Raw genomic sequence first — 57,525 nt, 5'->3', positions numbered from 1 at the left:
AGTTGATTCAGATATCACCATCAGTCAGGAAGACGGCGTACTTACAGTACAACGCCCTTCTGAGCAGAAAAGACACAAAGCATTGCACGGTTTATACCGTTCATTGTTGAACAATATGGTTATTGGTGTTACAGAAGGATATAAAATATCTCAGGAACTAGTAGGTGTTGGTTACCGTGCAACAAACACAGGTAATACACTAGATCTGGTTTTAGGATATTCTCACCACTATGTATTCCAGTTACCGGAAGAAATTAAAGTCACAACTACCTCAGAGAAAGGTCAGACTCCTAAAATCATTTTAGAAAGTATTGACAAACAATTGATAGGTCAGGTAGCAGCGAAAATCCGCTCGTTACGTGCTCCGGAGCCATATAAAGGTAAAGGTATCAAGTTTGTAGGCGAAGTGTTAAGAAGAAAAGCAGGTAAATCAGCTTCTAAAAAATAATCATCATGGCAGGGAAAAAATTATCTCGTAGAGATCGTATAAAAAAAGGAATCAGAAAAAGATTAACAGGTTCTGATAGCCGTCCACGTTTGTCGGTATATAGAAGCAATAAAGGAATTTATGCTCAAATCATTAACGACGTAACCGGTAATACAATTGTATCAGCATCTTCTTTATCTAAAGATTTTTCTGGAACAGGAAACAAATCTGAGCAGTCAGTAGCGGTAGGCAAATTAGTAGCTGAGAAAGCGATTGCAGCAGGTGTTAAAGAAGTTGTTTTCGATAGAAATGGCTACTTATACCACGGACGTGTAAAATCGTTGGCAGAAGGTGCTCGCGAAGCTGGTTTAGTATTTTAATCTGAAAATAGGAGAAGAATGTCAACTATCAATATAAAAAGAGTTAAGACTAGCGAGATCGAATTAAAAGATCGTTTAGTTAGCATACAACGCGTTGCCAAAGTAACCAAAGGTGGACGTACTTTCAGCTTCTCAGCCATCGTGGTTGTGGGTGATGAAAACGGAATCGTAGGTTACGGATTAGGTAAAGCGAAAGAGGTTACAGAAGCGATCGCAAAAGGTATCGATGACGCTAAAAAGAACCTGGTAAAGGTTCCTTTGCTGAATGGTACCGTACCTCACGAGCAAATCGGTAAATTCTCTGGTGGTTTTGTATTAATCAAACCAGCAGCGGTAGGTACCGGAGTAATTGCAGGTGGTGCGATGCGTGCTGTATTAGAGAGTGCTGGTGTACATAACGTATTGGCAAAATCAAAAGGTTCATCCAATCCTCACAACGTGGTAAAAGCAACAGTAGATGCTTTAACAAAAATGCGTGATGCTTATACAGTAGCACAGCAACGTGGTGTTGATTTAAACAAAGTTTTTAACGGATAATATTATGGCTAAGATCAAAATAACCCAGATAAAAAGCATTATCGATAGGAGCGAACGCCAGAAAAGAACGATGAAAGCTTTAGGTTTGACTAAGATGAACCAAAGTGTAGAAGTGGAAGCTAATGCTGCCATCATCGGAATGGTGAGAAAAGTGAATCACTTAGTTGCTATAGAGAGTATATAATTTTTAAGGGTTGTAAATGTGGTTTATATGACTACATTTGCAACCTTTAAATATGTTTAACCGTTGCCCTGATTAGTGAAAGCGAAGGGCAGCACAATAAGTTTCAAAAATGAACTTAAGTAATTTAAAACCTGCAGCAGGTTCTACTAAAAACAGTAAGAGAATTGGTCGTGGTACCGGTTCAGGTCGCGGTGGTACATCCACACGTGGTCACAAAGGTGCTGGTTCACGTTCAGGACATTCAACGAAAGTTGGATTTGAAGGTGGTCAGATGCCATTACAACGTCGTGTGCCTAAGGTAGGTTTCAAGCCTATCAACCGCGTAGAATACGTTGGTGTAAACTTAGATGTATTGCAAGGATTGGCTGAAAAGTTCAACCTGACTACAATAGATTTTACTACATTGCAGGAGCACGGTTTAGCTCATAAAAATGACCTTGTAAAAGTTCTTGGTCGTGGTGAAGTTAAATCTAAGTTAGAAGTTAAAGCACATGCTTTTTCTGCAACCGCACAAAAAGCTATTGAGGCTGTTGGAGGCTCAATCGAAAAATTGTAATTAATGAAGAAGCTGTTTACTACTTTAAGTAATATTTGGAAAATTCAAGAATTGAAAGAGCGAATCGTATTTACGCTCATGATTCTTTTGGTTTATAGGTTTGTATCACATGTGGTTCTTCCAGGTGTTGATGCTACTCTTTTAGGTGAGAATGAGAAATCTGGCCTATTAGGTCTTTTGGATATGTTTGCCGGAGGTTCTTTTTCAAGGGTATCAATCCTTGCCTTGGGTGTTATGCCTTATATTTCTGCCTCAATTGTAGTTCAGCTCTTAGGTATTGCTGTTCCTTCATTCCAGAAAATGCAAAAAGAGGGAGAGAGCGGCAGGAAAAAACTAAATCAGATTACACGTTACCTGACGGTAGCCATCACCGCTGTTCAGGCTGTGGGTTACGTAAAAACACAGGTTCCTATGGAAGCGATCGTTATTGATCACACGTTATTCTTTGTCATGGCCACTTTCGTTCTGGCTGCAGGTACATTGTTTGTGATGTGGCTGGGTGAGAAGATTACTGACAAGGGGATTGGTAACGGTATTTCTTTGATCATTATGGTGGGTATCATCGCAAGATTGCCTATCGCATTGTATCAGGAAATCACTTCGAGAATTGTGAGTGATGGTGGTCTGATTGCATTGGTGTTGGAGATTGTTGCCTTATTTGCGGTGGTGATGTTCACCATTATGATTGTTCAGGGTGTACGTAAGGTGCCGGTGCAATACGCAAAACGTATTGTCGGTAACAGGCAGTTTGGTGGCGTGAGACAATACATTCCATTGAAAGTGAACGCAGCTGGTGTAATGCCGATTATCTTTGCACAGGCATTGATGTTTATTCCTGCAACACTGACTCAGTTTTTTCCAAGTTTGCAGAATACCTGGTTGGTACAGTTCAGCGATTACACTTCATTGGCATATAGCTTGACATTTGCCTTTTTGATCATTGCATTTACCTTCTTTTATACAGCCATTACAGTTAACCCAACACAGATGTCGGATGACATGAAGAAAAATGGTGGTTTCATTCCCGGTATCAAACCTGGATTTGCTACATCAAGCTTCATAGATGACGTAATTTCGAAGATCACCTTCCCGGGTGCTGTCTTCCTTGCGATCATTGCGATCCTTCCTTCTGTAGCGGTTAAATTCGGAATCAAATCAGAGTTCGCCCATTTCTATGGTGGTACTTCTTTGCTGATCCTTGTGGGTGTCGTATTGGATACTTTGCAACAGATTGAGAGTTATTTGTTAATGCGTCATTATGATGGTTTAATGAAAACAGGCAGGGTAACGGGCCGTACAGGAATTCCTGCTGCGAGCGGTACCAATGCGGTGATCTAATATTGAATGTCTAAAATCTATTACAAATCTCTTGAGGAGATCGAGTTAATAAGAGAAAGTTCTTTACTCGTATCGATGACTTTGGCTGAAGTAGCCAAAGTTATCGGTCCGGGAATAACTACTAAAAAGCTAAACGATCTTGCAGAGGAGTTTATTCAGGACAACGGGGCGATCCCAGCCTTTTTAAACTATAATGGATTTCCCTATTCATTGTGCATCTCACCAAACGACCAGGTGGTCCATGGGTTTCCCAGTGACTATGTGATCCAGGAGGGAGATTTGATATCGGTGGATTGTGGAGTGATCAAAAACAAGTACTTCGGTGATTCTGCATATACCTTCTCCATTGGTGAGATCAGTGCGGAGCAACAGAAGCTTGTAGAGGTTACAAAGACATGTCTTGCTTTAGGTGTTGAGAAGGCGGTTGTAGGTTCGAGGATAGGAGATGTAGGATATGCTGTACAGGCACATGCAGAAGCAAATGGTTTCGGTGTAGTCCGCGAGTTGGTAGGTCACGGTGTAGGTGTTAAATTGCATGAGAAACCAGAGGTTCCCAATTACGGCAAACGCGGTATGGGGATTAAATTGGAGGAAGGCATGGTAATTGCGATTGAACCGATGATCAACGCTGGTACAGCGTCCGTAAAATTCTGGTCTGACGGCTGGACAGTAACAAGTAAAGACAACAAGCCATCTGCTCATTTTGAGCATACGGTGGCCGTTAAAAAAGGGCAGGCGGACGTTCTATCGACCTTTTCAATGATAGAGGAAGTTTTAAATAAAAAAAAGTAAATAATTAATTTTTTTTATTTAATTTTGCAACCCTGTTTAATAACAGCTAATTAAGTAAAAATCAATATTATATGGCTAAACAAGCCTCCATTGAACAAGACGGTGTAATAAGAGAAGCGCTATCAAATGCCATGTTCCGGGTAGAACTAGAGAATGGTCATGAGATTATCGCTCATATTTCAGGTAAAATGCGGATGCACTACATCAAGATTTTACCTGGAGACAAAGTAAAATTAGAGATGTCGCCTTACGATTTATCAAAAGGCAGGATTACTTATAGATATAAATAAAATGAAAGTTAGGTCATCAATTAAAAAACGCAGTGCTGACTGCAAGGTTATTCGTCGTAAGGGTAAGCTTTACGTAATTAACAAAAAGAACCCTAAGTTTAAACAGCGTCAAGGTTAAGAAATTATTGAATTATGATGTAGATTGAATGTACGGGTTACTCAATCTGTGGTTCAATCAAATAATCAAACATTTAGTACAAATATGGCAAGGATATCAGGTATTGATTTACCAAGAAACAAAAGAGGCGAAATTGGTCTGACTTATATCTTCGGAATAGGTAGATCAACTGCTCAACGTATTTTAACGGAAGCAGGTATCGATTTTAACAAAAAAGTACAGGACTGGTCTGATGATGAGTTATCAGCAATCCGTACTATTATCAACGACGGCGTGAAAGTAGAAGGTGCTTTACGTTCAGAGGTTCAGTTGAACATTAAACGTTTAATGGATATCGGTTGTTACCGTGGTTTACGTCACAGAAAAGGTTTACCAGTACGTGGTCAGCGCACTAAGAACAATTCTCGTACACGTAAAGGCAAGAGAAAAACAGTTGCTAACAAGAAAAAAGCTACTAAATAAAATTAGTACTGAATAAGAATTATGGCTAAGAGTAAAAAAGTTACCAAAAAGCGTATTGTTGTTATAGAGTCTGTTGGTCAGGCCCACATCAATGCTACTTTTAACAATATCATTGTTACTTTAACAAATAACAACGGTCAAACTATTTCATGGTCTTCTGCAGGTAAAATGGGCTTCAAAGGTTCTAAAAAGAACACGCCATATGCAGCAGGTCAGGCAGCATCAGACTGCGGAAAAGTAGCATTTGATTTAGGTCTGCGTAAAGTAGAGGTTTTTGTTAAAGGTCCAGGTTCAGGTCGTGAGTCTGCAATCAGAACATTGCAGGTTTCAGGAATCGAAGTAACCTCGATCAAAGATATCACACCGCTTCCACACAATGGATGTCGTCCTCCTAAAAAGAGAAGAGTTTAATTTATTAATTTTTAAAGCTAAGAGTCTGCAGCTTCAGGTTGCACGATACTTTAAAACAAGACACAATGGCAAGATATACAGGACCAAAGTCCAAAATCGCCCGTAAATTCAGAGAGCCTATTTTTGGCCCTGACAAGGTATTAGACAGAAAGAATTATCCCCCAGGCCAGCATGGCGCTTCGAAAAGAAGAGGAAAACAATCTGAGTACGCAGTACAGTTAATGGAGAAACAAAAAGTGAAATACACTTATGGTGTATTAGAGCGTCAGTTCCGCAACTTGTTTACCAAAGCGTCGTCACGTCAAGGTATTACTGGTGATAACTTATTGCAATTATTAGAAGCACGTTTAGACAATACAGTATATAGATTAGGTATTGCTACCACACGTTCAGCTGCACGTCAGTTAGTTAGCCATAAACACGTAACAGTTAACGGTGAAGTAGTTAACATTCCTTCATATCAATTAAAAGCTGGTGATGTTATCGCAGTTCGCGAGAAATCAAAAACTTTAGAGGCCATCACCAACTCCGTAGCAGGAAGAGTAATCAATAAATTCAATTGGTTAGATTGGAATGCAAGCGAATTAACAGGTAAGTTTCTGTCTTATCCTAACCGCGACGAGATCCCGGAAAATATCAAAGAGAACCTTATAGTAGAGTTATACTCTAAGTAATATATTCAGTTAATTGCCTGCTTCAGGCAATTAACTGAATATATTACATCAATTTAATAACGATCTAAAAACATTCATAAATGGCAATTTTAGCATTTCAGAAACCAGATAAGGTAATCATGCAGAAATCAACCGATTTCGATGGTATATTTGAATTTCGTCCTTTAGAACCCGGTTTCGGTGTAACAATTGGTAATGCCTTAAGAAGAATTTTACTTTCTTCATTAGAAGGTTATGCCATTACAAGTATTCGTTTTTCTGGCGTATCTCATGAGTTTTCTACGATGAAAGGTGTTGTAGAAGATTTGACGGAAATCATCCTTAACTTGAAACAAGTGCGTTTCAAAAAAGTAGGTGATTCTGGTGATTCTGAAAAAGTTTTCATTTTAGTAAACGGTCAAGATCAGTTTACAGCTGGAGATATTACAAAATTCTCTAACAACTTCGAGGTACTTAACCCTGATTTCGTTATTTGTAACATGGAAAAAACAGTGACTTTAGAGGTAGAATTAACTATCAACAAAGGTCGCGGTTATGTTCCCGCAGAAGAAAATAAAATCAATGATGCTGTTGTTGGCGTGATCGCAATCGATTCGATCTTCACCCCAATGAAAAATGTAAAATACACGATTGAAAACTATCGTGTTGAGCAGAAAACAGATTATGAAAAATTAATATTAGACATCTCTACTGATGGATCAATCCATCCTGAAGAGGCACTTAAAGAAGCTGCGAAAATTTTGATCCAGCACTTTATGTTGTTCTCTGATGAGAATCTGGTATTGGAATCTCAAGCTAAAGAAGAGACCAAAGAAGTAGACGAGGAAATCCTGCACATGCGTAAGATCCTTAAAACTGAGTTGGTGGATCTTGATCTTTCGGTACGTGCATTAAACTGCCTGAAAGCAGCTGACATCCGTACTTTGGCAGATCTTGTTTCCTACGATGTAGCTGATATGTTAAAATTCAGAAACTTCGGGAAAAAATCTCTTACTGAGATCCAGGAGCTTGTAAAATCCAAAAGTCTTTCATTCGGTATGAACTTATCCAAGTTCAAACTGGACGAAGAATAAACAGTACAAAATAAAATAACAATATTGTTAATAGTGTGTAATTCCCTCAGCTAAACATCAGAGACGGTACACACTGAATAAATTTAAAAATGAGACACGGTAAAAAAGTAAACCACTTAGGAAGAACAGATTCACATCGTAAGGCGATGTTGGCTAACATGGCTTCATCGTTGATTAAACACAAAAGAATCTCGACTACTTTAGCTAAAGCAAAAGCTTTACGTATGTATGTTGAGCCTTTAATTACAAAATCTAAAACTGATACTACACACTCACGTCGTATTGTTTTCGGTTACTTACAGGATAAAGAAACTGTTACTGAATTGTTCCGTGATATCGCTGCGAAAGTAGCTAACCGTCCAGGTGGTTATACAAGGATCATTAAGTTAAACAGCCGTTTAGGTGATAACGCTGAGATGGCGTTGATCGAATTGGTTGATTACAACGAAGTATACTGTAAAACTGCTGAATCTGCTGAGAAGAAAACTACACGTCGTGGTAGAAGCAAAGCGAAAAAAGCTGATGCACCTGTTGCTGACGCAGAAGCTAAAGAGGTTGTTGCTGAAGAAGCACCAGCTGCTGAGGAAGCTCCTGAAATCAAAGAAACAAAAGAAGATAAAGGAGAATAATTTCCCGATTTCTTTAAGAGAAGCCCTGGTCCTATTGGACAGGGCTTTTTTTGTGCCCGGCGGGTAAGACGGTTCGCTGTGATTAACTATGGCCTCCTTCATCTAAATGACCTATCTTTGCGGAGTAAATTATAAATGATGTCCAATCAATCCCAATTACAGCAGTTTCGGGATCTGCTGTCTTCCAGTTTATCAAATGCTACTTTTTTGAAGGTTTCCCTGGGCAATTATCAGGGAAATGATAAGGAGCTTAAAAACATCTATATCCGTAAGGTGAAGATCAAACGAAATGACATGCTTTCTTTTACCTATCGGTATAAAACACGCGACATTTTTAAGAATCTTGGAATTGCTGAAGGGACGGAGATGGTTTCCAACTTAATCAGCAATGATTTTAAAGTAGCCACACTGTTTACCACAGAAAAGGAAATCGTACTGGAGCATAATAAGAAAGATGTAATCGTTATCCGGGAGAAGGCGAACGTGCTGACTACACCGCAAAGTTCGTCTCACGATAAGGAAAAACGCAGACTGATTCAGCCGGCAGGTAAGTCTTATCTGGAAGCCTTGAAAATTACCGGCCCTGATGGGCAGGTGTATAAAAATGCACAGGACAAGTACAAACAAATCAATCAATATATAGAAATTCTGAGTGCGCTGATCAGGGATTATAAAGACGGTGACGTGCATAAAGTTGTAGATATGGGTTCAGGTAAAGGTTACCTTACTTTTGCGCTGTACGACTATCTGCATACAGTGCTGAAGCTTGATGTGCAGGTGACCGGTGTTGAGTTTCGCGAGGACCTAGTAACATTATGTAATTCTATCGCAAAGGAATCCGGTTTTGAGCTGCTTAATTTTGTGGAAGGTACGATTCAGGAATTTGAGGTTCCAAAGCTGGATTTACTAATTGCCCTGCATGCCTGTGATACCGCGACAGACGATGCCATTTATAAAGGGATTCAGGGAGGAGCAGGTCTGATCGTGGTTGCTCCATGTTGTCATAAGCAGATCCGCCGGGAAATGGAAGCAAATAAAGTAAGGAATGAATGTAGTGTACTGACGAAGTATGGCATTTTCATGGAACGGCAGGCCGAGATGGTAACCGATGGAATACGGGCCCTGATTCTGGAATACTATGGGTACAAAACGAAGGTGTTTGAGTTTATATCCGATGCGCATACACCTAAGAATGTGCTGGTAGTTGGTACAAAAATAACTGGTCAGGCCATTTCTCAGCTGGAGGCACGCCGCCCGGAGATTCTAAAAAAGATACAGGAAACCAAGACTTATTTCGGTATTCGTTACCATCATCTGGAACGTCTGTTATGGCCTGAATAACAGAATGTGACGACTTCTGTCATCCTGTCACATTTTTGTAACCTGATTCGGACATAAGATTCTATTCTGAAACATGGAATCATAGATTTTCTGCCAAAAACCAATTGGCACATTGCTTGTTAAAGAGTTGATAATAAAAAAGAATTAATAACGTAAACAGAGATAAATAAGATGTCAAAAATTATTGGTATAGACTTAGGAACAACGAACTCTTGCGTAGCCGTAATGGAAGGTAACGAACCTGTAGTTATAGCCAACAGTGAGGGTAAGCGCACTACGCCATCCATTGTTGCTTTTGCAGAAAATGGAGAACGTAAAGTAGGAGAGCCGGCTAAACGTCAGGCAATCACCAATCCAACAAAAACAATTTCTTCGATCAAACGCTTTATGGGCAGCAGCTTTGCTGAGGTTACTAAAGAAAGTGGTCGTGTACCTTATACGGTGGTAAAGGGCGACAACAATACACCACGTGTGGAAATTGACGACCGTAAATATACTCCACAAGAGATTTCTGCGATGATTTTGCAGAAAATGAAAAAAACAGCGGAAGACTTTTTGGGTCATGAAGTTTCAGAAGCAGTAATTACTGTTCCTGCATATTTCAATGATGCACAACGTCAGGCTACTAAAGAAGCTGGCGAGATTGCTGGTTTAACAGTAAAAAGAATCATCAACGAGCCTACTGCAGCTGCATTGGCTTACGGTCTTGATAAAGCACATAAAGACATGAAAATTGTTGTGTTTGACTGCGGTGGTGGTACTCATGACGTTTCTGTACTAGAACTTGGTGATGGTGTTTTTGAAGTGAAATCTACCGACGGTGATACACACTTAGGTGGTGATGACTTTGACCACATTATTATTGAATGGTTAGCTTCAGAATTCAAATCTGAGAATGGCATGGATCTTCACCAGGATCCGATGGCATTGCAACGTTTGAAAGAAGCGGCTGAGAAAGCTAAGATTGAGCTTTCAAGCACTACTTCTACAGAGATCAACCTGCCTTATATTACTGCTGATGCAACAGGTCCTAAACACTTGGTTAGAAACCTGAGCCGTGCTAAATTTGAGCAATTGGCTGCTGACCTGATTAAACGTACGATTGATCCTTGTAAATCAGCATTGAAAAATGCAGGTTTAAAAACAACTGATATTGACGAAATCATCTTAGTAGGTGGTTCTACACGTATCCCTGCAATCCAGGATGCAGTTAAAGCTTTCTTTGGTAAAGAACCTTCTAAAGGTGTGAATCCTGATGAGGTGGTAGCTATTGGTGCTGCAATCCAAGGTGGAGTATTGACTGGTGAAGTGAAAGATGTATTGTTATTGGATGTTACCCCTCTTTCTTTAGGTATTGAGACTATGGGTGGCGTGATGACTAAACTGATCGAAGCCAATACAACTATTCCTTCAAAAAAAGCAGAGACGTTCTCTACTGCTGCTGATAACCAGCCTTCAGTGGAAATCCACATCTTACAGGGTGAGCGTCCAATGGCTGCTCAGAACCGTACGATCGGTCGTTTCATTCTGGATGGTATTCCACCAGCACCACGTGGTGTTCCTCAGGTAGAAGTGGCTTTTGATATTGATGCCAATGGTATCCTGCATGTAAGTGCAAAGGATAAAGCTACTGGTAAAGAGCAGAAAATCCGTATCGAGGCTTCTTCAGGTTTAACTGATGAAGAGATCAAGAGAATGAAAGAAGAAGCAGAGCAAAATGCTGATGCAGATAAAGCAGCTAAAGATGAAGCTGATAAAATCAACAGTGCTGATGCGTTGATCTTCTCAACTGAGAAACAACTGAAAGAATTCGGTGATAAACTTGGAGCAGATAAAAAAGCACCTATCGAAGAAGGTTTGAAAAAACTGAAAGATGCGCATGCAGCAAGGAACTTTGCTGATATCGATGCAGCTCAGACTGAATTGCAGAATGCATGGAATGCAGCTTCTGAAGATATGTACAAAGCAGGTCAGGATGGTGCACAACCAGAAGGCGCATCAGATGCTCAGGCTGATGCTCAATCTGCAGGTGGTGACGATGTGACTGATGTAGATTTTGAAGAAGTAAAAGACGACAATAAATAGTCTTTGAAGGACCATAAGAAAGGCCCCTGATGTTTCATCAGGGGCCTTTCTGTTTATAAAAAATGTGATTCGCTTATGTTAGTTCCAAAGGTTCTCAGGGTAAGTGCCATTTTTAACCAATTGGTCAATGCTATCCTGAACGATTGGCTTATCCTCTTTATAAGTCACACCGAACCATTTGCTATCTGTAGGAACCACTTTGAAGCTGGCTTTATTTGTCTTTACCAGGTGCTCTGCCACCAATGGAATGAAAAACTCAGATTTTGGTTTTTCCTGGTTTGCCATAGCGAATTCCCGAAACAGGTCTTCGGTAACTTTGAATACCTCTGGTGTAAAACCCCAGAAGTTCATCGATACGCGTGTATCTGGTGCAAGTGGGTGTTGTTTGTCGTCTTCTTCGTAAACGATGGCGTCACCGTCACGTAATACCTTTGTACGCTCATTAATGTCTTCCAGGTAACCTGCATCATCCACTTTACAAACACCTCTTGAAACAGATCCGTAGTCTGAAAGTGTTTTACCTATTTCGTAACCAATCATGGAGTAGTTGCTTCCATTGGCTTCTTCCGTAAGGAAGGTGACCATTTTCTGGAAAGCGTCAAAACCATAATAATCATCAGCATTGATGACGCAGAAAGGTTCTTTAATTTCATTTCTTCCTGCAAGGATGGCATGGGCAGTTCCCCATGGTTTTTCTCTTGGGATGTCGATATCGATTCCAAATTGTTTCAGATCGAAGTTCTGGAATACATAACCTGTTTCGATTTTGCCAGCCAGTTTGGGCTCGAATATGGCTTTGAAGTTGTCTAAAAATTCTTCTTTGATGATGAAGACGACCTTACCGAAGCCTGCTTTGATGGCATCATAGATAGAGTAGTCTATAATTGTCTCGCCATTCGGGCCGAACCCGTCAATCTGTTTCATACTGCCGTAGCGACTCGCCATACCGGCGGCTAATATTAATAACGTAGGTTTCATGTTACTAAAATAATTATTAAGTTTATATTCAGGGTACAATGTACAGGATTTTTAGTTTTGTATCGATTAAATCGGATAAAAAACAGACACGAGTACTTAAAAGTCTAATATAGCTTTTCCTCCGTCACTTCTTGGTTTCTTTCCTGTTAAGATTCTAAAACGTTAGTCGTACAAATTTATGATCATCTGACACTAAAACGGTCGCGCCTGTGACCTACACCCTTTGCTCTTCAACAACAGCATTTCACTCTTTTAGTTTGTCATTTCCGTTTTTTGTTGAGTTGTTGTGCGTCAATTGTGGTACATGGAAATGCGGGTGTTTTGATTCTGAGAAACTTAAGCAAAAAAAACGTATATGGTTTTTCCATACACGTTTTTTCTAAAGTTTTTAGATCCGCTTATTTAGAGTAACGGAAATCGTGATCTTTCTTGATATTCAGCAAGGAGTGATAAATGAGGTTAATGACATTGTCGACATCTTCCTTGTGGATCATCTCTACCGTAGTGTGCATGTAACGTAAAGGCAAGGAGATCAACGCCGATGGTACTCCGCCGTTGGAATAGGCAAATGCATCCGTATCTGTGCCTGTTGATCTTGAAGAAGCCTGACGCTGGAAAGGGATGTTATTTTTCTCTGCAGTATCAATCAATAGTTTGTTCAGGTTTGTTTGTACCGCTGGAGCATACGAGACTACTGGTCCTTTACCACAAGATAGGTCTCCCTGTGTGATTTTGTTGATCATTGGGGTGGAGGTATCATGCGTCACATCCGTAACGATGGCTACATTAGGTTTGATGCGATGAGCAATCATTTCTGCACCTCGCAAACCAATTTCTTCCTGCACAGAGTTAACGATATATAACCCGAAAGGCAGCTTCTGTTTATTTTCCTTCAGTAATCTGGCCACCTCGGCGATCATGAAACCACCCGCTCTGTTGTCCAGTGCACGACCTACATAGTAACGGTCGTTAAGTACCATAAATTCATCCTCATAAGTGATGACGCAACCTACATGGATACCCAGTTTTTCAACCTCTTCCTTACTGGTACATCCGCAATCCAGGAATATGTTTTTTAATGCCGGAGCCTCTTCCTTCTCTCCCGATCTCGTGTGAATTGCCGGCCATCCGAATACAGCTTTTACCAGCCCTTTGTCGGTATGAATGTTTACCCTTTTAGAAGGGGCAATTTGGTGGTCGGATCCACCATTGCGGATAACATAGATCAAGCCGTCAGCAGTAATGTAATTTACAAACCAGGAGATCTCATCAGCATGTGCTTCGATGACAACTTTATAGTCGGCCTTCGGGTTGATGACCCCTACAGCGGTTCCATAGTTGTCGATAAAACTTTCATCGATATATGGTTTCAGGTAATCCAGCCATAACTTCTGGCCAGGATACTCAAAGCCGGTAGGAGATGGATTATTTATATATTCTTCAAAAAACTGGATTGATTTTTTCGTAACCACAGAAACATGCTTCTGTTGATCTTCTTTCTTTTTTGCCATTTATTGTGTTTTTAGAATAAAATTAGTCAAATGATTTGAGGTATAAACAAATATAAAAACTAAGGTTTAAGCACCAAGGTAATTGTTGAGTTGTAACCGGATGATGACAAATTCACATTCCACTTAGCACTACAGCTATTTACCAACGATACTGTAGCCTTGCGGTGAACACATCATCCTTGATGTCGTCCAGATAGCCTGGAAGGCTGGTACGATCATTTACTACATGCTCATTATATAAAGTTAATTTCAGACGTGTGTTGATCAGGTAAGTCATACCATACCCCAGGGTGGTGAATTTAATGTCCCCTGCAGAAGTATTGCTATTTGGGGTGCCGATATCGGCACCTTTTACTTTATCATTGGGGTCATACATGTCATAAGCCAATAGTGCTGTAAATCGGGATTTTGCAATTTGCTGTGTAAGCCAAAGGTAGTAGGCTGAAAACTCCCGGAGGTAAAGGTCTGTAGTGGGCTGCACAGAAAAACTCTGACTGGCCAGAGGGCCTGCGAGTGAGGCAGAGGCTGCTACACCGGGCTGCTTTCCAGTGATATATTCTGCTTTGAAAGAAGATGTGCCAAAGGTATTGTCATATTGTAACTGCAGATTAGCACCGTAATAATCGCGGCTCACATATCCGTTCACATGACCGGAGTCTGTATCTGCAGTAAATCCAGCGCCATTGTTCCGATAGTAGGTATCCGTATTGCTGCGCACTTTACCCTTGTATATAGATGCGCCGAAGCCGATGTGCAACTTCTTGTTGGCGAGGCTATCAAATTTAAAACCGAGGTTACCCACGATATCTTTTCTGGAATCGTAGTCCCTGGCATTATATCCACTACCATTAATCATCGCGATTTCGGCAGTAAGGAAGTGAAATTTCTTTTCCGGTCTAACGGTGACCATGGCACCGATATCGCGTTCCCTGGGCATCAGGGTTTGAAATACGCGGGCACGCTCAGGAAAGTCGCGGTATCCCGAGGAATAAACAATAGAGTGGCCAAAAGGACGGTTAAATAGGCCTGCGGTAAAAAGAATGGCCTTTGTCTCTTCAGGGTGAAACTGGATGAAAGCATCCATGAGGTTCACGCCATTTTGAGTCGCATCAATCTGGAATACGATGCTGGAGAACTTATCTGCGCGGTCAATTTTTAGCCTGCCGCGCCGGATCATGAATCTGTCACTGGAATTCTTGTCAAAATTACCGCCTGAGAATGAATTGATCCCTTCAGCTCCTGCCTTCTGGTATTGTGTCTGCAAATAACCCGTGATTTTGATGTCATGAAGGTCATATGATGACGGGGCATTATTATTTTGGGCGAATAAAGGAAATGGGAGCAATAACGTAAAGAATAGTAGTTTTCTCATGTATTGAGGTAGTAAATCAGGTGCCAAAATTACATTTAAAGTATCAGTTTTTCAGTTGCACAAACCTACTTTTATTTTATAAAAGCCTTTTAACCAATGATGATAATCACTAAATTACATTTTTATTACACCATTATTTGCTAATACAGTCCTTTTGGAGTTATTTTTGGAATATTAGAATCTCATTAGAAATCAATTTCAGTATAAGACATGTTCTTGAGAAAATACAAGCTGTATATCATTGTCACCTTCCTCGGGCTTTTCTGCGCGAAGATGATGATTTCTGGTGCACCTGTATTTTTCGCTCATATTGATAAGAACATCATGAATTCTGTCATCATGCAGATCGAGGTGGAGCACAGTGCCGACGGCGACTGTGGCAAGGCCAAAGTGAAGCTTGTTGAATACAAGATGATCGACTTTTACTATGCCTATAGTTTTACAGCGGTTTTGAGTCAATTTGGCATCAGCAATAGTTTCATCGATCATTTCCGGCGGTATGTAGATCCTTTCCATCCTACAGTTCCGACCCCGCCTCCTAACTTTTGCTAACATTCCGCATGCTCCTTAAAAGGGGGGTGCCTGTTATGTAGTAGGTTAGTGAAATTAAAACGTTGTTTTATGCAAAATGGAAATTCAGTCTTTTCAAGATTTGAAGTCAAGAAATATATATTAAAAAAGAACTTGAAACGGGATTTGCCGGCCAGTCTGGTGGTATTCCTTGTTGCGCTACCGTTGTGTCTGGGAATCGCGCTGGCATCAGGAGCTCCCTTGTTTGCTGGTCTGGTGACCGGTATTGTGGGGGGGATAGTGGTAGCGAGTGTAAGCGGATCTCAATTGAGCGTGAGTGGTCCTGCGGCGGGATTGACCGCTATTGTACTAGGGGCCATTACCTCCCTTGGAGCTTATGAAACCTTCTTACTGGCAGTAGTGCTGGCGGGAGCCATTCAGCTGATCCTGGGCTTATTAAAAGGGGGGATGATTGGTAACTATTTTCCTTCCAGTGTCATTGAAGGCATGCTTGCAGCGATCGGGCTCACATTGATCCTGAAGCAGACACCCCACGCTTTGGGCGTAGATTCAGATTTCTTTGGTGATGAGAGTTTCTTTCAGAAAGATAATGAGAACACCTTCTCTGCGATAGGCACTGCCCTGGGGCACCTTAATCTGGCTGCTATTGTGATTAGCCTGCTGTCCATTGGTATTCTGATTTTGTGGCCTAAGCTTAAGAAGATTAATGCTGTACCCGCACCTCTGGTAGTGGTTGTACTTGGCATTGGGCTTGCCTTTGTTTTTCAGGGGACTGGATTTGCGTTAAGTGCAGATCATATGGTGAAAATTCCAGTTGTAGGAGGCTGGTCGGAATTTACTGCTCTGTTTGCAGCCCCGGATTTCAGTCAGATATCCAACTCTAAGGTATGGGTTGTGGCAGGCACCATTGCTATTGTGGCCAGTCTGGAGACTCTATTGAGTATTGAGGCGATAGATAAGATTGATCCGATCAAACGCGTATCGCCAACAAACAGGGAGCTGATAGCACAAGGTATTGGAAATATGACCAGCGGTTTGGTTGGCGGCTTGCCACTCACTTCAGTGATTGTACGTAGCTCTGCCAATGTCAATGCCGGTGGGAGAACAAAGATGTCGGCCATTTTCCATGGTGTCTGGTTGTTGCTTTCACTGTTGTTTATTCCAGGGATCATCAACATGATTCCACTGGCCTGTCTGGCGGCAATTTTGTTGGTAACTGGTTATAAGCTGACAAGGATTGGATTGTTTCAGCACATGTATCATAAAGGCTGGGACCAGTTCGTTCCGTTCGTGGTCACGATAATTGCAGTTCTGTTGACCGACCTGCTCAAGGGAGTTGCGGTGGGAATGCTACTTTCTGTATTTTATTTGCTGAGGACCAATATGCGGAATCCCTTTTTCTACCGGATTCAGGAAGAAGGGGATAAAAAGAACATCAGAATTAAGCTGGCCGAAGAGGTTTCATTCTTGAATAAGGCTTCAATTCAGGTGCTTTTAACAAATATCCCTAAAGAGACCAATGTGGTGATTGACGGATCAAACTCAAGATATATAGACCCCGATGTATTGGAGACCATATTCAATTATAAGCACAACGCCTATACCAAGGGGATAATTGTAACTTTAGAGCATATTAAAAAACATTACATTGTTGAGAGGATCGACAGTAAGGCTATAGAAGAAATTAATAAATAATTATTATGTGCGCAAAATTAGAAAAAACAGATTCACAACATATTACATACGAAAGTCTATTACAAGGAAATAAAGACTGGGTTGCCGCCACCTTACAGGAGGATCCTTCGTTTTTTGACCGTCTGTCCGCAGGGCAGAAACCTCCTGTATTGTGGATTGGATGTTCCGATAGCCGTGTGCCGGCCAACCAGATCACCAATACCAATCCCGGAGACATATTTGTTCACCGTAACATTGCCAATGTGGTTGTGCATACTGATATGAATATGCTGAGTGTATTGGATTATGCGGTTAATGTACTTGAGGTAGAGCATGTCATTGTGTGTGGACATTATGGCTGTGGCGGTGTACAGGCAGCGATGAGTAACAAACAGTTTGGTATCATTGACAACTGGCTAAGAAATATTAAGGATACTTACAGGTTACACTACCACGAACTGGACATCATCTCCGATCCTAAAAAGAGAACCGAGCGTCTGGTGGAGCTGAATGTCATCGAGGGTGTTTTTAATTTAACAAAAACCTCTATTGTTCAGAACAGGTGGTCAAATGGAAAAACGCTGAGCCTTCATGGCTGGGCTTATAGTCTGGAGACTGGTTTCATTACCGATCTTGGAGTGACTTGCAATTCTAACGATCATATGGCCAACGTATTCCGGATTGCGGAGTCGGCAAAAAAAGCCTGATGATCAGGACGTATTCAAATCCCGATTGAATACGTCGTTCTTAAATAAAAAAACTCCCGTTAAATATATCTAACGGGAGTTTTTTTTATGATTTACCTGCGGCATTTTGCCGCAAATGTCAAACGATACGACTAGTCGTTAGCCAGAAAAGGGTAGCGGTAGTCTTTTGGCGGATCAAAGCTTTCCTTGATGGTACGCGGAGATACCCAACGCAGTAAGTTGATCATTGATCCAGCCTTATCGTTCGTGCCGGAGCCTCTGGCGCCACCAAAAGGTTGCTGACCAACCACCGCTCCGGTACATTTATCATTTATGTAGAAGTTACCTGCAGCATTTCTAAGACGTTGAGTTGCTTTTTCAATAGCATAACGGTCCTGAGCAATCACAGCACCAGTCAGAGCATAGATAGAAGTGCTGTCGACCGTGTCAAGGATATCATCGAACTTTTCATCATCATAAACAAATAGTGTCAGTACCGGTCCGAAAAGTTCTTCAGACATGGTTACATAATTAGGGTCCTGTACAACAAGAACTGTAGGCTCGATAAAATAACCTTTAGACTTATCGTAATTTCCGCCTGTGATTACCTCTACAGAAGCGTCCTGTTTGGCTTCATCGATGAACTTTGTCAGTTTATTGAATGAGTTTTCATCGATTACAGCATTGATAAAATTGCTAAAGTCTTCAGTTCCACCCATTTTGAAGGTTGCGATATCGCGGAGCATAAATTCTTTTACCTTAGGCCAGATGCTTTTAGCTACGTAAACACGGGATGCAGCAGAGCATTTCTGTCCCTGGTATTCAAAGGCACCACGGATGATTGCTGTGCTCGACGCTTCTGCTTCTGCAGAACCATGTACGAGGATAAAGTCTTTACCACCCGTTTCCCCTACAATGCGAGGGTAAGTTTTATACTTATGGATGTTGGTACCGATTGTTTTCCAGATGTCCTGAAAAACACCTGTAGAACCTGTAAAGTGAATTCCGGCGAAGTCAGCGTGATTGAAGATCACCTCCCCGGCATCCGGTCCGGAAACATACACAAGGTTGATGACCCCATCAGGAAGACCGGCTTCTCTGAAGATTTGCATCAGTACATTCGCTGCGTAGATCTGCGTATTTGCAGGTTTCCACACCACCACATTACCCATCATGGCAACTGAAGTAGGCAGATTTCCGGCAATAGCAGTAAAGTTGAAAGGAGTAAGCGCAAAAACAAAACCTTCCAGTGGACGCTGTTCTACTCTGTTCCAGCTTCCTTTAGGAGATACCGGAGGCTGTTGTTTGTAGATATCAGACATATAACTTACGTTGAAACGCAGGAAGTCGATCAGCTCACATGCGGAGTCTATTTCTGCCTGATAGGCATTTTTCGACTGGCCGAGCATGGTTGCTGCATTTAATTTATAACGATAAGGACCAGCAATAAGGTCTGCCGCTTTCAGGAAGATCGCTGCGCGGTGTTCCCAGGAAAGGTTTTCCCAGCTGCCTTTTGCTGCCAGGGCAGCATCAATAGCCTGAGTAACGTGATCCTTATTTCCTTTGCTGTATTCAGCAAGCAGGTGTTGATGATCATGTGGAGGTGTTACTTTTCCTTTTTGATCAGTATGCACTTCCTTTCCGCCGATGTACATTGGGATGTCAATTTTTTCAGCGCGGGCATCGGCTATAGCGGCCTTTAAAAGTTCACGTTCTTTACTTCCGGGAGCGTAGCCCAAAATAGGCTCGTTAACTGGAGTGGGTACGTTAAAAAATCCTTTAAGCATGGTATAAAAATATTGTTTGCGCAAAGATAGGGATATAATTGCTTTTAATGGTTACCCGGAATCAGATGAGCTGTTGAATTTGATTCTCGAATGACCGCTTAGAATGCGCAGTTTAATTCTTATTTTTGAGGCTACGCATGATGAGATCTCTTAGGCTTCTGTTATGGCCCTTTTCCTTGGTATATGGTTTGGTTGTTCTACTGAGAAACCTGCTGTATGATACTGGTGTTTTTAAATCCACAGCATTTGCGCTGCCGGTGATCTGCGTGGGCAACCTGGTAGTTGGCGGCTCAGGAAAGAGTCCTTCAACTGAGTACCTGATCAGGCTGCTGTCCGGCTACAAAATTGCGATACTCAGTCGCGGTTACGGGCGAAAAACCAAGGGATTTATCCTTGCAGATGAACATGCTACTGCAAGTCATATCGGTGATGAACCGATGCAATTTTACCGGAAATTTCCTGACGTTACTGTGGCTGTATGTGAGGACCGCGTGAGGGGGGTGTCCCTGTTAAAAGATCAGCATGACCTGATCATTCTAGACGATGCTTACCAACACCGACGGATCAGGGCAGGGATGTACATCCTTTTATTTGAATTTTCACAGTTGTTGCGCCCGCAGTTTTTGCTGCCTGCAGGAAACCTGAGAGAATCCTTCAGGGGATACAGACGGGCAGATGCAATCCTGGTGACCAAGGCACCCTCAGTGATCAGTAAGTATGAAAGAAACAAATGCCTGTCTCATTTTGATAAGGACCATGAGGTTAGCTTTTCCTCCCTAGCCTATCAGCAGTTGGTGCCACTGTTTGGGGCAGGGCAGCAGCAAATCAATCCATCGACGGTTGTTTTTCTGATTACCGGCATAGCCAATCCAAGACCCTTGCTTACCGAACTGAAAAAACACACTAGTCAGGTCATTCATCATGACTATCCCGATCACTATCAGTTTAAAGAAAAAGACGTTGAGGCATTTGTTGAGGCTTATCATAAAGAAACTGCTCTGGAAAAACTGCTGTTGACAACAGAAAAGGATGCGCAACGTTTATTAGGTGGTGCATTCAAAGAAATACTGCTAAATTTACCCATCTTTTATTTACCTGTCAGGATAGATGTTCATCAGGAAGATAAAGATTCATTTGACCGAAAGATTTTAGACTATGTTGCAAGCCATACAAGAGACCGTTAGTTATATTCTGGATAAAACCAATCATTTCAAACCCGATACAGGCATTGTTTTGGGAACAGGTCTTGGAGCTTTGGTGGAGGATATTGAAATCCTTGCTGAGCTGAGCTATGCAGATATTCCTAATTTTGCTGTATCCACTCTTGAATTCCATTCGGGTAAGCTCATCTTTGGTGTGCTGAGTGGGAAGAAAGTCGTTGCCATGCAAGGGCGCCTGCATTATTACGAAGGTTATTCCATGCAGGAGATTACTTTTCCGATTCGTGTGATGAAGGCACTCGGCATCCGCCATCTTCTCGTATCGAATGCTGCGGGTTCTTTGAACCCGGAATTTAAAAAAGGTGACTTGATGGTGATCAGTGACCACATCAACCTTCAGCCCGAAAGTCCGCTGCGGGGAAAGAATGATCCCGATATGGGACCACGGTTTCCTGATATGAGCGAACCTTACCAACGAAATCTCATTGAAAAAGCTTTGAATATAGCATCCGAGAATAACATTTGTTGTCATAAGGGCGTTTATATTGCCGTACCTGGGCCCAATTTGGAAACCAAGGCGGAGTACAACTACCTTCGTATCATCGGTGGCGATGCCGTAGGAATGAGTACTGTGCCGGAGGTGATCGTAGCAACGCACATGGGAATTCCGGTTTTTGCCATTTCTGTATTGACGGATGAAGGCTTCCCTGAATTGCTGCAGCGGGTTAGTCTTGAAGAAATTTTAGAAACAGCCAGGATTGCTGAACCCAAAATGACAAAAATATTGAGCCTTTTAATCCCGACTTTATAATGTATAAAAGCATTTGCCTTTTTGTTTTTTGCTTCGTCACACTTTGTGCCGGGCAACTTTTTGCTCAGGATCTGAAGACGTCTGTGAATGACAACAAATTGTTGGACTCCCTGCGTAAAAGAGAAGAAGGGGAGAAAGATTCTGTTATTTTTACTTCTAAATATGTGCGTTATACAACGCTTAAACTGACGAAGGATAGCATTCAGACATTGGGACTGGATACCAGTCTCAATGGGTTTCATAACTTTAGCGTCATTGCACAGCCCCGCAACCCGACCATCAATACGGGGAATCTCGGACTGGCAGCAATGCCTTTGCTTTTTCAACCCCTTAAAACGATCGGTTTTGATGCAGGGTTTCACTCGCTGGATTATTATGCCATGACCCATGATGACATCAAATATTACCAGGCAAGGACGCCTTTTACCAATCTGTATTATGTTTCAGTGGGTGAAACTGAACAAGTATTTAAGGTCACGCACTCGCAGAACATCAAGCCAAACTGGAATATTGGGGCCAACTATAACCGTATTGGCGCAAATGGTTATTATACCAGACAGCGTGGAGATCACCTGAATGCAGCGATATTCAACTGGTACCAGTCGCCAAACAAAAGATATAATCTTTGGATCAACGGACTTTTCAATACGTTGAAGGCCAATGAAAACGGCTCATTGGTCAATGATACCATTTTCAGTTCCGCAGGAAGGGCTGTTACACCAATGGCGGAGAATGTCAGACTAAACAATTCACGTCAGATCTGGCGCAAAAACTCCTTCTTTATACGGCAGAGTTATTTTGTGGGACGCATTGACAGCGTTGCGCAAGAGATTACGGATAAAATTCTGCCGACCAATAAGATCACCTATACCTTCAAATATGATGTCAATTCCTTTGCTTTTCAAAAAGACGAAACTGACGATCATACCGTGTTGCCAACGGGACTTGCAGACGGGGTCTTTACCAACGACAGTACACGTTATACCAATGTGCAGAATGAGTTTATTTACAGCTTCTTCCTGCGTGCCAAGTCTACTTCTATCATCAAAAATGAGTTGAAGCTGGATGCAGGCATCAGACACGATTTTTATAAATACATGCAAGGGTTGTTTTATAAGGATAAAAGCTCATATTATGACTACAATGCTACTTTTCAGAATGTGACGCTTTTAGGAAATGCTGGATACCGGTTCAGTAACCGGATAGATCTTAATGTAGACCTGCAGCAAATTGTTCAGGGCAGGAACATTGGTGATTTTATGTATGAGGCCAAAAGCAATGTCCTGCTGAGCAACTCTGTAGGCAGGGTAATTCTTGGTGGGTACTTCCAGAACAAGTCCCCTGAAGAAATCTACATCCGCTACTTTGGCAACCATTACCGATGGACGGAAAATTTTGACCGGACCAAGACCATCAACTTGTCTTTCAGATATCTGAATGATAAACTTGGACTGGAAGCTGGTGCCGAGTATTTTCTGATCGACAAATATTTGTATTTTAATCAGGTAGGAGGGACAAATGCGGACTCGCTGGCTATCGCTCCGGCGCAAAGTGGCGCCATGAACATGCTGAAGATTACGCTTGGGAAACGCTTTAACTTTGGTAAGTTCAGCCTGAGTACCTTTGGTGTTTATCAAAAAACAGACAATCCGAATATCCTCCGTACCCCGGAATTATATGCCTTTGCCAGCATCTACCTGGATCAGACTTTTTTCAAGGTGTTGAAAACAAACATTGGATTTGACCTCCGGTATAACACGGAGTATACGGCCTATTCTTACTCTCCTGGAGCCGGTCAGTTTTATAATGGAGCAAAAGATGTTACTTTCGAATCTACACCAATCCTTGATTTCTTTGTGAAAGCAAGTTTGAGAAAGGCCAATATCTTTGTGAAAACAGATTATGCCAACCAAGGGTTGCTGTCCAAAGGGTACTATACCGTAGACCGTTATCCGATGGCCAACAGGGTACTTATCAAGTTTGGGGTAAGTTGGAATTTTTACGACTAGTCAAGGTGTTTACCCATCGCATTGAAACCTAATTATTCAATTTTATCTGATCGGGCTGATTTATATTACTGAGCTGACCTCAGAACTAAGTTTTCTGGGGTTTCTTTTTTGCCGCCGGGAACAATACATTGTTCAGGATCAACCGGTAGCCAGGTGAGTTTGGATGCAGATTAAGGTCTGTGGGGGGATCGCCGACAGCATGCTGGTAATCTTCTGGATCGTGCCCGCCATAAAAGGTAAATTGCCCTTTACCAATCTCCCCATTCAGGTACCGCACTTCCTCTGCTCCTTTATTTTCTCCAAGAACCGTGATGCTGGGTTTGACTAACGACTTTCTAAAGGCGGTTGTCTGACCCATAAACCCTTTGATGACCTTCTCATGGTTCTGGGTCAGCATGGTTGGCACCAGGTCCCACTTCGCTGAAAAGTCAAATAAGGTGAAGTAATCGTTGGTCTGGGTCAGACTCCGCGTTTGTGTCACATCGATATTTGAAAATTCATAGTTATTGGGATTTACGTCCAATCGGAAATCTTTAAAGGCAAAGGTCCTGTTGAAGTTCAGCTTCGCCTGCGCCTGAGGATCGGCACTGTCACCGTCAAACATACTTTCACAGATGTCTACACCTTCGGCACTCAATGCAATGTCAAAACTGTCTGTCCCCGAGCACATCGCAAAAAGAAACCCCCCACCGGTACAAAACTCTTTGATGCGCAGTGCCACCGCAAGTTTCATTTGAGAAACTTTTGAGAAACCATTTCTCTTTGCCGTAGCTTCCTGATTTTTAACATCCTCACGATACCAGGTAGCTGTGCGGAAATTACTCCAGAAACGTCCGTATTGTCCGGTGAAGTCCTCATGATGAAGGTGAAGCCAGTCGTAAGAAGAAAGCTTGTTCTTCAGTACGTCATCATCGTATACCACATCATAAGGGATTTCTGCATAGGTGAGTACCATGGTGACAGCATCATCCCAGGGCAGCTTGCTCTTTGGGGAGTACACCGCAATCTTCGGGGACTTTTCGAGTTTCACCATTTCCATATTCACTTCCGGATCGCTGATCTCATTGAGGATGGCTGTCACTTTGCCATCTGCCAGCATCTGATAGGATACCCCCCGTGTTTTGCATTCCTCTTCCACCGCCTGGTTGTACTTTACCAGAAAGCTCCCTCCCCGGTAGTTGAGCAGCCAGCTGACGTCAGCCTGATGCTGGATCGCCCAATAGGCAATCCCGTAGGCTTTGAGGTGGTTTTTCTGGTCCTCGTCCATGTAAATCAGAATGGATGAAGCCCTGGCGCCTGCGCAGATGAACAGCAGAAGGAGGAGGAAATATGTTTTTTTTAAGGACATGCTGATGAGGTATATGCGAATGTAAATTTTTTGCACCTACTTATAAAACGTTTTTTAGAATCATTTACTATTCAGGATTCATTTCATTTTACTAAATTTGGCATTTACAAAAAAATATCATGAGCAAAGCAATAATAAAAACAGATAAAGGCAATATGACCGTTCAGTTCTATGATCAGGATGCGCCTAATACCGTTGCAAATTTTAAGAAACTGGCGAATGAAGGTTTTTATGACGGAGTGACCTTCCACAGGGTGATCCCTAACTTCGTAATCCAGGGCGGATGTCCTAACTCTAAAGATCCTGCTAAAGCACACCTGGCAGGTACTGGAGGCCCGGGATATAAAATTGATTGTGAGTTAACCGGCGAAAATCAATACCATGAGCGTGGTGTTCTTTCTATGGCGCATGCAGGTAGAAATACAGGCGGTTCACAATTCTTTGTATGCCATAGCAGAGACAATACTGCTCACCTGGACAGAAACCATACTTGCTTTGGAAAAGTAATTGAAAATGTTGACATCGTAGATGATATCAAACAAGGAGATAAGATTTTAAGTATTGAAGTAATTGAAGATTAATTTCTTACTTCTCAAAAACACAAAATATGAATTTAAGAGGAATCGTTGCAGTATCTGGAAGACCAGGATTGTTTAAGTTGGTAGGTCAAAATAAAGGTGGATATGTACTGGAGAGCCTGGATGCTCAAAAGGTCAAGATCGTAGCCAATATTACCACTACAAAGCTGGCTTCGTTGGAAGACATCACCGTGTATGGTGAAGATGATGACCTGAAACTGCTGGATGTTTTTGCCAACATGGTTGCTGCTAAAGGAAACGTTCCTGATACAAAAGCAGATGCGAACGTATTAAAGACATTCTTTTTAGAAGTGGCTCCGGGACACGATCAGGAGAAAGTTTATACTTCTGATATGAAAAAGATCATCAGCTGGTATCATCTGTTAAAGGATCTTCCTCTGTTCAGTGAAGAAGCCCCTGCAGCCGCTGCAGAAGGAGAGGCCGTAAAACCTGAAGAGAAAGTTGAGAAAAAACCGAAATCTACGCCAAAACCGGCGAATGCTAAGGCCACAACAAAAACTACTGCTCCAGCTAAAAAGGCAAACATGACCAGTAAAAAAGGCGTTTAACTAACGCTTTATAGCCAGTGTAGATCCCTAGAGTATGCGGATACGTATGCCTGGAAATAATATAAAAAGCCGGAACTCACATCGAATTCCGGCTTTTTCGTAAAATATTAACCATCTAACCTCTGCTTTTAAAAAAGGCCAGACATTAGATAAAAAACCAGAGCAACACAAAAGCCACTACGGAAATGATGATGGCGATGATGTAACTCAGGCGGTCTTTTTTTTTATCTGTCCTATATTTATAATCTCTCTTCGGTATTAACATGATATATTCCTTTTTTATAAAATGATGTTAGTGAAAGTCATTTTCCATAATCTGGGTCAACTATTCGTGGTGGTAAGGCTCCCCCTTTAAAATACTGAATGCTCTGTACAATTGCTCCACAAAAAACAACCGCACCATCTGATGAGAAAAGGTCATGTCAGAAAGTGAGAGGCTGCCATTTGCGCGCTCATAGATGCGTTCATCAAAACCATAGGGGCCTCCGATGATGAACATCAGGTGTTGAACACTTCCAATCATCTGTTTGTTCAGGTAATCTGAAAAAAGAACAGAGGTATATTTCTTTCCCTTCTCATCAAGAAGCACTATGGTATCCGTATTGTTCAGTTGTTTCAGGATCAGGTCTGCCTCTTTGCTCTTCTGCTGGTCTGTAGTCAGATTTTTGGTATTCTTCACATCAGGGATAACTAACAGGTTAAAACCGATATAATGTTTTAACCTTTTCAGGTACTTTTCTATGCCCTCAATGAGGTATTTATCTTCGGTTTTGCCTACAACAAGTAAGGTGATTTTCATTGTTTTGTATTGCTTTTGCCTGCTATTGTAACGAACAGGGGCTTATTTTGTCTATATTTAACAATTTCGCAGATCCAAAGATAATGGTAAAAACAAAAGATCACCTTCTAAATGACTATCAAAATAATGCAGACCAGCAACAGCAGCAGATTGCTGCACTGAAAAAACGCCTCAATCAGATTGCTTTTTCCCGTCTTGGCCTTTTCATTGCCGAGATCCTTTTGATTGCACTGATGATCAGCCAGGGCTTCTCCAGCACTATTGTTGTGCTGATGGTACTGCCGGTTTTTTTGTTTATGATGCTGGTGAGGCGTCAGACTGCTGTTCAGGAATCGCTTCATTATGCAGAACAGTTACTTTGGGTTTATCAAAATGAAATCTGCCACCTCATTCAACGTAAAAATAATTATCCTGATGGTCATCAATATGAAGATGAACAGCACCACTATGCGTCAGACCTGGACATCTATGGTCCGGGATCTCTGTATAGCTATATCAACAGATGTCATACCCAACTGGGGATGGATACCCTGGCGGCAAACCTGGGAACTCCAAACCAGCAGCAAACCATCGCTCAAAGGCAGGAGGCTGTGAAAGAACTGGAATCCCATATCGCACAAACGTTTCATTTTAGAGCTGCATTGCAAAATCACCAACCAGATCAGTTGCGCATCATCAGGCAAAAACTGCTGCATCAGCTCCCTGATCAGCTAAAATTTACCAGAAAAGGACTGTTAAGGCTGTACATTCGTGTCGTTCCTTTCCTGATGATGGGGCTTTTCTTGCTGGGTTGTATTTACGGAGGACTAACCTGGCGGGTGTTTGGTCTTGCAGCGTTATCCAATGTGATGCTTACTTTAAGTCAGCTGAAGCACATCAATCAGGTTTATTACGGTTTCACCGGAAGTTCCAACCTATTGAATGCCTTCTCAGGCACCATTAAATGGACCGAAGACATCAGTTGGAAAAGCCCCTATATCATAAAGCTATTTGGCACCACTCCAAATGAGCAAAATGTAAGTGCTCAGATTAGGCAGCTTGCAAAGATTATCCAAGCTTTTGACGCAAGATTGAATTTTCTGCTCGCCGGTGTTCTGAATGTCTTTCTGTTATGGGATCTGCGCTGCTCGGTGAACCTTGCCAACTGGCATGACCAGGCTTCCGAGGGAGTAATGCAGGGACTGGACAGGGTGGGCCGCTTTGAAGAACTGATCTCATTGGCCACTTTATCCCATAATGAACCTGAATGGACCTGGCCGGTCATTGCGCCGCAGTTCAAATGTCAGGCAGTAGCACTGGGGCATCCCCTGATTCCTGAGGAAAAAAGAGTAGCTAATGATTTCAATTTGCAGGACAGTCCGACGGTGGACGTGGTCACAGGTTCCAATATGGCTGGAAAAAGCACTTTCCTCCGCACGCTAGGCATCAATATGGTGCTTGCCTTTGCTGGAGCCCCTGTATGTGCATCAGAGATGTCTGTTTCCATTTTTAGGCTCCTGTCCTATATGCGTATTAAAGATTCGCTGAATGACCAGACCTCCACCTTCAAGGCAGAGCTGAACCGGCTCAAGATGATCCTGGATGCTATCCTTGTCGAACCGGATTCATTGGTTCTGATCGATGAAATGTTGCGTGGTACCAATAGCAAAGACAAGTACCTCGGATCCAAAGTATTTATTGAAAAGCTGATGGAACAACATACACCAGCGTTGTTTGCCACACATGACCTGCAGCTGTCGGAAATGAAGGCAGATCATCCGGAACAACTGAGGAACTATCATTTTGATATCCAGATTGCAGAGGGGGAGATGAAGTTTGATTACAAGCTGAAACACGGACCATGCACCACTTTCAATGCAGCGCTGTTGCTCAAAGAGATAGGCTTAACATTAAGTTCATAATATATGCTCATATTGGCTTTCATAAACCGCTGTTATGATAAAAGCCTCTGATTTCGGCCCTGACTTTCATTGGGGCGTAGCTACGGCCGCTGCGCAGATTGAAGGCGCTGCGGATAGTTATGGTAAAGGCCCATCCATATGGGATACTTTCTCTAAGCGCTCCGGAAAGATAAAGAAAGGGCATCAGCCCAACATCACCTGCGACTTCTACCACAGCTATAAAGCTGACATTGCATTGGTGAAGCTCCTGGGCTTCTCTATTTTCCGGTTTTCCATTTCCTGGCCAAGGCTGATGCCGTATGGTGAAGGTGCTGTTAACCCCGAGGGGATCCGCTTTTACCATGAGGTGATTGATGAATGTCTGTCGCAGGGAATTACCCCTTATGTAACGCTCTACCACTGGGATCTTCCTGAAGCACTGGAGGAAGAAGGAGGCTGGGTTGCCTTTGGGATCAATGGCGCCTTCAATGCATTCGTTACACTATGCGCCAAAACCTACGGAGACAAGGTAAAAAACTGGATTGTGCTCAATGAGCCCTTTGGCTTCACCTCGCTGGGTTATATGTTGGGAATTCATGCTCCGGGAAAAACAGGCCTGACGAACTTCTTTTCTGCAGTGCACCATGCAGCAATTGCGCAGGGCGATGGTGGGCGGATCCTCAGATCAGAGGTGAACAATGCCAATATTGGCACCAGCTATTCCTGTTCTGAAATCATTCCCTATAGCCAGAGTGAGTCCGATATCCTTGCCGCCCAGCGTGTCGATTGTCTGATGAACCGGTTGTTCCTGGAGCCTGCCTTAGGCATGGGCTATCCGCAGACTGACTGGGAGGTCATGGAAAAGTTTTCCATTCAACATTCCACCTGGCGACATACCGAGCGCCTCAGCTTCGATTTTGACTTCATCGGCATTCAGAACTATTTTCCCCTCACCATCAAGTACAACGCCTTCATCCCCGTGATCCAGGCCTGGGAAGTGAAAGCAAAAAGCCGAAAGAAACCACATACGGCTATGGGCTGGGAAATTAATGCCGACAGCTTCTACCACATCATCAAACAGTTTGCTGCGTACCCGAAAATAAAAAGCCTCATGATTTCCGAAAATGGTGCTGCCTACCACGATAAACTGATCGGTGGCCAGGTACATGACCAGGAGCGGATCCAATACTTTCAGCTGTACTTGTCAGCCTTGTTAAAAGCAAAACAGGAAGGTCTAAATATTACGGGGTATATGGCCTGGACATTGATGGACAACTTTGAGTGGGCAGAAGGGTTCAATGCCAGGTTCGGATTGGTGTACAATGACTTCAAAACACAACAGCGTGCCATTAAAGATTCCGGATACTGGTTTCAGGAATTTCTTCGTCAATGACGCATTTTTTGCTATATTAATGTCTTTAAGCCTAAATCACATCAGTATGGACAAGATCATCGTTTTTGAAACCTTTTATAACCCTATTGAGGCAAACATCGTCAAGGCCAGGTTATTGGATAGTGACATTCAATGTTTTCTGTCTGATGAAAATACGGTAACCATCAACCCCTTGTATACCCAGGCCCTGGGGGGCGTAAAACTTCATCTTTTTGAGAAAGATGCTGAGGCTGCAAGGACGCTACTTGAAATGAAAGAGGAGATTCCCCAGCAACATACAGCAGAGGAACCTCAACATACAGGAGTCAGCTGCCCCCGATGCGGTTCCACGGATGTCGGTTATGTACAAGCTACAAAAAATCGCTTTGGGATCCTGACAACCATTGTTTCCCTGCTCCTTGTAGTATATCCTTTTTATGCCAACAAAACACAACATTGTTTCAACTGCAGTCACGAGTTTGATAAATAAAAAAACTCCCGGCGACAAACCGGGAGTTTAAAAATCTATATGCCATTTCAGCTTATGCCAGTTTTGCTGCTGCTTCTCTGCGGATGATGTTTAGTGCACCACCTGCTTTGAACCACTCAATCTGCTGTGCATTGTAGCTATGGTTTACGCTGATCTCTTCACTTGTGCCATCTGCATGGTTTAATACCAGCGTTAACGGAACATTCGGAGCAAAGGTTGTCAGTCCGTTGATGTCAATTACGTCATCCTCAAGGATCTTCTCGTAATCGTCTTTATCAGCGAAGGTCAAACCAAGCATACCTTGTTTCTTAAGGTTAGTCTCGTGAATACGGGCAAATGATTTTACCAGTACCGCGCGAACGCCAAGGTGACGAGGCTCCATTGCAGCATGTTCGCGGCTGGATCCTTCACCATAGTTCTCATCGCCGACAACGATTGAACCCAGGTCTTCTGCTTTATAAGCACGTTGTGTTGCAGGAACAGGACCGTATTCACCGGTTAATGCATTTTTAACGTTATCAGTTTTATCGTTGAAGAAGTTTACCGCACCGATCAACATGTTGTTGGAAATGTTGTCCAGGTGACCGCGGAACTTCAACCATGGGCCAGCCATAGAAATGTGGTCAGTAGTACATTTTCCTTTTGCTTTGATCAGAAGTCTCAGGCCTTTAAGGTCTGTACCTTCCCAAGGTTTGAATGGATCAAGCAGTTGAAGCCTGTGCGAAGTTGGAGAAACCAACACTTCCACACCGCTGCCATCTTCAGCAGGTTTTTGATATCCCGCATCTTCCACAGCAAAACCATTTGTTGGCAATTCGTATCCTGTAGGCTCATCCAATTTCACCTGTTCACCTTTATCGTTGGTCAGGGTATCTGTAATCGGGTTGAAGCTCAGGTCTCCAGCAATGGCCAATGCTGTAACCAGCTCCGGAGAACCTACGAATGCAAATGTATTCGGGTTTCCATCCGCACGTTTAGCAAAGTTCCTGTTGAAAGAGTGTACGATGGTATTTTTCTCTTGCTTTTCAGCACCAACTCTGTCCCACATACCGATACAAGGGCCGCAGGCATTGGTAAATACTTTAGCGCCGATTTTCTCAAATACATCCAGGAAGCCATCACGGTTGATGGTGTAACGGATTTGCTCCGATCCCGGGTTGATGCAATATTCAGCTTTCGAGGTGAGTCCTTTTTCAGCAACCTGTCTTGCAATACTTACCGCACGTGAAATGTCTTCGTAAGAAGAGTTTGTACAAGAACCGATCAGACCAACATCAATTTTCATTGGCCATCCGTTGGCCGCAGCAACTTCTTTCATTTTAGATATTGGCGTAGCCAGATCCGGAGTGAAAGGACCATTCAGGTAAGGCTCAAGCTCGGAAAGATCGATTTCAATCACTTGATCAAAATATTTTAATGGCTCTGCATACACTTCAGCATCACCGGTAAGGTGTTCTTTAACAGCATTGGCGGCATCAGCCACATCAGCTCTGTTGGTAGCACGCAGGTAACGCTCCATACTTTCGTCATAACCGAAGGTAGACGTCGTCGCACCAATCTCTGCACCCATGTTACAGATGGTACCTTTACCAGTACAGCTCATGCTGGTTGCACCATCACCAAAATATTCCACGATTGCACCGGTACCACCTTTTACGGTCAGGATACCCGCAACCTTCAGGATGACGTCTTTTGCTGATGTCCAGCCGTTTAGTTTACCTGTTAATTTTACACCAATCAGTTTAGGGAATTTAAGCTCCCATGGAAGACCAGCCATTACATCACAGGCATCAGCACCACCAACACCGATCGCCACCATACCCAAACCACCGGCATTCACCGTGTGTGAGTCTGTACCGATCATCATACCGCCAGGGAAAGCATAGTTCTCTAATACCACCTGGTGAATGATACCAGCACCTGGTTTCCAGAAACCGATGCCATATTTATTGGATACTGAAGCAAGGAAGTCAAAAACTTCTTTACTTTCTTTGTTTGCTGCAGGTAAATCCACTTCAGCACCATTTTTTGCAGTGATCAGGTGATCACAGTGAACGGTAGAAGGAACGGCAACCTGAGGTCTGCCAGCCTGCATAAATTGCAATAAAGCCATTTGTGCAGTAGCATCTTGCATGGCCACACGGTCAGGAGCAAAATCTACATAGTCCGTACCTCTAACATAAGAAGTATTTGTATTTCCATCCCAAAGGTGGGTGTAAAGTATTTTTTCTGAAAGTGTTAAAGGTCTGCCTACTAATTTACGGGCCGCCTCTACACGGGGGCCAAAGTTTGCATACACCTTTTTGATCATTTCTATATCAAAAGCCATTGATAATATGGGTTAAAAGGGTAATTTATTCTGATTATTTTGTAGCGAATTTACGAAAAAAAACAGCCGCAGGTGATCATCAGGATATCATTATATTATTTATACATATTCTAAATAATATGCACAACTATTTTCTTATTTTATTTTTAGATGCTGATCGTTTTTGAACAGCATTGTCCGCTTACGGACAGGAGCCGCAAAGCGGGTATGCGGCAGCGGAGGTTTAAATTACGAATTTAAGCTTTCGGCTGTTCTGGCCTGAAGCTCGCTAAGGAGCAATTGTCCGTTAAAGCGTTCCGAATATATAACCCTGGTCCCGGAAGTATTGCAGTGCCCTGGGCAGTGTGTACTTCAGTCGGTCGAAGGCCTTTAAGCTGTCGTGAAAAACTACAATGGCACCGTTACCCGTATGTTTGATGACATTCTGGTAACATTTTTCAGGAGCAAGATCCTGGTCAAAATCGCCGCTCAGCACGTCCCACATGACAATCTCAAGGTCAGGATATTGTTTGCGGAGGCTGGCGATCTGCGATTTTTTAATCCTGCCGTATGGTGGCCGGAATAGGTTGGTGTTGGTCAGTTCCTGGCACTTACGGAAGTTCTGAAGGTATACTTCATCGTCCGTTTTCCATCCCTTCAAATGGTTGAAGGTATGGTTTCCGATGCGGTGTCCTTCATCGGTCAGTTTCCGGAAGACATCAGGGTGTTTAACAATGTTATCGCCAATGCAAAAAAAGGTGGCTTTCGCACTAAAGCTTTTTAAAGTTTTTAGTACAAAGTCTGTAACATCAGGTATAGGTCCATCGTCAAAGGTTAAATAAATGACGCTTTGAGCGCGGGTTTTGTTCCATGTTAGTGATGGGTAATACCATTTCAGTAAAAACGGAGATTTGATGAGGTACATGTTCAAATGTAGTAAAATACGCTTGGTGTACCTGAAAATTTACAAAATCAGTTAGTTGTTTATATTATTATTGTGAAACAAAAATTATGAGAAACTTTAAAAGTTTTAATGTTATACCCAGGCTCAGCTTCGTCTTATCATTAACCCTCATCACCGGATTTACGCTCACTTCCAACGCGCAGGAAGTCATTACCATAGAACAGGCTATTGAGAAAACCTTGAACAATAACCTGCAGGTGAAACAGGCGCAGTTCAGCGAAAGTCTCGCAGAGGTGGACCTGTCGCAGTCTAAGCTTGCACTGGTGCCAACATTGAATGGCAACATCAGCTCTGGGATTAGTTTTGGGCGTAGTCAGGATCAGAATACATTTGAAATCATCAACCAGAAGTTATTAACTACATCTGGTTCGTTATCTTCCGGAGTGCCTGTATTTGAAGGATGGGCAAGGTTAAATCAGATCCGTCAAAATAAGATCTTACTCGATGCCGGCAAGGCCAATACTGAAAAAGTTAAAAATGACCTCATCCTGCAGGTGATCACCTCCTATTTGCAGATTTTATATAATAAAGATTTTCTAAGGGCTGCAAACCAGCAGTTGGCGGTTGCGAAACAACAGCTTGACCGTGAACAGCAATTGCTTGATGTAGGTAATAAAACCCTCGCAGATTTATCACAGGCAAAGTCGCAGCTTGCTACAGCAGAACTTAGTGTAACTGATGCTGATAATGCACTCACCATTTCTTACCTTACGCTGGCGCAGCTGATGGATGTACCCTCCGCAACAAAATATGAAGTTCAGGCGCCCTTGCTGGATAGCTTTAAAACACCTTCAGTAAAGTATAACCCAGATCAGATCTTTGGTGATGCCATGAACCTCTTCCCAGACATCAAACTGGCGGCATTACGTACTGCAGCCGCAAAAAAAGGTGTTGATGTGGCTAAAGGAAGTTTATATCCTAAACTGTCATTCAGCGCGGGCCTGGGTTCTTCCTATTCTTACATTTTTGGATATGACAATGCGTTGTTTCCACAACGTTCTTTTGCAGATCAGGTGAACGAACGTTTCAACCAGAGTATCGGTCTTAACTTGAGCATTCCTCTTTTCAATGGCCTGCAGGCCAGGGCAGGAGTGAAGCGCGCAAGGATCAACCTGCTGCAGACCCAGACGGATGAACAACTTGCCAAAAACAACCTGAACAAAGTCATTTATCAGGCGGTAGCTGACCTCAGGGCTGCAGAAAGCCGTTTCCGTTCCACCACTAACACCTACATCGCCCAGAAAGATGCCTTTGAAGTCATCGAGCAACGTTACGCTGTTGGATTGGTAAACTCATTGGATTACAGTACCGCACAAACAAATATGAACAAGGCAGAGATCGACATGATCCAAGCCAAATATGACCTGCTTTTCAGATCTAAGGTGATTGATTATTACCTGGGCAAGCAGATCGTATTTTAATCTCTGGATCTAAATTTATAAACAATAACAAATGAAACTAAAACCCATATTAATTGCACTCGGCGTCATCATTGCACTTTTGATCGTTGGAAAGCTTACAGGCGTCATCGGTGGAGAAAAAGTTGAGAAGGTGACGGTAGAAAAAGCTTCCGATAAGAAGGTGACCGAGACCGTTACCGCAAGTGGAAAGATCCAGCCGGAGACGGAGGTGAAACTGAGCTCTGAGGTATCAGGTGAGGTGACAGAGCTTCTGGTTAAAGAAGGAGACGTGGTTAAAAAGGGGCAGTTGCTCTGTAAAGTGCGCCCTGACGTACTGAAGTCTGGTTACGACCGTGCAGTGGCTTCTTATAGTTCTCAGAAAGCAGGGGTGGCCTCGGCAACGCAAATCCTTAGACAGAATGAGGCCAACTTTGTCAATGCAGAAGCTACCTACAAAAGAAATGTGGAGCTCTTCGGCAAAAAGGTGATCTCTGCCTCAGAGTTTGATGCAGCGAAAGCGGCCTACCTTACCGCAAAAACAAACCTTGCGAAATCCAAAGAGGACCTCATCAGCTCGAAATTTATGCTGGAGCAGTCGGGGGCCAATGTTCAGGAAGCCAACGCTAACCTGGCTAAGGCAACGATCTTCGCTCCTGTGGACGGGGTGATTTCTAAATTGTCTGTGGAGTTGGGCGACCGTATCCTGGGTACTGCACAGATGGCCGGAACCGAGATCATGAGGATTTCCAACCTCTCTTCTATGGAGGTAAATGTAGATGTGAATGAGAACGACATCAACAGGGTCAATGTGGGCGATAGTGCCGTGATCGAAGTGGATGCCTTTGCGGATAAAAAGTTTAAAGGTATTGTCACGGAAATTGCAAGCTCTTCAAAAGATATTGGTACCACTACCACATCGGTAGACCAGGTAACGAACTTCGTTGTAAAAGTACGCATCCTGGCAGATTCTTATGAAAATATTAAAGGTGGTGCCAAAGACCTACCCTCTCCTTTCAGACCTGGTTTGTCTGCCACAGTGGATATTCAGAGTGAGTCGGTAAAAGGGTTGTCTATTCCTATTCAGGCGGTATTTACCGGCGATAAAAACAAAAAAGAGGAAGACAAAGACAAACCTGCCAATGATGACAATCAGGATAAACAAAAGACAAAGCTGAATGATAAAACCGTCAAACAGTTTGTGTTTGTATTCAATGCCGATGGTACTGTCAAACAGGTGGAGGTAACTACCGGTATTCAGGATGATCAGTTTATTATTGTTAAAACAGGCCTTAAGGCTGGTCAGGATGTGGTAACAGGACCTTACTCCGCAATACAGAACCGTCTGAAAGATGGAATGAAAGTGGAGAAAACGACTAAAGACCAGCTGTTTGCCAACCCCGACAAAAAGTAAACTTTATCAATCTTATTAAAATACCTAAATTGCCCCGGTTAAAACATTAACCGGGTTTTTTATTTTATACTGTATGATACCTAAAGTTGCAATGATTGGTGGGGGTAGTTGGGCTACTGCTATAATAAAAATGCTTTCAGACAATACCAGCTCCAAGGAAATCTATTGGTGGATGCGCAATGAAGCTGCCATCATTCACCTGCAGAAATACAAACATAATCCAAACTACCTGAGTGCGATAGAGATCAGGCTTCCCTCACAACATATTTCCGGTGACATCCGGGAGGTCATCCGTCAGGCAGATTACCTCATCCTGAACGTTCCCGCGGCTTTTCTGAAAGAAACGTTAAAGGAAATCCAACCTGCAGATTTAAAAGGCAAGAAGATTGTTTCAGCCATTAAAGGTATTGTCCCTGATGAAAACCTGATTATCGGAGAATTTCTCAACCTGAGATACGAAGTTCCCCTGGAAGATATCCTGGTGATTAGCGGGCCTTGTCATGCAGAGGAGGTGGCGCTGGAAAAACTTTCCTACCTGACCATTGCTTCCGTAGATGTTGCGCTTGCAGATGCCTTCGCGGGTCTGCTCCGTACAAGATACATCAAAGCTAATGTGTCTGATGATATTTTCGGTACAGAATATGCTGCGGTATTGAAAAATATTTATGCCGTGGCGAGTGGCATATGCCATGGTGTGGGGTATGGAGATAATTTCCAGGCGGTACTGATTTCCAACGCCATTCGTGAAATCAAACGTTTTGTGGAGGTCGTCCATCCGATTTCAAGGGACATCAAGGAGTCGGCCTATCTTGGCGACCTGTTGGTGACGGCTTATTCCCAGTTCAGCCGTAACCGTACTTTCGGTAACATGATCGGGAAGGGGTATACCGTAAAATCTGCACAGCTGGAAATGAATATGATTGCTGAAGGGTACTATGCCGCAAAATGTATGTACCACGTCAACACAAAATATAAGGTAGATATGCCCATCTGTCGTGCGGTGTACGCCATTCTTTATGAAGGACATGCTCCTGCTCAGGAAATGGGACTGCTTACAGAACAACTCACTTAAACAAAGCGGATTGCCGGTTGTTGTCAAAGCAAAAGACATCACCATGAAAAAGAGAAACATCATCGGCGGCCTTGCGCTCGCCCTGCTGGTTACATTGAGCTTAGACTCCAATGCCCAGGAAAAAAAAGAGAGTGTTGGTAAAAAAATCGATAAAACTGCCACTAAGGTTGGTAATAAAACTGCTGAAGTTGCCGTAAAAGGCAGCTCCAAAGTGGTCGATCAGACCTATAAAGGCAAGATGGCACCTGATGGGACTAATGTTTACATCGATGGTAAAAACAGGAAATATTACATCAATAAAAAGGGTGGAAAGGTTTACCTGAAGGCTGCGCAGATCAAAGACCGTCCCGTAGTAAAACCATAACCTGCTTAATAACGATTACAAAAAAGGCCTTCGGAATTTCCGAAGGCCTTTTTAATATGCTGATTCAATATGAATTATGATCTGCGTTTTCTGTCGCTGCTTCCGCCTTCGCGTCTGCCAGCACCACGGTCTTCACGACTGCGTCCAGAGAAATCTCTGAAACCACCACCGCTGTTTCCGCCTTCGCGTCTGCCGCCTCCGTAGCCACCGCCACTTCTTCTGTCGCCACCGCTTCTTCCGCCGCTATAACTTCCGCCTTCGCGTCTGCCACCGCCACTGAATCCACCGCGACTACGGCCACCGCCATCACCTTCAGCTGTTTTTTCAATCCTCACTCCACGGTTGTTGAATTCTACACCTTTGAAGTTGTTGAATAATGCATCTACCGTTGCATCTTCAACCTCAAAGAAAGAATACACACCCTTAAGGTCAATCTTGCCAATGCTTTTTCCGCTGATTTTACCGTTGTTGCAAACAAACGATAATAAGTCGCCACGTGTAAAGTCATCTACAGAACCCAGGTTGATGAACAATCTGGTATATCCTTCATTGCTTCTTGCGCCTCTTTCACCGCGTTCGCCACGCTCACCTCTTTCACCGCGCTCGTCAGTAGCATTTAGGTCAGGTGCATTTTTGTAATACTCCAGGAACCTGTTAAACTCTAATGAAGCGAAACGTTTGATGACATCTTCTTTGCTCAGTTCTGCAAATTCATCCATAATGCGTGGGATGTATTGCTCAATCTGTGCTTCGTTGACTTCTACGTTGTGTACTTTGTGTACCAGGGCAAACAATTGTTTTTCACAAACATCAAAACCAGTAGGCAATGAAGCTTTGGTGAACTGTTTACCAATGATCCTTTCAATCTGACGGATTTTACCAATCTCTTTAGAGTTGACGATACAGATCGATATACCGGTTTTTCCCGCACGGCCGGTACGACCACTACGGTGGGTATAACTCTCAATCTCATCAGGTAAAGAGTAGTTGATTACGTGTGTCACATTGTTGACGTCGATACCGCGTGCAGCCACATCCGTTGCAATCAGCAATTGCATGTGACGGTCGCGGAAACGCTGCATTACCTTATCACGTTGTTGTTGAGAAAGATCTCCGTGTAATGCATCTGCATTGTATCCGTCTTTGATCAGGTGCTCGGCAACATCCTGCGTGTCCATTTTGGTCTTGCAGAATACCACACCGAAGATCTCAGGGTTGAAATCCACAATACGTTTCAGGGCAGCGTATTTATCTCTCGCACGTACTGTGTAATACTCGTGCTCAATGTTTACGTTACCTGTGTTTTTTGTGCCCATGGTTAACTCTACCGGAGAGTCCATGTAATTTTTAGCTATCCTTCTTACCTCTGGAGGCATAGTAGCGGAGAATAACCATGTTTTTTTGTCATCAGGTGTAGTCGACAGAATGTCGTTGATGTCTTCCTGGAATCCCATGTTCAGCATCTCATCAGCCTCATCAAGCACTACATATTTCACATTTGTGAAATCTATAGCCTTTCTGCCAATAATGTCCAACATACGTCCCGGCGTGGCAACAACAATCTGTACACCGTTTCTAATCTCACGCAGCTGCTGCATAATGTTCGCGCCACCGTAAACGGCAACTACATTCGCACCAGAGGTGTTTTTTGAGAAATTTTTGATGTCATTAGTAATCTGCAGGCAAAGCTCTCTGGTCGGGCATAAAATCAATGCCTGAGGCTTATTGCTTTTAAAGTCTATCAATTCTAACAGCGGCAAACCAAATGCGGCTGTTTTTCCTGTTCCTGTTTGGGCCAAACCAACAAAATCGTTATTGCCCTCTAACAGCACAGGAATACTTTGTTCCTGAATAGGTGTTGGATTTTCGAAACCTAAATCCTTTACAGCATTAACAACGTCATCACTTATCCCCAATAATTTAAATGGGTTTATCATGTATATATATTAATTAAGCCGCAAAGGTACGCTTAATAATTGGAATTTTACAGAGACGTAACTAAATAAAAATGAGACAATTAATTATCGGAGCCTGTCGGCAGACCTCAATAATTGCTCGTCATGGCGTATTCCCCTGTAAGCCAGCAGACAAAATATAATGCTCAGCACAGGAAGAAAGGCTCCTATGGACGGTTTTGCACCTGTTAATCCACCGGGCAATTGCTGAAGCGTAAAGTAAGTCCCGGCACATAAAGCAAGGATTAAAATGATGGCCAAAAGAATGATTTTTTTTTGCAACGACCTGTTATTGAAGCAGAAAATGGCAATAAAACAGACCAATCCAGCCACCAATGTCCCGTAAAGCAACACAGATGGTGCCGGTGTTGCCGGTGCATCGGCAGGAAAGGTAACTACAGGCAACAGTAATAACAGAAAGAGGGTCAGGCTCGCCAGCAGCAGCCATATCGATTGCACACGTTGTATCATATCATTTTAATAATTTCAACAAATATATCAAAAGGCATATACTTAGCAATCCGATATCCGATTAAAAAAGATAATTTTGCAGGCTTGAATACACAACGTTACTTTATAGAATTGTCGTACAACGGGACGGAGTATCATGGCTGGCAGATCCAGCCGAATGCAGTTACCGTACAGGAAGACCTGGATAAAGCCCTGTCGGTTTTCTTCAGGCAGCCTGTGGCTACGGTCGGCTGCGGCAGGACGGATACCGGTGTTCATGCCACACAATTTTTTGTGCATTTTGACCTGCCCGCAGAAACTGCATCAACGCTGGATCCCGGAAGGGCAGTAACGGGTATCAATTCCTTGCTGTCTTACCAGATTGCCATCGGGCGGATATTTGCGGTCGATAATGAGGCGCATGCCCGTTTCGGTGCTACAGCGCGTGCTTATCACTATCACCTCCATTTTCATAAAGATCCCTTTAAGCTCAACAGGTCCTGGCTCTATAAGGGCAGCCTTGATGTGGAGGCGATGAATCAGGCTGCGGCTGCCATTCTGGAATATACCGATTTCTCCTGTTTCAGCAAGTCCAACACACAGACCTTTACCAATAACTGCAAAGTCGTAGAAGCGTATTTTACGCTTACAGACGGAGGTTTGCAGTTCACCATCCGGGCGGATCGGTTTTTGAGGAATATGGTGCGCGCCATCGTGGGTACGCTGATCAAAGTAGGCAAAAAGGAAATTAATTTAAATGAGTTCAGGGAGATCATTGCCAGTGGCAGCCGCAGTAACGCCGGCCAATCTGTGCCTGCATGTGGTTTATATCTGGTCAATGTGGTTTATCCCTTTGTAAAATAATATTTATGTCTAAAATAACCGGAGATGCGTTTAATGTAGGCTTACTCAAGCGCATTTTTCAATATGTTAAACCCTACAGGCGCATTTTTGCCTGGTCAATCGTGCTTACCGTACTTCTTGCACTGATTGCGCCGGTGCGGCCATTTCTTATTCAATATACGCTGGACCATTACATCATGAAAGATCAGCATGCCGGCCTGCTCAACATGACGATCGTAATGGTGATCCTGCTGATCCTGCAGGCCGTCATCCAGTTCAGTCATACGCTGCTGACCAACACCCTCGGACAGTCGGCGATCCGCGACCTCAGGATCAATGTGTTCAACCACATCACTCAGCTGCGGCTCAAGTACTTTGACAATACCCCCATTGGACAGTTGATTACGCGTACCGTCTCTGATCTGGAAACAATTGCGGAGATCTTTTCCGAGGGACTCATTGTGATCATTGGCGATATTCTTATGGTGATCGTCATCATTGGCGTAATGATTTACCGCGACTGGGCACTGACCATCGTTGTGCTGCTGCCGATGCCCCTGCTCATGATTGCTACCTCTGTATTTCAAAAAGCCATCAAATCTGCTTTTCAGGAAATCAGGACCGAGGTGTCCAATCTGAACACTTACCTTCAGGAACACATCTCCGGCGTTTCCATCATTCAGTATTTTGCACGCGAGGAGCAGGAATACAAAAAGTTTGTAAAGATCAACGCCCGTTACAGAGATGCCAACATTCGCTCCAACTGGTATTACTCCATCTTTTTTCCGGTTGTGGAGATCATCTCGGCCATGTCCCTTGGACTGCTGGTATGGTATGGTGCCAAGAGCATCCTTGCCAAACCCCTTGATGTGACGCCAGGTACCATTGCTGAATTTATCCTCTATATAGGTATGCTGTTCAGGCCGATCCGGGAGCTCGCAGATAAGTTCAATACGCTGCAGATGGGTATGGTGGGTGCTGAACGTGTTTTCAAGGTGCTCGATACGCAGGAGCAAACCAGGGATGAAGGGACAATGGCCCCTACAAAAATGCAGGGAGCTATCTCATTTGAGAACGTGTGGTTCGCCTATAATGATGAGAATTATGTGCTGAAAGACATTTCCTTTGAGGTTCCCGCAGGGAAGACCATTGCACTGGTCGGTGCTACCGGTGCCGGTAAATCATCTACGATCAACATCCTCAACAGGTTTTATGAAATCCAGAAAGGGGAGATCAGGGTGGATGGGCTAAAGATCCAGGACTACCGTCTGGATTTTCTGAGACGTAATATCGCTACTGTCCTGCAGGATGTCTTTCTTTTTTCCGATACCATCTTCAATAACATCACGCTAAACAATCCCGACATCCGGATGGAGGAAGTGGTGGATGCAGCGAAGAAAGTAGGGGCTCACGATTTTATTGAACGGCTCCCGGGAGGGTACCAATATAATGTCATGGAACGTGGTGCTACTTTGTCGGCGGGACAGGCTCAGCTGATTTCCTTCATCCGTGCGCTGGTCTATAATCCCTCTATTCTGGTGCTTGACGAGGCTACCTCTTCAGTGGATACCGAAACGGAAATGCTCATTCAGCGCGCCATAGAAAACCTGATGAAAGGCCGGACCTCCATTGTCATTGCCCACCGCCTGTCGACCATTCAGAAGGCCGACCGGATTCTGGTGCTGGACAAGGGGGAGATTAAAGAACAGGGGACACACCAGGAGCTGCTGAAGCTTGATGGTTACTACAAACGCCTGTACGACCTGCAGTTCAATTCAGGTGGAATCGTGTCTGCTTAAAAGCTGAAGATTTAATCGCCGCCCGGAGTGTCGTCAACGACAACGGTCATTGTCTTGTCGAGTTTAATGGTATGGATTACCCGGGTTTTTTCACTATAAACCACCAGCCTGTTTTCATCCAGGTATTGGATCAGACGATAAGGTTCTGAAACCTGCACATACCTCCATTGGGTGTAAAACTGATCCGATAAGGCCTTTTCCTGCGGCAGGTAGTTGATGATGATCTCCACATCGCGGACTTCGGCGATGAAAAAATAATCGCTGCTTTTCAAAACAGACTGTGCTTTCGGGTCTTCGTGGAATGTCTGCAGTGCAATATTGCGCAGTGCTGAGGAAGACTGGCTCGGATTTTTGTTGATGACATCTACAATCAGGTTGCTTACCGGATTTTTGGTGTTCAGGAATTTTCCGTTGCCTACACTCAGGATTTTAAAATGGATTTTTAAAGGGCTCATGGTATATTTTGTTGCTGCAAAGAAAGTGCTATTTGTCACTATTTACGAAAAATATCACTGTTTAATTCCAGTGCCGGTTTTTCAAAGAAAATAATTGAAATCGTAGTGTAATAAAATTGGTGATGCAGTTGACAATCCATTTCAATTAGTTTAGATTTGCACAAAAAATTACTTACATGAGCGTTTTAGTAAATAAGGATTCAAAAGTTATTGTTCAGGGTTTTACTGGAAATGAAGGTACTTATCATGCCTCCCAAATGATAGAATACGGAACCAACCTTGTCGGTGGTGTTACTCCGGGTAAAGGTGGTCAGACCCATTTGGAAAGACCGGTTTTTAATACAGTAAAGGATGCGGTTGATAAAGCCGGAGCCAACGTATCTATCATTTTTGTGCCGCCTGCATTTGCAGCAGATGCAATTATGGAGGCTGCTGAAGCAGGGATTAAAGTTATTGTTTGTATTACTGAAGGCATTCCGACAAAGGATATGATTCAGGTTAAAGAATATATCGCGGACAAGGACTGCCGTTTAATCGGTCCTAACTGCCCGGGTATCATCACTGCTGATGAAGCGAAAGTAGGCATCATGCCTGGTTTCATCTTCAAAAAAGGTACTGTAGGCGTGGTATCTAAATCAGGTACTTTAACTTATGAAGCTGTTGATCAGGTGGTGAAAGCCGGAATGGGCATCACTACTGCAATCGGTATCGGCGGAGATCCAATCATTGGTACGACCACTAAAGAAGCGGTAGAATTGCTGATGAACGATCCTGAAACTGAAGGTATCATCATGATCGGTGAGATCGGTGGTGGTATGGAAGCTGAAGCTGCACGCTGGATCAAAGAAAATGGTACCAAACCAGTTGTTGGTTTTATCGCCGGACAAACTGCTCCTGCAGGACGTAGAATGGGGCACGCTGGTGCAATCGTCGGTGGTGCTGATGATACTGCTGCTGCAAAAATGAAAATCATGGCTGAATGCGGTATCCGCGTCGTAGAAAGCCCTGCAGAAATTGGCGAAGCCATGGCTGAGCTGTTGAAGAAATAATAAAAGTCTTCTTGTATAAATCAAAAGCTCTGGTGATCTGATCATCGGAGCTTTTTTGTTTGACTTTCAGATGGCATTGAAAACAAACTTTCCGCAGCGTTTGGGCGTATATTGTAAGAAATAAGAAAGGTAAAAATGATGAAACTGAGCGGTAGAACAACAATTGGTAAAATCATGCTCATGGGAGCGGTGCTGATGCTCACCAGCCTGGTCGCCTGTGCGCAGAAGCAAAAGAAAGAAACACCCAAAAAAACAACTAAAAATATGGAGTGGAATAAGTTAACAAAAGAAGAAGAAGATGTAATCGTCCGCAAAGGGACCGAATACCCGGGTACGGGAAAACTACTGAACAATAAAGAGAAGGGGACCTATACCTGCAAGCGTTGCAACGCGCCGCTGTATCGCTCGGAGTCCAAGTTTGAGTCCGAATGTGGCTGGCCAAGCTTTGATGATGAGATCAAAGGTGCCGTCGAGCGTATACCTGATATCGATGGCATGCGCACGGAAATCGTTTGTGCCAATTGTAAAGCCCATTTGGGGCATGTGTTCATCGGCGAAGGTTTCACCGCCAAGAACACCAGGAACTGTGTCAATTCGATCTCTATGAACTTTGTTCCTGACGCGAAATAATTTCCTTTTCAAGAATATTACTATAACGCCCGGTGATAAAAACACCGGGCGTTTTTGGTGTAAAGGGCTAATTTACTTATGTTTGCCCCTCACCAATTTTCACCGATATGAGATATTGTTTATTTGTGGGTGTTTTGTTGCTGCTCGTCGGCTTCACTGCTCCAAAAAACAACAAAAAGGCAGCGTTGACAAATTTCAGGAAAACCGGATATGCAACTTATTATGCGAAACGCTTTGAAGGTCATCGTACCAGCAGCGGTGTCCGTTACCGCGCCAGCAAAATGACTGCAGCCCACCTCTCGCTTCCCTTCGGAACCATTGTCACCGTCACCAACCTCAGCAACGGCAAATCTATTGATGTCGAAGTCAACGACCGTGGTCCTCACAGTAAAAAATACATGATCGACCTCTCTGCAGGGGCCGCTAAAGAATTGGGCTTCTACCGCCAGGGACACTCAAAAGTAGAGATCAGTTATGATCTTGAAATAGAGTAATCTTTTAACTTTATCCTGTCAAAAGTCAGCATCCTCCGTTTTATTAACAATCCACTGATGGGATTTCTTGCTTTCAAATGAAAAAACATTCGTTTGAAAGGGTTTAAATGTCTCATTTTTCAGTCTTCATGTTGATAAATAGCGAGTCGTGTTAACAACTATTGCTAACGTTTCAAAGACCGATGGTTTATATTTGTTTACGTAAAGTTCTTTCATTAATCACGCCCGTATTTCTAGTTAACGTTTTAATATTTAGTAGCTTAAGCAGCTGTCAGATTTAGCATCTTTTCAACTTTTTCGCTATTGGGTAGGGCTGGTCGGGCGACTGGTATCATGTGGAACTCCAACAAACCGTCTTACATTCACCTATAATCAACACTGCTTATGCAAGAAGAAGAAGTATTACTAAAAGAAAACAAAGATCGTTTTGTCCTTTTGCCAATTAAATACCCTGAAATCTGGGAGATGTATAAGAAGAGTGAAGCCAGTTTCTGGACAGCAGAGGAAATCGATCTTTCTGATGACCAAAAACACTGGGACAACCTGAATGATGGTGAAAGACACTTTATCTCCCATATCCTGGCCTTCTTCTCAGCAAGTGATGGCATCGTAAACGAAAATCTTGCGGTAAACTTTATGAGTGAAGTGCAGCTCCCCGAAGCACGCTGCTTCTACGGCTTCCAGATCATGATGGAGAACATCCACTCTGAAACTTATGCCCTCCTCATTGATACGTATATCAAGGATCCTGAAGAAAAAGACAGACTGTTCCATGCCATAGAAACTGTACCTTGTGTGAAGAAAAAAGCAGAATGGGCATTGCGCTGGATAGATAACGGCAACTTTGCCGAGCGTCTGGTTGCCTTTGCGGCAGTCGAAGGAATCTTCTTCAGTGGAAGCTTCTGCTCCATCTTCTGGTTAAAGAAACGTGGCCTCATGCCCGGTCTTACATTCAGCAATGAGCTGATCTCCAGGGATGAAGGTTCACACTGCGAATTTGCATGCCTCCTCTACAGCATGCTGAAAAATAAACTGAGCGAAGAACATGTACATGGCATCATCCGTGATGCGGTCGAGATAGAGAAGGAGTTTGTGACGGATGCATTGCCTGTTGCTTTGATCGGCATGAATGCGAAACTGATGTCGCAATACATTGAATTCGTAGCTGACAGATGGTTGCAGGAGCTTGGCTATACTAAGATTTATCATGCCACCAACCCGTTTGACTTCATGGAGATGATCTCCCTGCAGGGTAAAACCAACTTTTTTGAAAAACGTGTGGGCGACTACCAGAAGAGTGGCGTGCTGACTTCCTCAGAGGATAAAGCTGCAGCATTCTCCCTGGATGACGATTTTTAATCGCCAGTCCCAGACGATAGGAAATAATTAATTAATTGACATCGGTGCCGATGTTGGCAGGCTTTCTAGCCCACTGATATGCACTTTAAAATCCCGGAAAAATATGTTTGTAATAAAAAGAGATGGCCGTAAGGAAGCTGTTCGGTTTGATAAGATCACTGCACGCATCGAAAAATTGTGCTATGGCTTCAACGCGGAACTGGTAGATCCCATTGATGTGGCAAAGAAAGTAATTGAAGGTCTGTATGATGGCGTGACTACCTCAGAGCTGGATAACCTTGCCGCAGAGACTGCAGCTTCGCTGACCACCAAACACCCTGACTATGCTTTGCTTGCTTCCCGTATCGCCGTCTCCAACCTGCATAAAAATACAACCAAGTCTTTCTCCAAAACCATGGAAATGTTGTACAAATATGTGGATTCAAAAACGGATAAATCGGCTTCGCTGATCGCTGATGATGTATGGGAGGTGATCCAGGAAAATGCAGACATCCTCGACAGTACCATTATCTACGACCGCGACTTTGGCTTCGATTACTTCGGATTCAAAACACTGGAGAAATCGTACCTCCTGAAAATTGAAGGCCAGATTGTGGAACGCCCACAACACCTCTTCATGAGGGTGGCTGTAGGGATCCATAAAAGCGATATCGACAGCGCCATCAAAACGTATAACCTGATGAGTGAGCGTTGGTTTACACACGCTACACCTACATTATTCAATGCTGCAACACCTAAACCCCAGATGTCTTCCTGTTTCCTGCTCACCATGCAGGATGACAGCATCGAAGGGATTTATGATACACTGAAACAAACGGCGAAAATCTCGCAGAGTGCCGGCGGTATCGGACTGAGCATCCACAACATCCGCGCTACGGGTTCTTATATTGGTGGTACCAATGGTACCAGCAATGGCATTGTGCCCATGCTGAAAGTTTTCAATGATACTGCCCGTTATGTGGATCAGGGTGGGGGTAAGCGTAAAGGTGCTTTCGCCATTTACCTGGAGCCATGGCATGCTGATGTGTTCAGCTTCCTGGACCTGCGTAAAAACCATGGTAAGGAAGAGCTGCGTGCCCGCGACTTGTTTTACGCGCTTTGGGTATGCGACCTATTCATGAAACGTGTGGAAGCCAATGAAGACTGGAGTCTTTTCTGCCCGCATGAAGCTCCTGGATTGGCAGACTGTTTCGGCGATGAGTTTGAAGCGCTCTACGAACGCTATGAGAAAGAAGGCCGTGCCCGCAAAACGGTGAAAGCTCAGGAACTTTGGTTCGCCATCCTCGACTCACAGATTGAAACAGGCACTCCTTATCTTTTATATAAAGATGCTGCCAACAGCAAGTCCAATCAGCAGAACCTGGGGACCATCAAAAGCTCAAACCTGTGCACCGAGATCATTGAGTATACCTCTAAAGATGAAGTCGCGGTATGTAACCTGGCTTCACTAGCCCTGCCACGGTTTGTCATCAATGGCGAGTTTGACCACCAGAAATTATACGATGTGACCTATCAGGCAACCTTAAACCTGAACAAAATCATCGATTACAACTATTACCCGGTAGAAGAAGCCAAAAATTCAAATATGCGCCACAGACCTGTTGGGCTGGGGGTGCAGGGACTAGCTGATGCCTTCATCCTGATGCGCCTACCTTTTGAAAGTGATGGTGCCCGTTTACTGAACAAGGAAATCTTCGAAACCATCTATTTCGCGGCAATGACGGCTTCGCACGACCTTGCGGTCGTTAACGGCCCCTACCAGACCTTCAAAGGCTCTCCGCTGTCGCAAGGCAAGTTCCAGTTTGACCTCTGGAATGTGACACCTGACAGCGGAAGATGGGATTGGGAATCCCTGCGTGAGAAAGTGGTGAAAGATGGCGTTTACAACTCGCTGCTGGTGGCGCCAATGCCTACCGCTTCTACCTCCCAAATTCTTGGTAACAACGAATGTTTTGAACCCTACACATCCAACATCTACACCAGAAGGGTGTTGAGCGGTGAATTCATCGTAGTAAACAAACACCTGCTAAAAGATCTTGTGGCCCTTGGCCTATGGACGCCTGCCATGAAAGACAGGATCATCCTTGCAAATGGGTCTATTCAGGACATTGCTGAGATCCCTGATTACATCAAGGAATTGTACAAAACTGTGTGGGAAATCAAAATGAGAAGCATCATTGATATGGCTGCTGACAGGGGTGCTTACATCTGCCAGTCACAGTCGCTCAACCTGTTTATCAATGCGCCGAACACCTCAAAACTGACTTCTATGCATTTCTACGCCTGGAAGAAAGGATTGAAAACCGGCATGTACTACCTGCGTACGCAAGCGGCTTCTCAGGCGGTTAAATTTACGGTGGAGAACCAGGCTGGTAAAAATATGGAGCCTGTAATTCCTGACCATATCGATCAGCCGGTGGAAGAAATCACCGATGGACCGGTATGCTCTATGGAGGAAGGCTGCATCAGCTGCTCCGGATAAAAGCTTATTGCAATTGTATGTTAACCCTGCTGCAAACGATGTCTATCGTTCGCAGCAGGGTTTTTAATGTAATGTCATTTTTAAGGCGATGGCAGCACCGCTTCGTCCCAGATCGCGTATCTTTGTAAACCCGTATCATTTATACCAATGACTAAACACGAAATCATACCTTGCGAACGTTGCGGCTCGGCCATTGAGTGTAAGGCAAATGCCTACACCAAGTGTCAGTGCAGCGTAGTGCAGCTGAGCATCAATGAGGTGCAGTACATCAGCGAGCTGTATGAGGGGTGTCTATGTGCCAAATGCCTGTTTGAGCTTCAGGAAGAATACCGCGAAACGGTGGCCCTGTAAGTATCCAGTACGCATCTTTAAAATAACAATTCGGGCAGAAAATTTTTTCTGCTAACTTTGCAGCACAAAATTTCGTAGAATGGCTAAAGTACAAGTTGGATTGGTACAGATGAGTTGTACCAGTAACAAACAAGAGAATTTAGATAAAGCAATCGTCAAAATCAGAGAGATTGCCGCTATGGGGGCACAGGTAGTGTGCCTTCAGGAGCTGTTTACTTCATTGTATTTCTGCGATGAAGAAGATTATGAAAACTTCAAGCTGGCAGAGGCCATTCCTGGCCCTTCCACAGATGTACTTTCCAAAGTTGCTGCTGAGCTGAACGTGGTCATCATTGCGTCCTTATTTGAAAAACGTGCTGAAGGTTTATACCACAATACTACTGCTGTGCTGGATGCGGATGGCGCCTACCTGGGCAAATACCGTAAGATGCACATCCCTGATGATCCTGGTTTCTATGAGAAGTTTTACTTTACGCCGGGGGACCTTGGCTATAAAGTTTTCAAAACCAAGTTTGCGAAAATCGGGGTGTTGATCTGCTGGGACCAATGGTACCCGGAAGCCGCCCGCCTGACCTCATTAATGGGGGCAGACTTCCTGGTGTATCCTACTGCAATCGGATGGGCCACCACGCAGGATGAGGGTACCAACACCGAACAATACAATGCATGGCAAACCATTCAACGTTCGCATTCCATCGCCAATGGTGTTCCTGTAGTGAGCATCAACAGGGTAGGTCACGAAGCGGGTGTTGACTTCTGGGGAGGGTCATTTGTCTCCAATCCGTTCGGTTCTATCCTTTATCAGGCGTCCCACTCGGAAGAAGAGTTGAAAGTAGTAGAACTGGACCTGTCAAAATCGGATAGTTACAGGACGCACTGGCCGTTTTTGCGCGACAGACGTATCGACAGTTATTCACAAATCACCAAAAGATATATAGATGACGAATCTATTTAACGATAGCCCTAGAAAGGCCGGATACCGCTTTCCTGCAGAATGGGCTAAGCATGAGGCTACATGGCTGAGCTGGCCGCATAAGGAGGCTTCATGGCCGGGGAAAATTGAGACCATCTATGCGCCTTACTGCGAGTTTATTAAAATCGTAGCTGAAGGGGAAAAAGTACGGATCAACATCAACGATGAAGAAACGAAGGTTTTCGCTATCGCTGAACTGGAAAAAGCTGGTGCTGACCTGAGTCAGATCGAATTTTACATGCAGCCTACCAATGATGCATGGTGCCGCGACCATGGCCCTGCATTCCTGTTGAATGAGGCTGCTGATCAAAAAGCAGTCGTCGACTGGGGTTATAATGCCTGGGGAGGGAAATATCCTCCATTTGATCTGGATGATGTCATCCCGACGAAAATAGCAGAGCGCTTTAACCTGCCCTTATATCTTCCTGAGATTGTAATGGAAGGTGGTTCTGTGGAATTTAATGGGGCAGGAACGATCCTGACCACAACGGCCTGTCTGCTGAATGAAAACAGAAATCCACACCTCAAAAAAGAAGAGATTGAACAATACCTGATGGAGTTTTATGGCGCGGAGCAGGTACTGTGGCTGGGAGATGGTATTGTTGGGGATGATACCGATGGTCATATCGACGACATCACACGCTTCGTCAACGAAGATACGGTGCTCACCGTCGTGGAAAGCAACCCGCTTGATGAGAACTATATCCTGCTGCAGGAGAACCTGGAGACCTTGAAAGGCATGCGTCTGCTCAGTGGAAAACCACTGAACATCATCAAGCTGCCGATGCCTTCACCAGTCATCCATGAGGATACACGTCTTCCGGCTTCTTATGCTAATTTCTACATCGCAAATGCTGCGGTAATTGTACCGACGTTCAGGGATGTAAATGATGAGAAAGCATTAAAAATTATCCAGGACGCTTTTCCAGACAGAAAGGTTGTAGGGATAGATTCTACAGACATCATCTGGGGTCTGGGCAGCTTCCATTGCCTGAGTCAGCAGGAGCCAGCCCTGACCAATCAGTAATCACAAAAAAGAAAGAAAACATTTCCAAAACAAACAAAATCATAATGAAATTATTAGAAGGAAAAACAGCATTAGTGACCGGCGCTTCCAAAGGAATTGGTCGTAAAATAGCAGAGAAATTTGCAGAACAAGGTGCGAAGGTTGCTTTTACTTACCTGTCGTCAGTAGAAAAAGGCGAGGCGCTGGAGAAAGAACTTGAAGTGTACGGTACACAGATCAAAGGGTATCGTTCTGATGCTTCCAAGTTTGACGAAGCTGAAAAACTGATCAATGATATCGTTGCTGATTTTGGTTCTTTAGATATCGTGGTGAACAATGCGGGAATCACAAAGGATGGCTTACTGATGCGCATGAGCGAAGAGCAATGGGATGATGTGATCAACGTCAACCTGAAGTCTGTTTTCAATGTATCAAAAGCAGCCTCAAAAGTAATGATGAAGGCACGCAAAGGATCCATCATCAACATGAGCTCTGTAGTAGGGGTGCAGGGAAATGCCGGACAGGCCAACTACGCTGCTTCAAAAGCAGGTATCATCGGATTCTCTAAGTCGCTCGCAAAAGAACTTGGCTCACGTAACATCCGTACGAATGTGGTAGCTCCAGGATTTATCCGCACAGAAATGACGGACGTGCTAGACCCTAAAGTGGTTAAAGGATGGGAAGAAGGGATTCCTTTGAAAAGAGCAGGTGAACCTGAAGATGTTGCCAATGTATGCGTATTCCTGGCTTCAGACATGAGTGCTTACGTAACCGGACAGGTATTGTCTGTTTGCGGTGGTATGTTGTAACCTCCAATAGAAATAACATTAGTAACACCACAGAAATCATAGAAAAAGTCTTTAGATGTTGCACAATTTGAAATGCCCCCAAAAAGTTAGACACTTCTTGGGGGCATTTTTATGATTGTAAACTTCCCTGAGCATCCAGCTTTTCACGGATTTCCCTAACAAAAGAAAGTGTTGTTTTTGTTGCCTGCACTATAATTTCATTAGAAAGACTAGTTTGAGTGATCAAACCTTCGATTACCTCGCGTTTGGTTTTTTCAATGCCCCTTTTGATACCCTTTTCAATACCCGTTTCAATGCCCTCCTGGTAATAAGCGTCCTCTTCTATTTTAAACTTCGTTGTGATTGCCATAGCTGTTTTAAATTCTTTATTAAGTTTGCGTAATTGTACTAATGCTCTAAGTTGCTTTACATAGCGGTTTGTATTCAATTGACCTTTTTTATGTGCTGTCACACCCTGTAAAATTTCTTTAATTACATCTACCGGAGGGGTAGTATCAAAGTTGCCGAATATGGCAAGCAGTTTCTGTTCTGGTGATTTTGAATCTAAGAATATTCTGTGGCTATATTTTTGTAAAGGGATTAAAGAATAACTGAATTTTAGATTCTCTTCTTCAATAAAATCGGACATACTGGATTTTTCCCGCGCAAGGAAGATGACGTACTGCTTTACAACCATTCCATACTTACGGCGCAACATTGCTCTGTATGTCAGCATCCTGTCCTGCATAGATGGATCGTCTTCTGACTGCCATTCGAGCTGCAGTATATAAGTGTTTCCCTGAATGTCAGTTATTTTGCAAAGTTGATCAGGAATTCTTTCCGTTGTATATTGTAGACTCTCTTGCAAATCCTCCTGCTTTGCGATAACTATTCCCAGTATGTCCCTTATCAATTCAGGCAAAACTTTATGTATATTTTCCTTTACGATTTTATCGTATAATTTCGCCTGCGAAAGGATATTATCATTGTTGTAAGACTGCGCTTCCATATAAATCTATTCACACAATTATACGTATAAAAAATCTTATAGAATAATAAAAATATCTTAATTATTAATTATAGTGCTTTATTGTGTCTTTTTAAGCTATTTTTTTAGGCTGTAGATGTGTAAATAGAAGTTGTTGTTTAAGAAGTTAAATGTGGGTTGTTTAAAGTTGTGTCATTCTTTGGATATCTGATACTGCCCTGATTTGACCCTGATCTGTGGCAGCGTTTTGCGGCTTTCAAAATATTGATATCCTGTTTTCATTGAAGCCCAGAAGTTCCTGAACTGAGGGAATTGTTTTGCATTTTTCTCAAAGTTCACCTCATTCATCCGGAACGGGAACATGTAAACCGGAATTCGCTGCTGACCAGCATTCCTGGCTTCTATAGCCAATAGGTATACTTCTTTGATCTTTTCATCTGTCAGTGGAACACATCCGACCGTGACACAGTTACCATGGATATAAATCTCTCCTCCAGGCTTTTTAGTACCGCTCCTTGCAAGATCAACTGCATTGGGATAACTTACCCCGAGTGAAAGGTGAAAGTTGCTTTGAGGGTTGAAAGCGTTGATTTCGTAAAAGCCCTCTGGTGTCTGGTAATCACCTTCCTGAACCTTGGGCCCTAAAACCCCTGAGCGCGCGCAGAAACCATAACTGCGAAACAACTGGTAACGCGATGTTCCTTTTGGTTTCATCCAGACTTCCAGCATTCCCTCTTTTTTATAAGCCATGATCAGCAGCTCGGACCCTGCTGGAATTTTCGCTTCCAAAAGTGCCTTCTGCATCGGCTTCCAGGTATCCTGATAAGCAGCTTTTACTCTCGGGAATGTAAGTTGCCGCTTTTTAAAACCTTCGCTGCCATCATGGGAAGATGCTGCAGGGGGAATGTCAGTTTTGTCAGGCTGCGAGTGGATCATCAATATCAGTAGTAAGGAGCAAAGTAGGTCTTTCATGGGCCGGAGTCTCTAATGAATTTAAAGATAACATTTTCATCCTGTGCCTGCCTTTTATGCAAACAAATTAGCCGTATTTTTTTAAAATTTAGCATCTTTACTCAAATGCTTATGGGCGATGCTTTTCACATTACGACAATACTGGCTTTAATTGGCTGTCTCATTCTGGGCATGCTGCTTGCCTACCTGTTTTATCGTAGGACACCACACCTGGAGCCAAAACTTCGGATAGGCTTAGCTGTACTGCGGGCGCTGACCATCACCATCATCGGATGGCTGTTATTTTTTCCATTGGTCAAAAAGGTAAGCTACACCCTTCAGAAACCATTGATCATTATTGGTCAGGACAATTCTCTTTCGGTGAACCATGTTAGCCCACCGGATTTTGACAGAAAGGCCTACGAGACGCAGTTACAGGCGCTTGCCAAACGTCTTTCGTCTGAATATGAAGTTAAAGTTTACAATTTTAGCGATAGCATTAAACCAGGGTTTGATTTTAAGAATCAGGGTAAACTTAGTAACGCCACCACTTTTTTGAACCGCTTAAAGGATGAATACCTCAACAGGAATGTCGGAGCGGTCATTCTTGCCAGTGATGGCATTTTTAACAGCGGAGGAAGTCCGCTGTACGATATTCAACAGCTAAAGGCGCCCATATATACCGTTGCTCTGGGAGATACCATCCCCAGGAGAGACGTTAGTGTGGCCAACGTCAATTACAACAACCTGGTTTATCTGAATAATGAATTTACCATAGAGCTACAGGCCGAAGCCTTTGAAAGTAAAGGCGCCAGGTCACGCATCTCCGTAACTGAAGACGGCAAAGAGGTTTATCAGGGGAGCCTGGACATCAATACCAGTGCCTTTGCAAAAACCATCTCCATCCCTCTGAAAGCCACAAAAACCGGGCTTAGGAAATATGTTGTATCGCTGAGCCCTATCGGTAACGAGGTTTCTGAGCAAAATAATACCCGGCAGTTTTTTATAGAAGTTATTGACGGGAGACAGAAGATCCTGATTGCTGCGGGAGCTGCACATCCTGATATTGCGACCATCAGGCAGTCGCTTGCTGCACATAAAAATTACGAACTGAAGGTTGCTGTCGCCGAAGAACTGAATGCTCTTGATCCTAAAGACTTCGGACTGGTGATTCTCTACCAGTTGCCTGATGTGGACAATCATGCTGCGGCATTCCTGCAGAAGCTCGGTTCAGTAAATACCCCTGTCTGGTATGTGATTGGTGCACAAAGTAATACCAGCCGCTTTAACCAGCTGCAATCGCAGGTTAGTTTTAGCGGCAACAACAATACCCTGCAGGAAGCCTTTGCGGAAGTAAATGCAGATTTCACACAATTTGGATTGGATGCAGGCGCCGTAAAAGTCATCAATGGGTTCGACCCGCTGCAAGTGCCGATGGGTGTACTTAAAGTGAATGGCAATGGCATGATTGCCTTAAGCCAACGGATTGGCAAAATTAAAACAGGAGCACCACAGCTGTTTTTTATGAATGAAAATGGAAGGAAATCGGGCTACCTGATGGGGGAGGGCATCTGGCGATGGAAATTGTCGGAAGCCAAAGATGGAATCACCCCATCTGTAGTAAACAATCTCCTGTCGCAGACCGTGCAGTACCTTGTAGCAAAAGACGATCTGCGGAAGTTTAAGGTCACTCCTTCGAAAAATACATTCAATGAAAATGAACATGTGCTGATTAATGCCGTGCTTTATAACGACAGTTATGTTGCTGTAAATACACCGGATGTCAATATCCGCCTCAAAAACCAGGATGGTAAAATTTTCACTTTCTTGTTTTCAAGAACCAGCGCTGCCTATCAGCTGGATGCGGGATTGTTGCCGGCAGGAAATTATACCTTCAATGCCAGCACTACCCTTGGCGATAAAAAATACCAGGCTGATGGTGCGTTTTACATCAATGCCATGGTGCTGGAATATCAACAAACGATTGCAAATCATCAGCTCCTCAGCAACATGTCACAGCAAACCAATGGAAAGATGTATATGCCCCGGCAGCTATCGGCTATCGCTGATGACCTCAAGGCCAACGAACAGATCAAGACCTTAAGTTTTGAAGACCGCAAATACGAGGAACTGATTAATTTTAAATGGCTCTTTGCTATGGTCATGTTCCTACTCACACTGGAATGGTTCTTCAGAAAGAGAAATGGCGAAATTTAAAGTATAGGATATGGAAATCAGCACAATGGAAACCATTGAGACCCTCGGCACCATCTCTTTCGCCATCTCGGGCTCCTTCGCGGCAATGCAACGCAGGCTTGATCCTTTCGGTGTGCTCATCATTGCCTTTGTGACTTCCATTGGGGGTGGTACGTTGCGGGATTTACTTCTTGGGGATACTCCTGTGGCATGGATGCGCGATGTGAACTACTGTCTGCTGATTTTGCTCACTTCCTTTGCGACCATCTTCTTCAAAACACAAATTAAAAAGTTTAAGGTCACACTTTTTATGTTCGACTCCATGGGGCTCGGTTTGTTTACACTCCTCGGTATACAGAAAGGGATTATGTTTGGACTGAGTCCC

General features: G+C 43.5%; 57 protein-coding genes (2 of these 57 running past the window's edge). 44 read left to right on the top strand and 13 right to left on the bottom strand.

What is annotated here, in order from left to right; translation table 11 throughout:
- The 16 genes from rplF to dnaK all read left to right on the top strand — a co-directional run.
- A protein-coding gene (rplF, locus tag PBAL39_RS19045) for a 50S ribosomal protein L6 (RefSeq protein ID WP_008244569.1) crosses the window boundary here: on the top strand, window positions 1-448 show its 3' portion. It extends 110 nt beyond the left edge of the window; only the last 448 of its 558 coding nucleotides appear in the window; its start codon lies beyond the left edge, outside the window; it ends in the stop codon at window positions 446-448.
- A 5-nt stretch (window positions 449-453) separates the two neighbouring features.
- Window positions 454-807 carry a 50S ribosomal protein L18 gene (rplR, locus tag PBAL39_RS19040; RefSeq protein ID WP_008244568.1) on the top strand — a complete coding sequence of 118 codons (354 nt, stop codon included), beginning with the start codon at window positions 454-456 and terminating at the stop codon, window positions 805-807.
- A gap of 18 nt (window positions 808-825) precedes the next feature.
- Window positions 826-1,344: a 30S ribosomal protein S5 gene (gene rpsE, locus PBAL39_RS19035; RefSeq protein WP_008244566.1), complete on the top strand. Its 519-nt coding sequence runs from the start codon at window positions 826-828 to the stop codon at window positions 1,342-1,344.
- Between the two features lie 4 nt (window positions 1,345-1,348).
- On the top strand, window positions 1,349-1,528 hold the full coding sequence (gene rpmD / locus PBAL39_RS19030) for a 50S ribosomal protein L30 (RefSeq protein WP_008244564.1): 180 nt from the start codon (window positions 1,349-1,351) through the stop codon (window positions 1,526-1,528).
- Window positions 1,529-1,637: 109 nt separating this feature from the next.
- Window positions 1,638-2,084 (top strand): 50S ribosomal protein L15, encoded by a 447-nt coding sequence (gene rplO / locus PBAL39_RS19025; RefSeq protein ID WP_008244560.1) that lies wholly within the window; start codon window positions 1,638-1,640, stop codon window positions 2,082-2,084.
- 3 nt (window positions 2,085-2,087) lie between these two features.
- On the top strand, window positions 2,088-3,422 hold the full coding sequence (gene secY, locus PBAL39_RS19020; RefSeq protein ID WP_008244559.1) for a preprotein translocase subunit SecY: 1,335 nt from the start codon (window positions 2,088-2,090) through the stop codon (window positions 3,420-3,422).
- A gap of 6 nt (window positions 3,423-3,428) precedes the next feature.
- Complete coding sequence (gene map, locus PBAL39_RS19015) at window positions 3,429-4,214, top strand: type I methionyl aminopeptidase (protein WP_039867105.1); 786 nt, start codon at window positions 3,429-3,431, stop codon at window positions 4,212-4,214.
- A 71-nt stretch (window positions 4,215-4,285) separates the two neighbouring features.
- Window positions 4,286-4,504, top strand: a complete 219-nt coding sequence (gene infA, locus PBAL39_RS19010) for a translation initiation factor IF-1 (protein ID WP_008244555.1) — start codon at window positions 4,286-4,288, stop codon at window positions 4,502-4,504.
- A gap of 1 nt (window position 4,505) precedes the next feature.
- The gene (ykgO, locus tag PBAL39_RS19005; RefSeq protein WP_008244551.1) at window positions 4,506-4,622 is read left to right on the top strand and encodes a type B 50S ribosomal protein L36; all 117 of its coding nucleotides are present in this window, start codon (window positions 4,506-4,508) and stop codon (window positions 4,620-4,622) included.
- Window positions 4,623-4,706: 84 nt separating this feature from the next.
- The gene (gene rpsM, locus PBAL39_RS19000) at window positions 4,707-5,084 is read left to right on the top strand and encodes a 30S ribosomal protein S13 (protein ID WP_008244542.1); all 378 of its coding nucleotides are present in this window, start codon (window positions 4,707-4,709) and stop codon (window positions 5,082-5,084) included.
- Window positions 5,085-5,105: 21 nt separating this feature from the next.
- On the top strand, window positions 5,106-5,495 hold the full coding sequence (gene rpsK / locus PBAL39_RS18995) for a 30S ribosomal protein S11 (protein WP_008244541.1): 390 nt from the start codon (window positions 5,106-5,108) through the stop codon (window positions 5,493-5,495).
- A gap of 65 nt (window positions 5,496-5,560) precedes the next feature.
- The gene (rpsD, locus tag PBAL39_RS18990; protein WP_008244540.1) at window positions 5,561-6,169 is read left to right on the top strand and encodes a 30S ribosomal protein S4; all 609 of its coding nucleotides are present in this window, start codon (window positions 5,561-5,563) and stop codon (window positions 6,167-6,169) included.
- Window positions 6,170-6,249: 80 nt separating this feature from the next.
- Window positions 6,250-7,242: a DNA-directed RNA polymerase subunit alpha gene (locus PBAL39_RS18985; RefSeq protein WP_008244539.1), complete on the top strand. Its 993-nt coding sequence runs from the start codon at window positions 6,250-6,252 to the stop codon at window positions 7,240-7,242.
- 89 nt (window positions 7,243-7,331) lie between these two features.
- Window positions 7,332-7,871: a 50S ribosomal protein L17 gene (gene rplQ, locus PBAL39_RS18980; RefSeq protein ID WP_008244538.1), complete on the top strand. Its 540-nt coding sequence runs from the start codon at window positions 7,332-7,334 to the stop codon at window positions 7,869-7,871.
- A gap of 138 nt (window positions 7,872-8,009) precedes the next feature.
- Entirely contained in the window at window positions 8,010-9,212 is a 1,203-nt protein-coding gene (locus tag PBAL39_RS18975) for an SAM-dependent methyltransferase (RefSeq protein ID WP_039867104.1), read from the top strand.
- Window positions 9,213-9,383: 171 nt separating this feature from the next.
- On the top strand, window positions 9,384-11,297 hold the full coding sequence (gene dnaK / locus PBAL39_RS18970) for a molecular chaperone DnaK (RefSeq protein WP_039867103.1): 1,914 nt from the start codon (window positions 9,384-9,386) through the stop codon (window positions 11,295-11,297).
- 78 nt (window positions 11,298-11,375) lie between these two features.
- Here dnaK and PBAL39_RS18965 read toward each other — a convergent pair whose 3' ends face one another.
- The 3 genes from PBAL39_RS18965 to PBAL39_RS18955 form a co-directional block, all read right to left on the bottom strand.
- Window positions 11,376-12,275, bottom strand: a complete 900-nt coding sequence (locus PBAL39_RS18965; RefSeq protein WP_039867102.1) for a sugar phosphate nucleotidyltransferase — start codon at window positions 12,273-12,275, stop codon at window positions 11,376-11,378.
- A gap of 398 nt (window positions 12,276-12,673) precedes the next feature.
- A complete protein-coding gene (locus PBAL39_RS18960; protein WP_008244534.1) occupies window positions 12,674-13,786 on the bottom strand; it encodes a M42 family metallopeptidase in 1,113 nt (370 codons plus the stop codon).
- Window positions 13,787-13,925: 139 nt separating this feature from the next.
- Entirely contained in the window at window positions 13,926-15,158 is a 1,233-nt protein-coding gene (locus PBAL39_RS18955) for a porin (RefSeq protein ID WP_008244533.1), read from the bottom strand.
- Window positions 15,159-15,368: 210 nt separating this feature from the next.
- Here PBAL39_RS18955 and PBAL39_RS18950 point away from each other — a divergent pair, with 210 nt between their 5' ends.
- The 3 genes from PBAL39_RS18950 to can all read left to right on the top strand — a co-directional run bounded on the left by PBAL39_RS18950 (window position 15,369) and on the right by can (window position 18,070).
- Window positions 15,369-15,710: a hypothetical protein gene (locus tag PBAL39_RS18950; protein WP_008244532.1), complete on the top strand. Its 342-nt coding sequence runs from the start codon at window positions 15,369-15,371 to the stop codon at window positions 15,708-15,710.
- A gap of 69 nt (window positions 15,711-15,779) precedes the next feature.
- Window positions 15,780-17,384, top strand: coding sequence for a SulP family inorganic anion transporter (locus PBAL39_RS18945; RefSeq protein ID WP_008244531.1), 1,605 nt, complete (start codon window positions 15,780-15,782; stop codon window positions 17,382-17,384).
- 5 nt (window positions 17,385-17,389) lie between these two features.
- A complete protein-coding gene (can, locus tag PBAL39_RS18940) occupies window positions 17,390-18,070 on the top strand; it encodes a carbonate dehydratase (RefSeq protein ID WP_008244530.1) in 681 nt (226 codons plus the stop codon).
- Between the two features lie 131 nt (window positions 18,071-18,201).
- Here the strand turns inward: can and pruA are convergent, their stop codons facing one another.
- Window positions 18,202-19,836 carry an L-glutamate gamma-semialdehyde dehydrogenase gene (pruA, locus tag PBAL39_RS18935; RefSeq protein ID WP_008244529.1) on the bottom strand — a complete coding sequence of 545 codons (1,635 nt, stop codon included), beginning with the start codon at window positions 19,834-19,836 and terminating at the stop codon, window positions 18,202-18,204.
- 137 nt (window positions 19,837-19,973) lie between these two features.
- On the opposite strand from pruA, the gene lpxK reads away from it, so the two are divergent.
- From lpxK to PBAL39_RS18920, 3 genes are read left to right on the top strand one after another with little or no spacing between them, the layout of a single operon-like run.
- Window positions 19,974-21,020, top strand: coding sequence for a tetraacyldisaccharide 4'-kinase (lpxK, locus tag PBAL39_RS18930; RefSeq protein WP_050784366.1), 1,047 nt, complete (start codon window positions 19,974-19,976; stop codon window positions 21,018-21,020).
- Complete coding sequence (locus tag PBAL39_RS18925) at window positions 20,992-21,807, top strand: purine-nucleoside phosphorylase (RefSeq protein ID WP_008244521.1); 816 nt, start codon at window positions 20,992-20,994, stop codon at window positions 21,805-21,807. Before lpxK ends, PBAL39_RS18925 begins: the two co-directional genes overlap by 29 nt.
- Window positions 21,807-23,816: a putative porin gene (locus PBAL39_RS18920; RefSeq protein WP_008244519.1), complete on the top strand. Its 2,010-nt coding sequence runs from the start codon at window positions 21,807-21,809 to the stop codon at window positions 23,814-23,816. The genes PBAL39_RS18925 and PBAL39_RS18920 overlap by 1 nt, the downstream gene beginning before the upstream one ends.
- A gap of 85 nt (window positions 23,817-23,901) precedes the next feature.
- On the opposite strand, the gene PBAL39_RS18915 is transcribed toward PBAL39_RS18920, so the two are convergent.
- Window positions 23,902-25,164, bottom strand: a complete 1,263-nt coding sequence (locus PBAL39_RS18915) for a hypothetical protein (RefSeq protein ID WP_008244517.1) — start codon at window positions 25,162-25,164, stop codon at window positions 23,902-23,904.
- Between the two features lie 119 nt (window positions 25,165-25,283).
- Here PBAL39_RS18915 and PBAL39_RS18910 point away from each other — a divergent pair, with 119 nt between their 5' ends.
- Complete coding sequence (locus PBAL39_RS18910) at window positions 25,284-25,745, top strand: peptidylprolyl isomerase (RefSeq protein ID WP_008244512.1); 462 nt, start codon at window positions 25,284-25,286, stop codon at window positions 25,743-25,745.
- Between the two features lie 26 nt (window positions 25,746-25,771).
- The gene (locus PBAL39_RS18905) at window positions 25,772-26,311 is read left to right on the top strand and encodes a DUF5606 domain-containing protein (RefSeq protein ID WP_008244510.1); all 540 of its coding nucleotides are present in this window, start codon (window positions 25,772-25,774) and stop codon (window positions 26,309-26,311) included.
- A gap of 325 nt (window positions 26,312-26,636) precedes the next feature.
- Here PBAL39_RS18905 and rlmH read toward each other — a convergent pair whose 3' ends face one another.
- Window positions 26,637-27,110, bottom strand: coding sequence for a 23S rRNA (pseudouridine(1915)-N(3))-methyltransferase RlmH (gene rlmH / locus PBAL39_RS18900; protein WP_008244506.1), 474 nt, complete (start codon window positions 27,108-27,110; stop codon window positions 26,637-26,639).
- An 83-nt stretch (window positions 27,111-27,193) separates the two neighbouring features.
- On the opposite strand from rlmH, the gene PBAL39_RS18895 reads away from it, so the two are divergent.
- From PBAL39_RS18895 to PBAL39_RS18885, 3 genes are read left to right on the top strand one after another with little or no spacing between them, the layout of a single operon-like run.
- The gene (locus tag PBAL39_RS18895) at window positions 27,194-29,011 is read left to right on the top strand and encodes a DNA mismatch repair protein MutS (protein WP_008244504.1); all 1,818 of its coding nucleotides are present in this window, start codon (window positions 27,194-27,196) and stop codon (window positions 29,009-29,011) included.
- Window positions 29,012-29,045: 34 nt separating this feature from the next.
- Window positions 29,046-30,383 carry a GH1 family beta-glucosidase gene (locus PBAL39_RS18890; protein WP_008244502.1) on the top strand — a complete coding sequence of 446 codons (1,338 nt, stop codon included), beginning with the start codon at window positions 29,046-29,048 and terminating at the stop codon, window positions 30,381-30,383.
- A gap of 46 nt (window positions 30,384-30,429) precedes the next feature.
- Entirely contained in the window at window positions 30,430-30,852 is a 423-nt protein-coding gene (locus PBAL39_RS18885) for a DUF2007 domain-containing protein (protein WP_008244500.1), read from the top strand.
- A gap of 52 nt (window positions 30,853-30,904) precedes the next feature.
- On the opposite strand, the gene PBAL39_RS18880 is transcribed toward PBAL39_RS18885, so the two are convergent.
- Window positions 30,905-33,181 carry an aconitate hydratase gene (locus PBAL39_RS18880; protein ID WP_008244498.1) on the bottom strand — a complete coding sequence of 759 codons (2,277 nt, stop codon included), beginning with the start codon at window positions 33,179-33,181 and terminating at the stop codon, window positions 30,905-30,907.
- A gap of 286 nt (window positions 33,182-33,467) precedes the next feature.
- On the bottom strand, window positions 33,468-34,085 hold the full coding sequence (locus PBAL39_RS18875; protein WP_008244497.1) for a polysaccharide deacetylase family protein: 618 nt from the start codon (window positions 34,083-34,085) through the stop codon (window positions 33,468-33,470).
- Window positions 34,086-34,171: 86 nt separating this feature from the next.
- Here PBAL39_RS18875 and PBAL39_RS18870 point away from each other — a divergent pair, with 86 nt between their 5' ends.
- From PBAL39_RS18870 to PBAL39_RS18855, 4 genes are all read left to right on the top strand, one after another.
- Window positions 34,172-35,545, top strand: coding sequence for a TolC family protein (locus PBAL39_RS18870; protein WP_008244486.1), 1,374 nt, complete (start codon window positions 34,172-34,174; stop codon window positions 35,543-35,545).
- 31 nt (window positions 35,546-35,576) lie between these two features.
- Window positions 35,577-36,935 (top strand): efflux RND transporter periplasmic adaptor subunit, encoded by a 1,359-nt coding sequence (locus tag PBAL39_RS18865; protein WP_008244484.1) that lies wholly within the window; start codon window positions 35,577-35,579, stop codon window positions 36,933-36,935.
- Between the two features lie 73 nt (window positions 36,936-37,008).
- Window positions 37,009-38,007 (top strand): NAD(P)H-dependent glycerol-3-phosphate dehydrogenase, encoded by a 999-nt coding sequence (locus PBAL39_RS18860; RefSeq protein WP_039867098.1) that lies wholly within the window; start codon window positions 37,009-37,011, stop codon window positions 38,005-38,007.
- A gap of 43 nt (window positions 38,008-38,050) precedes the next feature.
- Window positions 38,051-38,371, top strand: coding sequence for a hypothetical protein (locus PBAL39_RS18855; RefSeq protein ID WP_039867134.1), 321 nt, complete (start codon window positions 38,051-38,053; stop codon window positions 38,369-38,371).
- Window positions 38,372-38,445: 74 nt separating this feature from the next.
- On the opposite strand, the gene PBAL39_RS18850 is transcribed toward PBAL39_RS18855, so the two are convergent.
- Both PBAL39_RS18850 and PBAL39_RS18845 read right to left on the bottom strand, forming a co-directional pair.
- Window positions 38,446-40,308, bottom strand: coding sequence for a DEAD/DEAH box helicase (locus PBAL39_RS18850; protein ID WP_008244478.1), 1,863 nt, complete (start codon window positions 40,306-40,308; stop codon window positions 38,446-38,448).
- An 84-nt stretch (window positions 40,309-40,392) separates the two neighbouring features.
- Window positions 40,393-40,797: a DUF4293 family protein gene (locus tag PBAL39_RS18845; RefSeq protein WP_008244475.1), complete on the bottom strand. Its 405-nt coding sequence runs from the start codon at window positions 40,795-40,797 to the stop codon at window positions 40,393-40,395.
- Between the two features lie 84 nt (window positions 40,798-40,881).
- Between PBAL39_RS18845 and truA the strand changes: the two genes are divergently transcribed.
- On the top strand, window positions 40,882-41,640 hold the full coding sequence (gene truA, locus PBAL39_RS18840) for a tRNA pseudouridine(38-40) synthase TruA (protein WP_039867129.1): 759 nt from the start codon (window positions 40,882-40,884) through the stop codon (window positions 41,638-41,640).
- 5 nt (window positions 41,641-41,645) lie between these two features.
- On the top strand, window positions 41,646-43,418 hold the full coding sequence (locus PBAL39_RS18835) for an ABC transporter ATP-binding protein (RefSeq protein ID WP_008244471.1): 1,773 nt from the start codon (window positions 41,646-41,648) through the stop codon (window positions 43,416-43,418).
- 11 nt (window positions 43,419-43,429) lie between these two features.
- Here PBAL39_RS18835 and PBAL39_RS18830 read toward each other — a convergent pair whose 3' ends face one another.
- Entirely contained in the window at window positions 43,430-43,873 is a 444-nt protein-coding gene (locus tag PBAL39_RS18830; RefSeq protein WP_008244469.1) for a hypothetical protein, read from the bottom strand.
- Window positions 43,874-44,049: 176 nt separating this feature from the next.
- Between PBAL39_RS18830 and sucD the strand changes: the two genes are divergently transcribed.
- The 9 genes from sucD (at window position 44,050) to fabG (ending at window position 53,026) form a co-directional block, all read left to right on the top strand.
- The gene (gene sucD, locus PBAL39_RS18825; protein ID WP_008244467.1) at window positions 44,050-44,922 is read left to right on the top strand and encodes a succinate--CoA ligase subunit alpha; all 873 of its coding nucleotides are present in this window, start codon (window positions 44,050-44,052) and stop codon (window positions 44,920-44,922) included.
- Window positions 44,923-45,057: 135 nt separating this feature from the next.
- The gene (locus tag PBAL39_RS18820) at window positions 45,058-45,552 is read left to right on the top strand and encodes a methionine-R-sulfoxide reductase (RefSeq protein ID WP_008244466.1); all 495 of its coding nucleotides are present in this window, start codon (window positions 45,058-45,060) and stop codon (window positions 45,550-45,552) included.
- Window positions 45,553-45,659: 107 nt separating this feature from the next.
- Entirely contained in the window at window positions 45,660-46,046 is a 387-nt protein-coding gene (locus PBAL39_RS18815) for a septal ring lytic transglycosylase RlpA family protein (RefSeq protein ID WP_008244464.1), read from the top strand.
- A gap of 384 nt (window positions 46,047-46,430) precedes the next feature.
- Window positions 46,431-47,405 carry a ribonucleoside-diphosphate reductase small subunit gene (locus PBAL39_RS18810; RefSeq protein WP_008244463.1) on the top strand — a complete coding sequence of 325 codons (975 nt, stop codon included), beginning with the start codon at window positions 46,431-46,433 and terminating at the stop codon, window positions 47,403-47,405.
- Window positions 47,406-47,508: 103 nt separating this feature from the next.
- Complete coding sequence (locus PBAL39_RS18805) at window positions 47,509-49,887, top strand: ribonucleoside-diphosphate reductase subunit alpha (RefSeq protein WP_008244459.1); 2,379 nt, start codon at window positions 47,509-47,511, stop codon at window positions 49,885-49,887.
- A 147-nt stretch (window positions 49,888-50,034) separates the two neighbouring features.
- The gene (locus PBAL39_RS18800; protein ID WP_008244451.1) at window positions 50,035-50,238 is read left to right on the top strand and encodes a cysteine-rich CWC family protein; all 204 of its coding nucleotides are present in this window, start codon (window positions 50,035-50,037) and stop codon (window positions 50,236-50,238) included.
- 79 nt (window positions 50,239-50,317) lie between these two features.
- Entirely contained in the window at window positions 50,318-51,193 is an 876-nt protein-coding gene (locus PBAL39_RS18795; protein WP_008244450.1) for a carbon-nitrogen hydrolase, read from the top strand.
- Window positions 51,177-52,238, top strand: coding sequence for an agmatine/peptidylarginine deiminase (locus PBAL39_RS18790; RefSeq protein WP_008244449.1), 1,062 nt, complete (start codon window positions 51,177-51,179; stop codon window positions 52,236-52,238). Before PBAL39_RS18795 ends, PBAL39_RS18790 begins: the two co-directional genes overlap by 17 nt.
- Before the next feature lie 44 nt (window positions 52,239-52,282).
- The gene (gene fabG, locus PBAL39_RS18785) at window positions 52,283-53,026 is read left to right on the top strand and encodes a 3-oxoacyl-[acyl-carrier-protein] reductase (protein WP_008244448.1); all 744 of its coding nucleotides are present in this window, start codon (window positions 52,283-52,285) and stop codon (window positions 53,024-53,026) included.
- A 109-nt stretch (window positions 53,027-53,135) separates the two neighbouring features.
- On the opposite strand, the gene PBAL39_RS18780 is transcribed toward fabG, so the two are convergent.
- Both PBAL39_RS18780 and PBAL39_RS18775 read right to left on the bottom strand, forming a co-directional pair.
- A complete protein-coding gene (locus PBAL39_RS18780) occupies window positions 53,136-54,014 on the bottom strand; it encodes a hypothetical protein (protein ID WP_008244447.1) in 879 nt (292 codons plus the stop codon).
- Between the two features lie 171 nt (window positions 54,015-54,185).
- The gene (locus PBAL39_RS18775) at window positions 54,186-54,965 is read right to left on the bottom strand and encodes a murein L,D-transpeptidase family protein (protein WP_232282983.1); all 780 of its coding nucleotides are present in this window, start codon (window positions 54,963-54,965) and stop codon (window positions 54,186-54,188) included.
- A gap of 111 nt (window positions 54,966-55,076) precedes the next feature.
- Here PBAL39_RS18775 and PBAL39_RS18770 point away from each other — a divergent pair, with 111 nt between their 5' ends.
- Window positions 55,077-57,161, top strand: coding sequence for a hypothetical protein (locus PBAL39_RS18770; RefSeq protein ID WP_008244444.1), 2,085 nt, complete (start codon window positions 55,077-55,079; stop codon window positions 57,159-57,161).
- A 10-nt stretch (window positions 57,162-57,171) separates the two neighbouring features.
- A protein-coding gene (locus tag PBAL39_RS18765) for a trimeric intracellular cation channel family protein (protein WP_008244440.1) crosses the window boundary here: on the top strand, window positions 57,172-57,525 show its 5' portion. It continues 258 nt past the right edge of the window; only the first 354 of its 612 coding nucleotides appear in the window; it begins with the start codon at window positions 57,172-57,174; the stop codon falls past the right edge of the window.

The organism is Pedobacter sp. BAL39 (assembly GCF_000170795.1).
Lineage (GTDB): Bacteria > Bacteroidota > Bacteroidia > Sphingobacteriales > Sphingobacteriaceae > Pedobacter.
This window is presented reverse-complemented; position numbering and strand designations above follow the sequence as displayed.

Bases quoted from the DNA above. Each gene is read 5' to 3' on its own strand.
- rplR (WP_008244568.1), top strand. From the start codon at position 454: ATGGCAGGGAAAAAATTATCTCGTAGAGATCGTATAAAAAAAGGAATC.
- rpsE (WP_008244566.1), top strand. From the start codon at position 826: ATGTCAACTATCAATATAAAAAGAGTTAAGACTAGCGAGATCGAATTA.
- rpmD (WP_008244564.1), top strand. From the start codon at position 1,349: ATGGCTAAGATCAAAATAACCCAGATAAAAAGCATTATCGATAGGAGC.
- rplO (WP_008244560.1), top strand. From the start codon at position 1,638: ATGAACTTAAGTAATTTAAAACCTGCAGCAGGTTCTACTAAAAACAGT.
- secY (WP_008244559.1), top strand. From the start codon at position 2,088: ATGAAGAAGCTGTTTACTACTTTAAGTAATATTTGGAAAATTCAAGAA.
- map (WP_039867105.1), top strand. From the start codon at position 3,429: ATGTCTAAAATCTATTACAAATCTCTTGAGGAGATCGAGTTAATAAGA.
- infA (WP_008244555.1), top strand. From the start codon at position 4,286: ATGGCTAAACAAGCCTCCATTGAACAAGACGGTGTAATAAGAGAAGCG.
- ykgO (WP_008244551.1), top strand. From the start codon at position 4,506: ATGAAAGTTAGGTCATCAATTAAAAAACGCAGTGCTGACTGCAAGGTT.
- rpsM (WP_008244542.1), top strand. From the start codon at position 4,707: ATGGCAAGGATATCAGGTATTGATTTACCAAGAAACAAAAGAGGCGAA.
- rpsK (WP_008244541.1), top strand. From the start codon at position 5,106: ATGGCTAAGAGTAAAAAAGTTACCAAAAAGCGTATTGTTGTTATAGAG.
- rpsD (WP_008244540.1), top strand. From the start codon at position 5,561: ATGGCAAGATATACAGGACCAAAGTCCAAAATCGCCCGTAAATTCAGA.
- PBAL39_RS18985 (WP_008244539.1), top strand. From the start codon at position 6,250: ATGGCAATTTTAGCATTTCAGAAACCAGATAAGGTAATCATGCAGAAA.
- rplQ (WP_008244538.1), top strand. From the start codon at position 7,332: ATGAGACACGGTAAAAAAGTAAACCACTTAGGAAGAACAGATTCACAT.
- PBAL39_RS18975 (WP_039867104.1), top strand. From the start codon at position 8,010: ATGTCCAATCAATCCCAATTACAGCAGTTTCGGGATCTGCTGTCTTCC.
- dnaK (WP_039867103.1), top strand. From the start codon at position 9,384: ATGTCAAAAATTATTGGTATAGACTTAGGAACAACGAACTCTTGCGTA.
- PBAL39_RS18965 (WP_039867102.1), bottom strand. From the start codon at position 12,275: ATGAAACCTACGTTATTAATATTAGCCGCCGGTATGGCGAGTCGCTAC.
- PBAL39_RS18960 (WP_008244534.1), bottom strand. From the start codon at position 13,786: ATGGCAAAAAAGAAAGAAGATCAACAGAAGCATGTTTCTGTGGTTACG.
- PBAL39_RS18955 (WP_008244533.1), bottom strand. From the start codon at position 15,158: ATGAGAAAACTACTATTCTTTACGTTATTGCTCCCATTTCCTTTATTC.
- PBAL39_RS18950 (WP_008244532.1), top strand. From the start codon at position 15,369: ATGTTCTTGAGAAAATACAAGCTGTATATCATTGTCACCTTCCTCGGG.
- PBAL39_RS18945 (WP_008244531.1), top strand. From the start codon at position 15,780: ATGCAAAATGGAAATTCAGTCTTTTCAAGATTTGAAGTCAAGAAATAT.
- can (WP_008244530.1), top strand. From the start codon at position 17,390: ATGTGCGCAAAATTAGAAAAAACAGATTCACAACATATTACATACGAA.
- pruA (WP_008244529.1), bottom strand. From the start codon at position 19,836: ATGCTTAAAGGATTTTTTAACGTACCCACTCCAGTTAACGAGCCTATT.
- lpxK (WP_050784366.1), top strand. From the start codon at position 19,974: ATGATGAGATCTCTTAGGCTTCTGTTATGGCCCTTTTCCTTGGTATAT.
- PBAL39_RS18925 (WP_008244521.1), top strand. From the start codon at position 20,992: ATGTTGCAAGCCATACAAGAGACCGTTAGTTATATTCTGGATAAAACC.
- PBAL39_RS18920 (WP_008244519.1), top strand. From the start codon at position 21,807: ATGTATAAAAGCATTTGCCTTTTTGTTTTTTGCTTCGTCACACTTTGT.
- PBAL39_RS18915 (WP_008244517.1), bottom strand. From the start codon at position 25,164: ATGTCCTTAAAAAAAACATATTTCCTCCTCCTTCTGCTGTTCATCTGC.
- PBAL39_RS18910 (WP_008244512.1), top strand. From the start codon at position 25,284: ATGAGCAAAGCAATAATAAAAACAGATAAAGGCAATATGACCGTTCAG.
- PBAL39_RS18905 (WP_008244510.1), top strand. From the start codon at position 25,772: ATGAATTTAAGAGGAATCGTTGCAGTATCTGGAAGACCAGGATTGTTT.
- rlmH (WP_008244506.1), bottom strand. From the start codon at position 27,110: ATGAAAATCACCTTACTTGTTGTAGGCAAAACCGAAGATAAATACCTC.
- PBAL39_RS18895 (WP_008244504.1), top strand. From the start codon at position 27,194: ATGGTAAAAACAAAAGATCACCTTCTAAATGACTATCAAAATAATGCA.
- PBAL39_RS18890 (WP_008244502.1), top strand. From the start codon at position 29,046: ATGATAAAAGCCTCTGATTTCGGCCCTGACTTTCATTGGGGCGTAGCT.
- PBAL39_RS18885 (WP_008244500.1), top strand. From the start codon at position 30,430: ATGGACAAGATCATCGTTTTTGAAACCTTTTATAACCCTATTGAGGCA.
- PBAL39_RS18880 (WP_008244498.1), bottom strand. From the start codon at position 33,181: ATGGCTTTTGATATAGAAATGATCAAAAAGGTGTATGCAAACTTTGGC.
- PBAL39_RS18875 (WP_008244497.1), bottom strand. From the start codon at position 34,085: ATGTACCTCATCAAATCTCCGTTTTTACTGAAATGGTATTACCCATCA.
- PBAL39_RS18870 (WP_008244486.1), top strand. From the start codon at position 34,172: ATGAGAAACTTTAAAAGTTTTAATGTTATACCCAGGCTCAGCTTCGTC.
- PBAL39_RS18865 (WP_008244484.1), top strand. From the start codon at position 35,577: ATGAAACTAAAACCCATATTAATTGCACTCGGCGTCATCATTGCACTT.
- PBAL39_RS18860 (WP_039867098.1), top strand. From the start codon at position 37,009: ATGATACCTAAAGTTGCAATGATTGGTGGGGGTAGTTGGGCTACTGCT.
- PBAL39_RS18855 (WP_039867134.1), top strand. From the start codon at position 38,051: ATGAAAAAGAGAAACATCATCGGCGGCCTTGCGCTCGCCCTGCTGGTT.
- PBAL39_RS18850 (WP_008244478.1), bottom strand. From the start codon at position 40,308: ATGATAAACCCATTTAAATTATTGGGGATAAGTGATGACGTTGTTAAT.
- PBAL39_RS18845 (WP_008244475.1), bottom strand. From the start codon at position 40,797: ATGATACAACGTGTGCAATCGATATGGCTGCTGCTGGCGAGCCTGACC.
- PBAL39_RS18835 (WP_008244471.1), top strand. From the start codon at position 41,646: ATGTCTAAAATAACCGGAGATGCGTTTAATGTAGGCTTACTCAAGCGC.
- PBAL39_RS18830 (WP_008244469.1), bottom strand. From the start codon at position 43,873: ATGAGCCCTTTAAAAATCCATTTTAAAATCCTGAGTGTAGGCAACGGA.
- sucD (WP_008244467.1), top strand. From the start codon at position 44,050: ATGAGCGTTTTAGTAAATAAGGATTCAAAAGTTATTGTTCAGGGTTTT.
- PBAL39_RS18820 (WP_008244466.1), top strand. From the start codon at position 45,058: ATGATGAAACTGAGCGGTAGAACAACAATTGGTAAAATCATGCTCATG.
- PBAL39_RS18815 (WP_008244464.1), top strand. From the start codon at position 45,660: ATGAGATATTGTTTATTTGTGGGTGTTTTGTTGCTGCTCGTCGGCTTC.
- PBAL39_RS18810 (WP_008244463.1), top strand. From the start codon at position 46,431: ATGCAAGAAGAAGAAGTATTACTAAAAGAAAACAAAGATCGTTTTGTC.
- PBAL39_RS18805 (WP_008244459.1), top strand. From the start codon at position 47,509: ATGTTTGTAATAAAAAGAGATGGCCGTAAGGAAGCTGTTCGGTTTGAT.
- PBAL39_RS18800 (WP_008244451.1), top strand. From the start codon at position 50,035: ATGACTAAACACGAAATCATACCTTGCGAACGTTGCGGCTCGGCCATT.
- PBAL39_RS18795 (WP_008244450.1), top strand. From the start codon at position 50,318: ATGGCTAAAGTACAAGTTGGATTGGTACAGATGAGTTGTACCAGTAAC.
- PBAL39_RS18790 (WP_008244449.1), top strand. From the start codon at position 51,177: ATGACGAATCTATTTAACGATAGCCCTAGAAAGGCCGGATACCGCTTT.
- fabG (WP_008244448.1), top strand. From the start codon at position 52,283: ATGAAATTATTAGAAGGAAAAACAGCATTAGTGACCGGCGCTTCCAAA.
- PBAL39_RS18780 (WP_008244447.1), bottom strand. From the start codon at position 54,014: ATGGAAGCGCAGTCTTACAACAATGATAATATCCTTTCGCAGGCGAAA.
- PBAL39_RS18775 (WP_232282983.1), bottom strand. From the start codon at position 54,965: ATGAAAGACCTACTTTGCTCCTTACTACTGATATTGATGATCCACTCG.
- PBAL39_RS18770 (WP_008244444.1), top strand. From the start codon at position 55,077: ATGGGCGATGCTTTTCACATTACGACAATACTGGCTTTAATTGGCTGT.